Consider the following 57,671-nt stretch of genomic DNA (forward strand, 5'->3'; position numbering starts at 1 on the left):
CAAGAGCAAAGTATCGATTTGCCAATGATTTGCTTAGTGAATGAAGAGACGGCAGCAGCGGTCTCTAATGATGAAGGGCTACCTGCTGTTGTTAGTGGTACGATGATTAAAGCGCTTAGGTTTGATCAAGAGCTGCCAGTAGTTATGGCTATCTGTCTGCAGCACAGTAACTTGCGCAGTCGCCGTACGCTAAAAACCTTACGCCAAGTGCTCTCTGAATCAGAACAGCGTGCCAATGTTTTGATTAAGAACTCAAAAAGTGCCGTTGCTTATATCGATGAAGGCATTCACATCTATGCCAACGACCCATATCTGCAGTTATTTGGCTTTAAATCGATGAATGATGTCGTTGGTGTGCCAGTAATTGATTTGATTTCGGGTGGAAGTAATGTCAAAGGTTTCAAGCAATTTTTGCGTCAGTTTGATAAAGGCAGTCGCAAAGATGTAGAGTTTAACTTTGAGAGTGTACGTACTGATGGCAGCACCTTTGAGGCAAAGCTACAAATGGCTTCAGCGACACTTGAGGGTGAGCCGGTCACTCAGATTATCATTCAACAAAACCAGAGTAACAGTGCAGAGGTTGCTAAGCGCTTAGCTGAAGCTGAGCGCACAGATAATCTGACAGGTCTTGATAATCGTCGCGGCTTTGAGGAGCAAATGGTGGTAATACACCAGCAAGCGACTCAAGGGGAGCTGACAGCAGGGCTGCTGTATGTGCAACTCGATAGCGTTGGTAAGATTAGAAGCAGTCTTGGTTTGAAAGGGATTGATGCAACCGTCAAACAAGTGGCTTATATGTTAGATGAGCTCATACCTGATGGGCACGTCAGCCGCTTTAGTGATACTGCATTTATGATACTGGTCAAAAATAAAAGTACCGCTGATCTTGAAAAGCTCGCAGCACATATTGGCTCTCGTATCAGTGAGATGCTCATCGAAGTCGATAAGCGTACGACCAGTACGACCGTCAGTATCGCAGTGGTCAAAATCGAGAAAAATACCGCTGAGCCTACCATTGTACTCGAGCGTGCCATGGAAACCATCAACCATATTATGGTAGAAACCTCTAATCATGGCGGTACCTATCATATATACGATCCAAGCGAACACGCCAACAGTGATGACCATGCGCTTGCTGAATCGTTAGTTGACGCTATCACTAACAACCGCTTTGAGCTGTCATTTCAACCAATCTATGATATTGATCGGGATCGCAGTGACTTTTTTGAAGTGTATCTACGCCTGCCTCTCTCCGATGCCGAAAACACCGTATTGACACCAGATCAATTTATGACTGTGGCCAAGAGCCACAACCTACTAGAAAAGATAGATCGCTGGGTACTTATTAACGCCTGCAAAAAAATCAATGATGTACGCAAGCACCATCCTGAAGCCAGACTGTTGATACAGCTGACGAGTGCAACCTTGGTCGATAAAAAACTACCCAACGTTGCAAGCCAGTTGATCAAGGCAGTAGGCGGTGCCGCCGGTGTATTAACATTACAATTCAATGAAAAAGACATCGTTGATCACCTAACTGTAGCCAAATCTCAGTTCTCCGCTCTGAGTGAAGTTGATTGCCAAATGGGCATTAACAACTTCGGATCTTCTGCCAAATCTATCGAAATTGCCAGTTTGGTACAGCCAGATATGGTGCGTCTGGCGCGCAGTTACGTACAAGATATCAATTCAGCAGATAACTTAGATACTGTCAAATCACTCATCACAAGTACCAATGAGGTGAAAGTGGATGTGTTGATGCCTTATATCGAAGAGGCGGCGACCATGTCGGTTGCATGGAGTGTTGGTGCGCGCTATCTACAAGGGTACTACTTAGAAGAGCCTAGTCAGACGATAAAACTAGAAAGCCATGCAGCAAGTTAGAAAGTTGTGATGCTAAAGTTGTAATGACATAGACTCTTTATCACTGACACTTACCAACCAAAGATTGCCCAAATGCCACTTATTAGTAAATATCAAATAAACAGTCTTTTTGCCGCTGTTTTGTTGCTCACCGCGTGTGAGAGCAGTATTCCGCCTGACCATCGAGACCCAGTGACCCTACCTTTATATACAAAAGGTGATGTTAAAAATGGCTTGGTGGTTTACAAAGAGGCGTGCGGTCAATGCCATCAGCTCAATGCAGGTCTGAATAAAAAAGGCCCACAGCTCATGAATATATATGGTGCGCCAGCTGCCGAACTAAAAGATTATGACTATAGCAAAGGACTAGAGTCATCAGGGTGGGTATGGGATGCCAAAACGCTTGACCCTTATATTGCGGATGCACAAAAAGCCATACCAAACTCAAAAATGCTATCTGACCCCATGCCAGATGCCAAAGAGCGTGCAGACGTCATTGCTTATCTATCTACCCTCCGCGCTGAGCCTCCAGCAGTTGCAGAGGATACAAACTGATGCTAACTGTTGAACGTTATGACATAAAAATGAGCCGATAACTGACTATGACCCAGACCGCGAACGATATATCATCATCCAACTCTCAAAAAACAGCAGCGACGCCTAATCAGTCCATGCCGACTACTGCTGACTTTCAATATAATCAGCAAAAAATTGCACAGCTGATGGCCCAGTTGAATCAAATCGTATTGGACAAGCCTCAAGCCGTTAAACTTGCACTTAGTGGTATCTTGGCAGGTGGGCATCTGTTATTACAAGATTTGCCGGGCATGGGTAAAACAACGCTGGCTCAAGGATTGGCTCAGCTATTAGGGCTGAGCTTCAGCCGCGTGCAGTTCACTAATGACATGCTACCTGCTGATATCTTAGGTATGAGCATCTACGACCAAAGTAAACAACGCTTTGAGTTCCGTCCTGGGCCTGTCTTTACCCAGCTATTACTCGCTGATGAGATCAATCGCTCTAGTCCTAAAACGCAAAGTGCGCTACTCGAAGCAATGGAAGAGCGACAAGTGACTCAAGATGGTCAAACGTATCCCTTACCGCGACCGTTTTTTGTCATTGCCACCCAAAACCCATTACAGCAAGCAGGTGTTTATCCACTCCCTGAGTCACAGCTAGATAGGTTCTTATTATGTTTATCACTAGGTTACCCATCACCTATAGCAGAGCGTGAGCTGCTAAGAGGTCAAGATCGTCGCGAGCTACTAAAAGATTTAGATGCAGTACTTGATACTGACGCGGTACTGATGGCTCAGCAAGGTGTTAGACAAGTGTATGTGGCAGATGTTGTGTTGGATTATTTACAAAGGCTCGTTGCAAAAACTCGAGCAAGCCAGGAATATCATGGACTATCACCGCGTGGCGTACTGTCGCTACAGCGTGCTGCCCAAGCTCATGCCTATGTATCGGGGCATATGGAGGTGGTACCTGAAGACATCCAAGCGGTGTTTGCAGCCGTAGTGGATCATCGTCTGGGCCAGCGCTTCGTGCCTGCACATGTGAGCGGTGGACAGGCAACCAAAACGATCGCACAGCGTATATTGGCAGAAGTGTCAGTTACTGTTTAACTGTCCATACTGTAGCTCGAGCAGTGGCTACAACAAATGGCTACATTCGTCGGTTGAAGACGAGTATCACAGTCAATCACATGGCAAGAGTAGGGTAGTCATGAGCTTTTTACCAAAGGCCTTAACCGTACCAATCAAGTCAGCACTGAGCCGTTGGTTTGCTTCTCGTGCACCCAAAAACGATAGTGCCACCCTCAATCTACGCAATGTTTATATTTTTTTTAGCCGTGAAGGCATGCTATTTGCTGTGCTATTAGTGATCACCTTTATTGCGGGTGTCAATTATGGCAACAACTTGGTGCTTGGTTTATGTTTTTATCTGGTCAGTGTCTGGCTGATTAGCTTCCATGTGACTTTTGCGCACATATCCGGTCTACATATTCGTCTATTAGACGTTACGATGACTCAGGCAGGTAGTCCTGCTTGGGTGACGTTACAGTTAGATAGCAAGAGTCGTCAACCACGCAGGCAGCTGCTATTTGAATTTGAGACATCTGCTGATCGTAAAGATAAAGCAGATACGGATGATCAAAACGCTATCCTTATTACCAGGCTACAAGGTGAGCAAATCATAAGGCTACCCGTGCAGACAAGCAATCGTGGTCAATTTGAGCTACCACGGTTGACCATCAAAACTGTCTATCCTTTGGGTATCATGCGGGCATGGTCTTATGTCTATTTTGCGCGTAAAGCTTGGGTATACCCCAAGCCTGAAACCTTTGATTGGCAAACTCAGTATGCAATTGCAAGCATGGAAGATTTGCCAACAGGCGGTCAGTATAGGCAAGGGCAGGACGACTTTGAGCGCCTAGATAATTATATAGAAGGGGAGTCATTGGCGCGTGTCTCTTGGAGTCACGTAGCACGGGGACAAGGAATGTTTACTAAGCATTTTGCGGATCCTGTTGGTCATGAGCAGACATTAGATTATGCAGATATGCCAGCTGCGCATCATGAACAAAAACTGGCGCAACTGGCTCATGGTGCGTTAACGCTCGGTCAGCTCGGTGTGCCCTTTCAAATGCGTTTACCCAATGATGCTCCTGCTACCGCAGTGATGGGTGACGGTGAGGTTTTTGCGCAAGCGTGCTTGCTAAGGCTAGCGAAATCACCATGACCCAATTTAAGCAACCTCCAGCGACTGATACTACAGATATGGCAAGTTTTGAGCAGTTGTCACTTGGGTCTCGCACCCGAGCGAAAAATAGTACTCAAACGCTCCACCGCGTAGCAGATAACAAAAAATGGTATCGGCAGCTGCTGGCATTACCAGCGTACTACTGGGTCCTAATCGCTCAAGTGGCAGTCATATTACCGCATGCTGCTCACTTGCCGTTGTGGTTAATAGGGTTTGCTGTTGTCAGTATTGTTGGGCAATTGCCACGTATCAAAAGACGATTCAAAAAAATATCTCATCTAAAGCGTGTCTATCAAGGCATGCAAATGCTAGGTTTTTTGCTGGGGTTGGTCGGTCTGTGGCTGACTTATAACACCGCTTTTGGTTTGGACATGGGCGTGGCATTTTTGGTGCTATGCTTGGTCAGTAAACTTTGGGAATTATACAAACGCCGCGATGCTTACGTGGTGCTGAATTTATCATTGTTTGTATTGGCTGCTTTATTTTTGATGGATCAAGGCTTGATTACCACGCTAGAGGTCATCATTGGTGCCCTCATCGTCTTATTGGCATTTATCGCGCTCAACGATGATAGCAATGCTCGCGGTGATGGACGCATACGTACCTTGGGGGTATTGGGTATTGGCGCGTTACCTTTATTGGTAGTGCTGTTTTTATTTTTCCCGAGATTGCCGCCGCTGTGGTCCGTACAGTTGTCAGGTCAGCAAGCGATTACAGGGGTCTCTGATAGCATGTCACCTGGTGATTTTGCTAATTTAGGTCAGTCGACCGAGCTGGCTTTTCGCGTAGAGTTTGAAGATGAGCGTCCACCGCAGCAGCAGCTTTACTGGCGCGGTTTGGTATTTAGTGATTTTGATGGGGTAACTTGGCGTCCAAGCCCTCAGGCAAGCCAGTGGTCAGTAAGATCACAACCACCTATGTGGATCCAGAACGCTTTTGCTACTGTTCCTGAACAAGTGCAAGCAGCACCTACTCGATATCAAGTTATCCTAGAACCTACACAGCAAAACTGGTTGTTTGGACTAGATTATCCTTTCTCTCAGCAACCAGATATCAACATCACGTCCAACTTTACGTTATCCAAAGACCAGCCGGTGACGCAGCAGCTTCGCTACGATGTAGTGCAGTTTGCGCCGATGCGTATAGATCCAGTGTTAGCAGAAGCATCCCGGCGCTCGAACCTTGCGCTGCCTAATGAAGGTAATCCGCAGGCACGCGCGCTTGCTAAGCAGTTGTTTGCGCAGTCAGGCTCAGATCCGGTGCGCTATATGGCTGCTATCGAGCGCTGGATCAATCAGACAGAGTTTCGCTATACTTTATCGCCGCCGCCACTGAATACTAATCGTATCGATGAGTTTTTGTTTGAGACCAAAGCAGGGTTTTGCGAGCACTATTCTTCAAGCTTTACCTTTATGATGCGGGCAGCTGGTATCCCTGCGCGAGTAGTAGCAGGCTATCAAGGCGGTGAGCCGAGTCGTAATGGTAACGTATGGGAAGTGCGTCAAATGGATGCACATGCATGGACTGAGGTATGGCTTGAGGGTCAAGGCTGGGTGCGTGTGGATCCGACGGCATTTGTCGCACCTGAGCGTGTTGAGCAGGGCATGAATACGATGACCCAGCAACAAGGGGCCGCCATGTTTGGCAGTGGTGCTAGTGCTCAAATCAGCTATCAGCAGTATCAAATGCTACAAACATTAAGGCGCTTATCAGACCAAGCAAGCTATTACTGGCAAAAAGATGTCGTTGGCTATGATCAAGACAAGCAGGCAGACTCGCTATTAAAATGGTTCAATATCAGATCAATCACGCAGCAAATCATTTGGTTAGCAGCCAGTGCTGTTATTATTATGGCAGTCTTAGTATTTATCATATGGCAGCGCCGCCGCAAACGCTGGCATCCAGCGGACTTGCCACTTGCACAGCTCTCAAAACGTGTGGGTAAACGTGATCAATCGCTGGCTCGAGAGGACAGTGAGGGGCAACTGGCGTGGCTAGAGCGTTTGGCTATTGCTATTGATAGTCGGCTTGACGGCAACACTCCTCATGCGACAAGTAAGTTGACAGACAGTGAAAACCCGATAACGATTCAGACCAAGCTCATTGAAATTAGACAAGACTACCGTCAGTTACGCTATGGACGCTTGAGTACCTTTGATACCAGTCATAGCGAGTATCAAAAAGCACTTCAGCAACTCAAGAAAAACGTACGTGAATTACTCTAAGGTTTTTGGGTTTGGTGTCACTGATTTACTTGTGATCAGAAATGCCCATGCCAACATTAGAGCAGTTGTTAGAGTAGAACTCGATGCAGCATGCTAATTCAGTAAATAAGTAAGAGATTGAGATATGGCGATATATGTAGATTTTGTGCAGATACCATTCAAAGGCTATAAATGGTGCCATATGCTTGCAGACAGCCTGCAAGAGCTGCATGATTTTGCGGCATTGATTGAGGTAGATGCACGCTTGTTCCACCGTAATGCCAGCTATCCTCACTATGATATTACGGTACAAATGCGCGAAAAGGCTATTGCCCAAGGCGCTATTGTTGCCGATAGGAAAAAAATTATTGAGTGTGCCAAAAAGTTAAAAGTAGAACTTAATGACCAGATAAGGTGATCTGGTCGTCGTTCATTTCGATTTTTTGAATCAATCGCTAGCGCTTTTGCCAAATTAAGTGAATAGCGAAGCGCCTTATTTTACGGCTGCCGTGCTGATGGCATCGAGTGCTTTTGAGATATTAGCAATCTCAGTATCGCAGCCTTTGATATTGTGGCGTGTCTTAAGATAGTCAGGGTTGTTGTATGACAACCATACCTGGTTACCGGCATCTTCACTGATGAGTATTTTTTGTGGTAGATCAATAGCAACGGTCTGTTCACAGTTCATCAAGGGCGTACCTGCTTTAGGGTTCCCAAACATAACAACTTGTGTGGGTCGCAATGACAGATCGACACTTTGCGCATTTTTTTGATGATCAACGCGTGCAAATACTTTCATACCTTTGCTTTCGATAACTGAGACCAGTTTATCAGCAGTAGCTTGGACAGAGTGATTGCTCTGTAAAGTGACCAAGCCTTTTTCGGCATTTATAGACGTCGCGGTTTTGGTCATAGCGCCTGTCGTATCCGTGTTATCTAATAGCGTATTGATACTGGCACAGGATGATACGGCGATTGCTAGAGCAGTGATAGAGATGATTTTTATCATAGTTATATCCTTTTAGGTTATCCATAAGTGAGTAACATCGAATAGTCATTGTGCGTAATCAATTTGGTTATTGCAACACACCTTCATAGATGACTAAGCCAGCTGCTCTGCCAAATAATCAACCAATAATCTAATCTTTGGTGATAACTGGCGGTTGTGTGGATAAATGGCCCAGATACTTTCCTCAGGCTCTCTATAATTATCCAATACGCTTATCAGCTCTCCAGACGCTAGATATTTTTGTACATAGTAGTCAGGCAACTGTACGATACCAAGCCCTTTTAGGGCTGCGTCAACCAGACTATAGCCGCTGTTATATTGTACGGTACCAGAGACGCGCAGGTTTTTTTCTTTACCTGTATCCTCACTGACACGTGGGCCAGTATCTATAAAGTGCCAGTAATCTCGAGTGCCAAGTAAGCAATTATGCTGACTGAGATCATTGAGCACTGTTGGTATCCCATGTTTATCAAGATAAGCAGGCGCTGCACAGACAAAGTTGGTACGCTGGCTGAGTTTTTTTGCCATCATTGTTGAGTCGTTTAATTTGCCAATACGAATAGCCAAATCATAACCTCCTTCAATCAAATCGATTTTTTGATTACTCAAAAAAGCACTCACTTCAATATCTTGATACTGCACCATAAAATCATTGATTAAAGGCAGCAATTGTTGCTCGCCATAAGTCACAGGTGCAGTTAGTTTGATCTTGCCTTGAGGCTTTGATTGCAAATTACTTACTGCTTGCTCAGCGGCATCTAGCCCATCGAGTACACCGCGACAATGCTGATAAAAGACGCGACCTTCTTCGGTAAGTGAGACCCTGCGCGTGGTTCGATAGAGCAGTTTGATATTCAAACGCTGCTCTAAAGCGCTGATTTGCCGACTAACTTGAGCCGTTGAGATGCCAAGCGCTTTTGCCCCTTGTGTAAAGCTCTCGTGCTCTGCCACACACACAAACTCACTGATGCCTTCCCAGCGCATGATTATTACCAATATGTAAAAGATATTTGCAAATATAGCATATTGTTATCGCCTCAGAGATAAATATAATGGTCAGCAACAATGTATAGAGATGGTGCTTTCCTTTTATAGAGGCTTGCCTATAGACAGCAGGCAAGATAAGCTCAATCTATCTTTAGTCGTCTCAGCGATGACAGTCGTAGCTATCGAGCCGAGTAGATAACCGGATGAAATAACGAAAAAGGTGTGACGGTGGTTTGCTAAGTCTGCACGACACCGCAACTCACAAATAACAATCAACTAAAAGAGAGACTCCTATGTCAGATAAATTTATCAAATCAAAAGCCGCCATCGCTTGGGCACCAAATGAGCCACTATCTATCGAAGAAGTCGACGTGATGCTACCGCGTAAAGGTGAAGTGCTGGTCAAAATCGTCGCAAGCGGCGTCTGTCACACAGATGCGTTCACCTTATCTGGTGAAGATCCAGAAGGCGTATTCCCTGCGATTTTGGGTCATGAAGGTGGTGGTATCGTTGAGCAAGTTGGCGAAGGCGTGACTAGCGTAGAAGTTGGCGACCATGTTATTCCGTTATACACAGCAGAGTGCGGCGTTTGTAAAATGTGCCGCTCAGGCAAAACCAACCTTTGCTCTGCGGTGCGCGAGACTCAAGGTAAGGGACTGATGCCAGATGGTACCACACGTTTTTACAAAGACGGCGAACCAATCTATCACTACATGGGCTGCTCAACGTTCTCTGAATATACGGTATTACCAGAAATCTCATTAGCCAAAGTTAATAAAGAAGCACCATTAGAAGAAGTTTGCTTGCTTGGTTGCGGTGTGACCACAGGCATGGGCGCAGTCATGAATACGGCAAAAGTCGAAGAAGGCGCAACCGTGGCTATCTTTGGTCTGGGTGGTATCGGACTATCAGCAGTAATTGGCGCTGCAATGGCAAAAGCCCAACGCATCATTGCCATTGATATCAACGAGAGCAAGTTTGAACTGGCCAAAAAGCTAGGTGCAACCGATTGCATTAACCCGAAAGACTATGACAAGCCGATTCAGGAAGTCATCGTTGAGCTGACCGATGGCGGGGTTGATTATTCATTTGAATGTATTGGCAATGTCGATGTCATGCGCTCGGCGCTAGAGTGCTGTCACAAAGGCTGGGGCGAGTCAGTCATCATCGGTGTCGCTGGTGCCGGGCAAGAAATCTCAACGCGTCCATTCCAGTTAGTGACAGGTCGCGTCTGGAAAGGGTCAGCATTCGGCGGTGTCAAAGGTCGCACAGAACTACCAGGGTATGTAGAGCGTTACCTTGCGGGCGAAATCCCATTGCAGGATTTCATCACGCATACGATGCCAATAGAAGATGTCAACGAAGCGTTTGACTTGATGCATAAAGGCGAGAGCATCCGTACGGTTGTCAATTTTTAAGCGTCGCTACTGATGATGATGTCAGAATCGAGTTTTTAACTTGACGACTGCACAATAAAAAAGCTGCTTCGATATTGAAGCAGCTTTTTCGTATGTTATGTCTAAACACAGGCTCTTAGCTTGGTGTATCAAGTGTTTTGCTTGCTAATGATTCGGTCCGTTAGTGTCAATAAGTCTGCTGCGGTCAGATCTGGTACGGGTACATTTGGCGCGCTCAGCATCTCATTGTAAGGCCGCGTCAAAAAGGCACCTCGGCAACCTGCCGCTTGGGCACCGATGGTATCCCAAAGGTGACAAGCAACTAAGCACAAGTCCGACGTCTCAACAGCAAGCGTATCAGCTACCATCTGGTAGGTCTCAGGCGCTGGCTTGAACTTACTAACGGTTTCAACACTAAAATGTTGTTCAAAGAACTGGCTTAGCCCTGCTTTTTCTAACGGCGTAGGAGATGGGCTACTCGCTGAGTTGGTGAGCGTCACCAGTCGGAACCCTGCCTCCCGCAAACGTGTAAGGGCAGGCGCCGCATCAGGATGAGCAGGCAGCGCGCTCATTCTTTCTTTGAACTCATTGATATCGTTGTCTGTCAGCGTCACTTGTCTGATATCAGCCACCATCTGCAATGCGCCAACACCAATCTCACCAAAAGGTGCATACAGACCAGAGAGTGTCATTGTCTGCGAATACAACACCAGCTGAGCAAACCATTCGCGTAATACTATCTGCTTACCAAAAACTCGCGTAAAAAATGGCGTAAGCGTGTCGATATCCAATAGCGTTTCATTGACATCGAACACGATAATCGAAGGAAAGTTTTTAGAAGACATAAAGTATCCCTTTTTATAATGATTTTTTATAACGACAAGTGATTTACTCAGCCATGTTAGCCAGTTGCTCTAAAATACTGACATAGTTCTCGACACCTTGAGCACCACTGACCAAATGACGTTCATTAAAGATGATCGCTGGTACACTTTGGATGCCCTGTTGTTGCCAGTGTTGTTCTTCTGCTCGTACTTCTTTTGCAAAAAACTGACCTTCTAATACCGCTAACGCTTCACTTTTATCAAGACCAGTCTCTGCTGCAATATCAGCAAGTACATGGATGTCTGAGATGTCTCTATTGTTAGTGAAGTGCGCGGTAAACAACGCTTGTTTTAAGTCATGCATGCTGCCTTGTTGATCTGCAAAATGCAGAAGCTGATGCAAATTAAAGGTATTGTGCATGCGTGTGTCGTCATTGAAGTTGAACTCAAAACCAACCTCACGACCGGCTTCGGTCATTCTGACTCGGCTCGCATCTGATTCTTGTTTGGTCGAGCCATACTTTTCGATGATGTGCTCGCGTAAGTTTTGACCCTCGTCTGGCATATTTGGGTTCAGCTCAAACGGATGCCAGTGGATAGTATGTTCTGTATTGGTTTGCTCAAGTGCTGCTGCCAATTGACGATAGCCAATGACACACCATGGGCAGACAACGTCAGAGACGATGTCTATACGGAGCGTGTTTTCTGATGGTTTCATAAGTCCTCGCAGGGATTTTTATTGGTATGTTGTGTGATAAGGCAACGACAGGGGTATGAGGGACAGTTGTCTAGATAACCCTGCTCACTGCAAAATAGGTCAGTTCATACTAAGAGAATGATCGAGTGATTACAATGTATCCTCTGCAGCCAGCGTTACCACTTAGGTAGCTTAATTGTAACTGTCACCAATGAGACAAATAAGTCTTTTGCAAACTCTGACTGGTGTCTAAGATGGTTTAAAGTATTAATAATAAAGCATATGAAAAATTAACCCATTTATCACGGTCATAAAAAGGGTGGTTGTCTGAGATGATCTTATATATGAGCAATGACAACTGATAACGTAGGCTAACAAATAAACCACGTTAATATCGGATACCTAATCAATAATAGAGCTCTAACCACAAATAAAATTTTAATTATAGGAGTCATATATGAAAAGTATCACTGAAGCAATGAAATGGCGTTACAGCACCAAAGAATTTGATACCGATAAAAAAATATCAGCAGAAGACTTTCAGAGTTTAAAGGACATTTTGCGACTCAGTCCGTCAAGCACTAATATTCAGCCTTGGCACTTTGTGATTGCTGATGATGAAGCTGGCAAAGCTCGAGTCGCCAAAGGCACTGAAGGTATGTATGAGTTTAATGATGCCAAAGTAAAAGATGCTTCGCACGTCATCGTATTCTGTAGCCGTGTCTATGCTGATGATGAGTTTTTACAGGAAATATTAGACAAAGAAGATAGTGATGGTCGCTTTGCAGAACCAAAATTCAGAGAGCAAATGCATCAAACGCGCAAAATGTTCTTGGATATTCGCCGTTATGAGCAAAAGGATGAGCCGCATTGGTTGATTGAACAGCTCTATCTCAATATGGGTGCACTGCTACTGGGAGCTGCTACTTTGGGTATTGATGCTGTGCCGATGGAAGGCGCAGATTTAAAAGCGCTTGATGAAGAGTTTGAATTACGTAGTAAGGGCTACACAGCCGTTGCCATCATCTCGCTTGGTTACCGTAGCGAAGATGATTTCAATGCTGAGTTACCCAAATCTCGCTTTGACGAAGAGACCATTATCACAAAGGCTTAGTTTATAGTGTTTGGTTCGCAACTTGTTTGTGACCACTATTCTAAATTAGCTTTTTAAGAGCCCTATAAGCTTTCGTTTATAGAGCTTTTTTTTATCAAAATTTATTCAATCTGCTGTCTTTTTCTAAGAACGTATTGCTCGCATCACAAAGTATATTGTCAGATTATCAAGCCTAAATTTGAGTACTTATAGACAACAACCAACCTATATTAGGCATCAATAGGTGGTTAATTATAGTTGATGCAAATGATTATCAATTAACCTGCAGCTATTGGTAATGCTCGCTTACAGAACTTGCTACGGTTTAAAAACTACACTGTAATAACTACAAAGTAAAAACAAAACAAGTTTTTTGGTACGTCATAATGGATTTATTGTCGCTGTAGCTACAAGGCGATCTTTTCACCCATTATATTCATCTGCCAGCGAGAAGCCAGCATGTCTACCTTGACGTTAACAATCAATAAGCAGGATTATCAGCTCGAGAATCTTGACGCCCGTACGACACTGCTCGACGTCTGTCGTCAGCATCTACAAATTACTGGACCCAAAAAAGGCTGTGATCACGGTCAATGCGGTGCTTGTACCATGCTTATCAATGGTCGCCGTGTCAACTCTTGTCTTACACTTGCCATCATGCATGATGGCGATGACATTACGACGATCGAAGGTATTGGGATGCCAGACTCGCTCTCGGCGTTGCAGCAAGCCTTTAAAGATAACGATGCTTTTCAGTGTGGGTATTGCACACCAGGACAGATTTGTTCGGCCACTGCATTAATAGAAGAAGTAAAACAAAATTGGCCAAGCCATGTGAGCACAGACTTACAACATCCTGATGGTCTACTGGTACAAGAAATCGCTGAGCGTATGAGCGGTAATATCTGTCGTTGCTCTGCCTACCCAAATATTATTAAAGCCATCTCACAAGTACTTGAAAGTGAGATGTCAGAGTCTGCTGCCCAGACCAATAACACCTCCACACAAAATTCAAGCGTGACAGGTATTTGGTCACCGCCGCCAAGCGAGACGCAACTTGGTAAAGCTTCAGCAGCCAATAAGAATACAAACAAAGAAACAGTAACTGGTACGACAGGAGGCCGCTCATGAAACGTTTTGAATACAGCCGTGCTGATGCACCAGAGCAAGCCGCAATATCTGCAAGTACCAAAGATGCTTCTTTTATCGCTGGTGGTACCAACTTATTAGATCTTATGAAACTAGAGATCGAGAGCCCAATCAAACTGGTCGATATCACCCGTTTAGAATTAGAGCAGGTTGAGACTACTGATAATGGTGGTTTACGTATTGGCACGCTAGTCACCAATAGTGATCTAGCCGCCCACCCTGACGTGATTGCCAATTATCCAGTATTGTCGCGAGCAATTTTGGCAGGGGCGACCGGTCAGCTACGTAACAAGGCGACTACAGGTGGCAATTTCTTGCAGCGTACCCGTTGCTACTATTTCTATCAAACAGACAGCGCTTGCAACAAGCGTGAACCGGGCACAGGGTGTCCTGCTATCAATGGGGAGAACCGTACTCTAGCTGTCTTAGGTACCAGTGATTCATGTATTGCTCAGCATCCATCCGATATGGCAGTGGCAATGCGCTTACTAGATGCGACGATAGAGACGGTTAAAGCAGATGGCTCGACTCGTGCTATCGATGTCAAAGACTTTTATTGTTTGCCAAAAGACACGCCGCATATCGAAAATGTATTGGAGGCAGGTGAGCTGATTACCCATGTTGTACTGCCAGCTCCTATTAAGGGTGTACATACTTATGACAAAGTACGTGACCGAGCCTCTTATGCTTTTGCACTGGTCTCTTGTGCAGCAGTGGTAGATGTTGATGACAGTGGTAAGCTGAACACAGTACGTTTGGCATTTGGTGGTATTGGTACTAGGCCATGGCGCAATGAGGCGGTTGAAGCATTATTGACAGATACCGATGGCAACAATGACGTCATCACACAGGCAGCCGATCTGCTATTGAGTGATGCCAAAGGCAATGGTCAGAACGACTTTAAAATACCATTGACGCGTCGCCTACTAAAACAAGTCATTCAGCGCGCACTAGCGGGCGAGGGAGCATAATTATGGCACTATTACAATCAATCACGCAGTCAGAACCGACCAAAAAACTGACCATGGATGAGCCTGTTGAAACGCTATTTAGCTCAACGGCAAGTAAGCTAGTCGGCAAGCCGATCAATCGTGTCGATGGCTCATTAAAAGTCAGCGGGCAAGCGCATTATAGTGCTGAGATACATCTAGACAACAAAGCGTATGGTGTCTTGGTAGGTGCGACAATTGCCAAAGGGCGAGTTAAGAGCATTGATAACGATTCGCTCAAAGGCATTCCTAATATTATTAAGGTTGTGACCGATCCTGAGCATTTTTTACGTAACTCTCAACAAGGTGGATTAAAAAAAGCACCGACGCAGGGAGCGACTGAGATTTTTTATCATGGTCAGCCCATCGCGGTAGTCATCGCTGAGACTTTCGAAGCAGCGAGAGAAGGCGCGAAGGCGCTCAAGGTTACTTATACAGACGAGACTGATCAGGCAGCATTGAACTTTACTCAAGAGCTCTCTAATGCACACGCGGTCGATGAGCAGAAAGGCTCTGACAAAAACTATGTCCAAGGTGACCCGGATAAAGGCTTAGCTGATGCGGCAGTGACCGTTGATCGCTTTTATCATACGCCAAGTCAAAACAGCTCTGCGATGGAGCCCCATGCGACGTTGGCTCATTGGGAAGACGATAAGCTAGTCCTGTATACCGCCAATCAGATGCTCGCGTCTTGCAAACAGCAGGTCATGGATGCTCTAGATTTGAACAAAGATCAGGTACAACTGATCGCACACTATGTCGGTGGTGGGTTCGGTAGTAAGCTTGGTATTGCTCCTGAATCTATTGCGGCGGCGATTGCTGCAAAAGATCTTGGTCGCCCTGTGCTGATCACTATGACGCGTCCACAAGTGATGGAGGCGACAATCAGACGCTCAAACACGCGTCAGCGTATCGCAATCGGTGCGAACAATGACGGTGTGATCGATACATTGATTCACGATACGATCTCTAGTAATTTGCCAGATGAGGCTTTCTTTGAGCCAACTGCCTTGTCTACACACTATCTATATAGTGGCAAAAACCGCCGTGTAAATTATGAAATGGTAGACATGAACCAAGTGTTATCCGGCTCAATGCGTGCGCCTGGGGAAGCGGTTGGTATGATTGCCGTTGAGTGTGCAATGGATGAGTTGGCTACCCAGTTAGCGCTTGATCCTATCGAGCTGCGTCGTCGCAATGAACCTGAAAAAGATCCTAGCAAAGACATTCCATTTTCGACACGTAAGCTGATTGAGTGTATGGAGCAAGGTGCTAAGCAGTTCGGTTGGGATAAAAGAAATGCAAAACCTGCCAGTCAGCTAGAAGGTGACTGGTGGATAGGTACAGGCATGGCTGCTGCTGCTCGCGGCAACCAATTACAGGCATCTGAAGCACGTGCAACCCTACAGGTAGATGAGTCAAAAGCACTCGGTATCAAAGCTGTTATCGAGACAGATATGACAGACATTGGTACAGGGTCTTATACGGTGTTTTCTCAGGTAGCTGCAGACCTGCTAGGACTGCCTATCGATCATGTCGAAATGAAGTTAGGTGACAGTGCATTGCCACCAGCATCAGGCTCAGGCGGTAGTTGGGGCGCTGCGAGTTCTGGTAGTAGTGTCTACCTAGCTTGCGAGCAGCTGCGTGAAATGCTAGCAGAAAAAGTTGGTCTGTATCCTGATAACATTCAGTTGGACAATGGTCAAATTAAAAAAGCAGGCGAGCATGATTTAACGGCAGTAGAAGCGGCTAAGAAGGGTGGTCAATCATTTGCTGATAGTACTATTGATAAGCTATCGCAAACTACAGGGCTTTCATTATCAGGAGAGTCGGCATCACAGGAGTATGACTTTGATAATACAGATGCTTACGCGCTTGCAGAAGTAGTCGCTGGCTATGATGAGCAAAAAGTCAGTGCTAAAGGTCAGATAAAGCCAGGCAAGAATGGCAAAAAGTATCGTCAGTCGTCGTTTGGTGCTAACTTCGCTGAAGTCGCTGTTCACAAGGTGACTGGTGAGATTCGGGTCAAGCGTATGACAGGTGCATTTGCCGCTGGTCGTATTCTTAACCACAAAACAGCAACCTCACAATGCTACGGCGGCATGGTGTTCGGTATCGGCTCAGCACTAATGGAGGAAGTTATCCATGATAAACGTGACGGTCGTCTCTGTAATCACGACCTCGCCGAGTACCATGTGCCAGTCAATGCAGACGTACCGCAGTTGGAAGTTATCTTGGTAGAAGAGGATGATCCGTATACCAACCCAATGCATATCAAAGGTATCGGTGAGACGGCTATCGCAGGTGCGGCTGCCGCGATTGCCAATGCCGTCTACAACGCTGTCGGTGTCCGTGTCTACGATTTCCCAATTACGCTCGACAAGCTGCTGTATGAGATGCCAGAGTAGTTTTATAAGTTTATATATGACGAAAACCCGCTTACTGAGCGGGTTTTTGTAAATTAATCGGTAGTATGTTTCAACATTATCAAAAAATAATCATTAAATAAGAGACGTTATGAATCAAGTCGCTGATATTCTTCAACTGGCAGGTGACGCTCAGCAGCAAGGTGTCGATGCTGTATTGGCAACGGTCGTACATACTGAGGGCTCAGCATATCGCCGTGCTGGTGCAATGATGCTCATCTGTGAAGATGGCCGCTCGGTTGGGATGATCAGTGGAGGCTGCTTGGAGCCACATATTATCAAGCGTGCCTTTTGGCTCACGCGTGACGGCGCTACTGTGCAAGTCTATCAGACCGGTGATGACGTTGAATATACCGAAAATGGTCAAGCGCAGGTTGTGATCGACAAAGAAACGAGCGACGCAGATGCTGAGGCAGACGACTTAGACGACTTAGACGACTTAGACGACTTAGACGACTTAGACGACTTAGACGACTTAGATGACTTGGATGGCCTAGACTTTGATGAGTTGAACTTTGGACTCGGTTGTAATGGACGTGTACATGTACTGTTTGAGCGTTTGGCAACAGCTGTACCATTCTTAGCCTTAGTTCGTCAGGTTCGGCGAACTCAGCAGCTGATTACGGTCGCTACTTTGATTCGTACTAAGGATTCCCAGTATCAAACGGATAGTCTAGAGAAAAGCGCTGAGCTAAGAATAGGCACGCGCATCAATCTAGAGGAATATTACAATTCGGGAAGCTTACCAGAACAAGAGGCGATAAATCCTTTGAATACGATGGTGGATATTGTAGAAAAGTTAGCAGAATACAAGCTGTCTGAGGGCAATACCGAATACGTGACCATAGAAACGAATGAGGTAACTACTGAGTGGCTCGTACAACGCTTGCAACCACAAGTGCGTTTATTAATTTGCGGCGCGGGCAATGACGTGATGCCACTGGTGACGATGGCAAAGCTACAAGACTGGCATGTGACGGTTATAGACAGCCGCACGCAATATGCGACTCGTATGCGTTTTCCTCAGGCAGATGCAGTAATGTCGTTATCTTTAGAGGATAGTGATACCTTGCTGACACTGAGTGATAATGCAGCGGTCGCTTTGATGTCTCACAGTCTGACCCAAGACCGCGCTCGCTTGGCGATACTGCTAAGACATTCGCAAAATTATAGATATTTAGGTCAGTTGGGGCCGCGTTATCGTACCGAACGCTTGATCAATGAGATAAGCGCCACTCACACACAACCTGACGTCTTGGCTGCTGGTATCCGTAAGTTGCATTATCCGATTGGCTATAAGCTAGGCGGCGATGGCCCTGAAGCTCTTGCGCTTGGCATCATGGCACAGGTGAATGCAGTCATGCATGGGCAAGCTGCATCAGTAGAAGGCTCTCACAGTGAGGGCTCGAATGTAGCAAAAAGCGTTGGTAATACGGATGCTGATATTGTGCCGAGTACCGTATGAATAGTATAGTTTTAGAAGACAATGATAGACAGGAGCAAAATCATGCGGTCATCATATTGGCAAGTGGCCTCAGTCAGCGTTTAGGACAACCTAAGCAACTACTTATTAAGAATGGCGAGCCGTTGATTAATTATATGATCCGATTGGCAGTGAGCACTAATCCGCAATCCATTGTCGTGGTGATTCCTGATAAGCATCCTGCAATTGCCAGTGCAGTCACAGAGCTGGCTATACAATATCCAGCGGTTCAAGCGGTGCTAAATTCAAAACCTGACACCGGCATGGCGGGCAGTTTGTATTTGGGTATTGAGACCATTGCTAGTTTTGAAATTGCCAGTCTTGATGCTGATTCAATCGAGAAAGTGCTTATTATGGGGATTGATCAGGTTTCATTAGATGAGTTACATCTGACCGCATTACTTGCTGGCGATCAAACCGTGGTGGCAAGTGGCTATTGTAGTTGGCAGCGTTTAGAAAAGCATCAAAATTTGGACGAAGCGGAATCTAATAAAAACTCTGCTACTAGAAAACCTGCAAACCATATCATTGGTCTACCTTTAGCAATTAACTATAAGCTGCTTAAACAATGGCAGGCAATGTTAGTAGGAGATAAAGGGTTACGATATTTGATTAGAAGGTTACCAGCCGATCAAATAGGTACAGTGATCAACGATAATCTTACCTATGATATTGATACGCCCGATCAGCTTATCTATGCCAAGCAACGAGGCTGGCTGGATGAGAAATCCTAGCGATAATAAGTATTAAGCGACCGAAATGACAAGCATGATAGAAACCGAACGACTGTACCTTAGACAGTGGCAAGCGAGTGATTTTACGCCATTCGCTGAGATGAATGCCAATCCCGAAGTAATGGAATACTTTCCTAAATTATTAACCACTTCTATGAGTAACATTATCGCCAAAAAATGCCAGACGCTGATTGAGGATAATGGATGGGGGTTTTGGGCGGTGAGTCGCAAAGACAGCTCAGATAAAAGTGATGACTTTATCGGTATGGTTGGGTTAAATGAGGTACATGCTGATATGCCATTTGCTCCTGCTGTTGAGATTGCTTGGCGCTTGCGTAGTGAGTATTGGGGACAAGGGTATGCGACAGAGGCAGCGCATGCTGCTTTGCGCTATGCTTTTGAGGTATTAGAACTTAGCGACGTCGTTGCCTTTACTGCCGTTATCAATAAACGCTCGCAAAAACTTATGGAGCGCCTTGATATGACTAACATGCAGCAAGATTTTTATCATCCTATGCTTGATGCTAAGCACCCACTTGCTGAGCATGTCCTGTACAAAATTACGCGGCAGCAATGGCAAGTCCTTAGAGCATAACGCATTCTATTTATCTGACTATTCATCTGATACGGCTGCTCTTGAAAATGTCAAAATATGCCCTTTGAACGGCAACTCTAGATAAGTCGTATTTTCAGGTTTGATGTGTTGACTACTATAGCCATACTCAATCATCTTGTTGGTCAGTTTGTTTTTGCGGCCACGGCCAGGGTCGACTACGATGACCTCACAGGTCGGTAAGGCATGGCGCTCGATAAATTCCGCCAGTATATCAATGTGCTGATCTTCATAGAGCAAGTCACTGCCAATAATCATATCAAACTTGCCAAGGTGGCTATTGTCCTCTGCCCAGTCTAAACGCTCAAAATTGATATCTTTGTTATTATTCAGCGTGGTATTTCTATCAAGGAAATACTCAACCGTTGGATGATAGTCGGTCGCTGTGATGTCCGCATGGCGATGATTGAGCAGTAGACTCGATAGCGCCATGCCGCAGCCCACCTCCAAAATCCGTTTACCCGTGATATTGTAATCGAGCATATGATTGGCCAGCACCAAACTGGACGGCCATATGACGCCAAACATCGGCCAAGACGCCGAGCAAATACCCAAATTTAACGCCTCATCATTAGGGTCGCTAAATTGTTGATTGTCACGCAAAGTGCACACATGAATGTCAGTGTTGCCAATTTCGATCGTTTGATAGCGCACGCGCACGGTGGTCAGTGAAGTCATAAACTGTCCTAAAAAAGAAGCAAGAATGCAAAGCCTGGCAGAGGGTGCCACTTTCAGTAAGGTAGGACGTTGGAGGCGATAATTTAAATCTTGGAAATGATGTAAAACTCGATTTTGTAGAAGCTGACATCTGGCAGAAATTTAATCGGCAATAAGATAAGCGTGAGAAGAGTATGCCTCAAATATTGACAAGTTATTGTTAATTCTGAAGGTATTGTTATTGCTGCATCAGCTTAGCTACAACTAAAGCATGGCATCGAAAAAAGGACGAGAAGCGTTGATGTGTGAGAATTTATAAAGAGTAATGAAAAATATTGTGCGCTTTAGTGGATATAAGCGCACGAATCTAATATGGAGTGTATCTTTGATATTTTTAATTTAATCAGCTAAGAAATTTTAGTCCAGACGTCTTGAGTGCCCATACTAGCTCTACAAAGGCGCGACTGTTGGTTAAAGGTTCACCATCGATAATAAGCACATAGCCCGCGCCATCAATCCATAAAAACACAAAGTTTGTCTCAGGAATGAGCAAATCAACTTGTTGAAAAAACGAAATCGCTTGACTCTCTACTGCCCAGCCGCGCTGTTTTTGGCGGAGCATAAAGCCCGAAAAGTCAGCGGCGGCGACACTGAGCATGTCCGCTTCTTCTTGACTGTAGCCAATCCGAGCCAGACAAAACCCTTCATCAGAGCCGATCGCTGCACGGCGTTTGCCAGACAAGCTTGCCACCACATAAGGCAAAAACTGATCTAAAGGTAAGTTGGGTGCAGGTAAAAGCAAAGACAGTTTTTCAATCCAGCCTTGCTCTATAAAGCTCTGTAGCCAGATATCAGAATAACGCTGTAACCAATCAGCAGCGAGTAGTGTCTGCCCATAAGACAATAAATCTTGTAGCGCCAACTGCTCGTCAGTCGGCTCATTTTGTGAAAACGCCTCAAAAATACCAGCAGGCGTGAGGGTTAGATAGGTTTTATCAGCATTTAAGTAAGAAGACATAGCGGCTACCGTAGTGATGAAAGGGTGACAAAAAATATTTAAGGTGATAAACAAATGATGATCTATCGTGTAGTAGAAGGTCTAATGGTTTGATCAAGATGCTGTTGGCAATTATCCCAGCGCTTATCAAACTGCCAATCACTTTTGCCCAAGCTAAACCACACTAAGGAAAATGCCAGACGATCGTTGCGTGCCGTACAATGGGCAAAAAACTCATTTTCAATTTGCTCAATGGTGCCCCAGTCTTGATTAGCACGTGCTTGCATCAACTCGCTTGTGATGTCTTTAGCGATTTCTTTGGCATCATCGCTACTGATACGCAGTCGCTGTTTCTGCTCATTGAGCGACGGCGACACTAGCACGCTCCAGCGAGTAGCAAGCATACTGTTGCGCTGAATGTAGCTCTTTTTATCAATACAATCGCGAAACCCTTGCTGGGCATCAGGATACAAACGATCCTTGATACGCGTAAAGAGATTGTTGACATCGTACGGAATATCAAACCAACACCCATAGAAAAAGTCCGCTACAGCGCCTTGTAACGGTTCTTTTTCAGTCATCAGTAAGGCGGCGTTGATGCGCTGCTCATGAAAGTGACGGTTATTGGGTGCCAAAAACACCTTGCGCGAGTAAAGTCGAAATACTCGGTGCGCCACTTTCTCATTTTTTTTAATCAGGTCTACATCAGACATCATAGTATCCTTGTATCATAGCCGTGATGGCAATAAGTGCAACAAGTCACCGCCTTATTCCGTAAAACGAAGTGCGATATCAATAAAGCGAATAAGCGATCAGTCCAATAGCGTTTGCATCAAATCAATCATAAATTCGGCATCTTCTTCGCTCATTGCCTCAAACCCCTGAGGCATACCAAGCTCAGTCAAGGCTTCTTTACCATCTGCATCGTTATGCAAATTGAGGATGGTCTCTAGGAAGATTTGCGCATCGGGAAAGTCTTCTTTGATCAGGAGTACATGACTGATATCAGCCAAGTCACTTTCGATAAGTACCGATAGCTGAGTCTTGGTCAAGCGTGAGAAGCTATGGAAGATCTCCGCTAAGAAAAAGGCAGCTTGGGCATCGCCTTTGATCACTTTTCGGGCGGCGGCTTGATAGGTCTCAGTCACATCCCAGTTGAGATCAGATTCTTCTATATCGACAGCTTCTAGCAAACGTAAGCCAATCAGCTTGACGTCGCGGTTGTCTGCCATGGCGACAGTTGCACCCGCATGGATATCTTCTAAGCAGTTGATATTGCTATTGGCCGCTGCTGCAATGACCATTTCATCAGACTTACCGATAGGTCGCGCAATGGCGCGGTAGCCTTGTTCACGTATCAGGGCGGCTGCATCAAAAGGATTGGCATAGATAATTTGAATATCACCTGCCTCAATCAATGCTTCTTGCTCAGCATGTGATGCTGGGATGTTTAGGTGCATGTTTAGGTTGGCACGTTTTTGAATCAAGGTATTGAACATATGCCAGCCTGCAAAGCGCTCAGGCGAGAAATCAGGGGCGATTAACATATTGTGTGTCGTCATGATTTAGCCTTCCTCATCTTGTTTCATTTGGGCGTACTGCAACATCGCCGCTTCGATTTTGCTGCGTGATGGCTTGCGGCGTACTGAGGTATAGCCAACGGTTTCGCCGCGGCGAACATTGGGCACGACAGTGGCATATACCCAATAGTGACTACCGTCTTTGCATAAGTTTTTGACGTAACCATGCCATTTTTGTCCAGATTCAGCGGTATCCCACAGGTCTTTATAGGCGGCTTTTGGCATATCAGGGTGGCGCAAGATAGATTGCGGTTGACCGATGAGCTCAGCAACGCTATACCCACTAATCTCGACAAAGGCATCGTTGACGTGAGTGAGGATACCGTCCAGATCGGTACGCGAGACAATCAATTTGCCGTCGGGATAAGGGCGTTCTATTCCCGTATCATAGACAGTCCGCGACGTGCCATCATAATAGGTTAGGGTGATTTGCTCAGCAGGCAGTTCAGGATTGTGTGCATCAGGGATTGGAGAACCCATGGTCATCTCCTTCGTTAGTCGTTATGTCGTCAATCCTCTATAAATTGGATACGGTGTCAGCCTTGCTTAGTCTACTACTTATAGGGCTTTCACTCGGCTTGCTTGTATTCAAATCATATTGAACCGACTATGTTTATAATAATTAAAAAGCGAATAGATAAGGCGCTTGTTAAAAGCCAAAGCCATCAATCAAATGAGTTTTGCCAAGGCTTCTGAAGCACGCTTGATGTCTAAGAATATCAAGCCAAGCTTGGCATTGGGTTTTGCCATGATGGTGAGCACTGCTTCTTCGCCTGATGAAGTCATAATCACATAGCCTTTTTCGCCTTGAATCATGATGCGATCGATACTACCGCGTGCCAATTCGCGGCCTGCACGGTCGCCCAATGATAGCAGTGCCGCTGACATCGCCCCAACACGGTCTTCGTCAACGCCAGTGGGTAGAGCTGAAGCAATCATTAGACCATCGTTAGAGATTAGGGCGGATGCTTCAACATCTGCTGATGAGCTGTTTAAGTCTTCCAATATCTGTTGAAATGAATCTGTACGCATATCGCTTTCTCTATACTGTGTGTTAATTTTCATTTATGAACTATAGTTAGCCAAAAATAACCCTGTTTAAAAAAGGGTATTATAAATCCTTACTAAAGATATTGATATAGTAAATCCCTATTTAAATTAAGGTTATGAACATTTCTTTCTTTAATTTCATAAAATTTTTAATATTTTTACCAAAAAAGCCCTAATCATTGAATGACTGGGGCTTTTTAACTGAGATAAATAAAGGTAGCTTGACTATATGGTCTCGCGCCATTGTCCTTGAACCATAATGCCTTGGAGAGGGTTGAGACCCATTTGGTATGCCAAATCAGCAGGGCGGGCGATGTCCCATAGTGCTAAATCAGCGTCACAACCAACCTCTACTTTTCCTTTATTAGATAATCCTAGAGCCTGCGCTGCATAAATTGTTGATCCTGCCAATACTTCTTCAGGGGTGAGGTAAAATAGCGTACAGCCCATATTCATCGTCAATAATAGCGACGTTAACGGTGAGGTTCCGGGGTTGCAATCGGTCGAAATCGCCATGGGTACGTGGTGCTTACGCAGTGCTTCAATCGGCGGCAGCTTGGTGTCACGCAAGGTATAAAACGCTCCGGGTAATATCACCGCAACCGTGTTGCTAGCGGCCATCTTCGCTATGTCAGTTTCTGATAAGTGTTCTAAATGGTCGCTAGATAGCCCTTTATATTCGGCAACCAATGCGCTACCGCCGATATCAGATAACTGCTCAGAGTGTAGTTTGACGGGCAGCTCTAATGAGCGCGCGACCTCAAAAACGCGTCTGATTTGATCGCTACTAAACGCAATGTTTTCACAAAAGCCATCGACCGCATCGACCAAGCCTTCTGCATGCAGAATCGGTAACCACTCGCAGACTTGCTCGATATAGTCGTCCGCACGGTCCTTGTATTCTAGCGGTAGCGCATGTGCCCCAAGGTAAGTAGTACTCACATGAATGCCGTGCTTTTCGCCAAGCTGGCGAGCGACCGTGAGCATTTTGCGTTCAGTGTCTAAATCTAAGCCATAACCGGACTTGATCTCGATACTGGTGATGCCTTCTTTAATGAGGGCGATTAAACGCTTTTCACTTTGTGCAAATAGCGATTCAATACTGGCCGCGCGGGTGGCGCTCACGGTTGCGACAATACCGCCACCTTGTGCAGAAATATCTTGATAACTGGCCCCTTGCAAACGCGCTTCGAACTCATTGCTGCGGTTGCCGCCATAGACAATGTGCGTATGACAATCAATGAGCCCAGGCGTTATCCATTTACCATCGACGTCTGTGATTTGGTTCTCATGATAATGAGGCAGATGCGTAGCAATTTGCTCCTGTGCCCCAAGCCAAGCAATTTTGCCGTCTTTAATACCGATAGCCGCGTCATGTAGTTGACCATATGGGACGCTATCAGTCTCTTCTTTTTCGTAAATATCAAAACCATATTGTGCCGAGAACGTCGCTATATTGGCATTAATAATGAGTTGATCAAACGATGTCATAGTAAATTTGTCGAGCGTCTGCTCGTTAAAATTTTCTGATTCATTCATAGTATGCTCCTAATGATTGGGAGGCGAGTAACCTGTTAAGTCCTTTTCTTTGTAAGAGCTAGCTGACAAGTAAGTGCTGCTCTACAATAGTCGCTAGTAAGCGAGCAGCGACCTTGCAGCTACGGCTATCTACATCAAAGGTCGGGTTGATCTCAGCAATATCAGCCATTTTTACTTTGCCTGATGACATGATCAGCTTCACCATACGCTCAACAAAACCAAGCTCAATACCAAAGGCGGCAGGTGCGCTTACACCTGGAACGACACTAGATGGCAAACAATCCATATCGATGGTGAGATACAAGATATCGACCTGATCTATGAAGCTTTTGACCTGCTCGGCAAGTGTATCCCAAGGCTGATAATGACAGTCTTCATCGCTAATGACCTGTACGCCCAGTTGCTCGGCACGATCAAAAAGTGCGGCGGTATTAGAAAAGCGACTGACGCCTATACAGCAGTAGTGAAAGGGCTGATCGTGTGCGTCAAGGTGCTCAGCAATTTGACGAAACGGTGTCCCAGAGGTCGCCACATCAGACTGACGAATATCAAGATGTGCGTCAAAATTAATGATTCCGATTGTCGGTGCTGCGGATGTGCTGACAGTCGTGTCATTTGTTTCTTTTAACGCTTGCCACAATCCCAAAAAGCTACCGTAAGCGATGGCATGACCACCGCCCAATCCGATGGGTAGTCCACCTTGTTTGATGATAGTGCCGACTGCATCGGCATACTTGATCTGAGCTTGCTCAAGTGTACGCTCGGCAAAGCCGTCGTTGTCATGACAATGAATATCACCCGCATCACCGAGTAAGGATGGTAGTTGATCGTCAAAGCGTTGTTGCAACTCGGCAATGACTGGCAATGCAGCGAACGCGTGACGAATCAATGGCGGGGCGGCCCTTGCACCCACACGCCCTTGATTGCGTCTGACGCCTTGGTCACATGCAAAACCAACCAACCCGATATTTTGAGCCTCATAAGGCTGGGCAAGCTGATACCAGTAGCGGGCGCGCGCAGTCTCAAACGGCTCAGCACGGCCTGTCCACTGGGTCATATCAGCAGGTGTATGGTTAATGGGTGTGGTTGCTACTGTCATCGTTGCTCTCCTTTAACCAATTAACGGTTACTTAGACTCGTACCAGTCGCGACGCAGTTCTTGCCAATGCTCAGCAAGTGTACCGTCTAGTACTAGCTGTTTGGCGGCTTCGATATCAGGGGCTAGGTAGCGATCTTTATCATAGAACGTCACTTGCTCACGCAGTTTTTCATGTGCCACTGTCAACGGCTCTGACGTCTCGAGTCCGCGATGGAAGTCGATACCTTGACCAGCAGCTAATAGCTCAATACCGATGATAGTGGCCGTGTTTTGCGCCATCTCGTATAGGCGGCGCGCACAATATGTTGCCATAGATACATGATCTTCTTGGTTGGCAGAAGTTGGGATACTATCGACGCTGCCTGGATGGGCGATAGATTTGTTTTCCGATGCCAGTGCTGCGGCGGTCACATGCGCAATCATAAAACCTGAGTTGACCCCAGCGTTATTAACCAAGAATGGCGGCAGACCACCTGACAGCGTTGCATCAATCAGCAAGGCCACACGGCGCTCAGACATCGAGCCAATTTCAGCGATTGCGAAGGCTAAAATATCCGCGGCAAAAGCGACTGGCTCGGCATGGAAGTTACCACCTGATATGGCGACCGGGCCATCTTCGCTATTAAAGATAAGCGGATTGTCTGTCACCGCATTGGATTCGATGAGTAGCGTTTTTCCTGCTTGGTTGATGATATCAAGGCAAGCACCCATGACCTGCGGCTGACATCGTAGGCAGTAAGGGTCTTGTACGCGATCATCTTGTTCGCCATCGTGCGAGGCACGAATAGCACTGCCTTTGATCAATTGACGATGCGCTTTGGCGATCTCTATCTGACCATGATGACCACGTACTTCATGAATACGGGCATCAAATGGTGAATCTGAGCCTTTGGCGGCATCAATCGATAGCGAGCCGACGATAGTCGCTGTCTCAAGCAAATCCCGTGCTAAGAAATAACCACGTAATGCTAGTGCGGTTGATACTTGCGTACCGTTGATGAGAGCAAGGCCTTCTTTGGCTGCCAGTGTAATCGGCTTTAGTCCATGCTGGGCTAGAGCATCAGCAGCTGGCACTTTTTTACCGTCAACAAAGACATCACCTTCGCCCATCATTGCAAGTGTCATGTGTGATAATGGCGCCAAGTCACCAGATGCACCAACCGATCCTTTGGCGGGAATGTTTGGCGTGATTTGATTGTTGATCAAACCAAGTAAGCTATCAACCACCTCGCGGCGTACACCAGAAACGCCTTGTGCTAGGCTAGCAACCTTCATCACCATAATCAGTCGTACCACACCGTCTGGTAGCGCGTCACCAGTACCTACCGAATGAGAAATGATCAGGTTACGCTGTAGCAGCTCAAGCTGGTCATCACTGATACGTGTCTTGGCAAGTAAGCCAAAACCAGTATTGATGCCATAAGCGCTTTTATCACGGGCAATGATCGTGCGCACATCTTCGTGCGAGGCATCAATCGCCTCATAAGCGCTCTCAGGCAAGCTCAATACCACGGGCTGATCATAGATTTCACGTAGCATCTCAAAGCTAAGCTGGCGTGGATGTAGGGTCAATTGTTTGATGTTGCTCATAAGGGTAATCCTAGTTGCATAGTCGTATAGTTAATTATTTTTATGGTGTTAAGGCGATGCTTATTATCTAATCATTGGCAAGTTTAGACCATAATCTTTTGCGGTCTTAATCGCCAGCTCATAACCTGCATCAGCATGACGCATAACCCCTGAGCCGCAGTCATTAACGAGCACTCGTGACAAGCGTTTGGCAGCCGCATCCGTACCGTCTGCGACGATGACCATACCTGAGTGCTGTGAGTAGCCCATGCCGACACCTCCACCATGATGCAATGAGACCCACGTCGCGCCGCCTGCCACATTGAGCATACCGTTTAGGAGTGCCCAATCAGATACCGCGTCTGAGCCATCTTTCATGCTTTCGGTTTCGCGGTTTGGACTGGCGACAGAGCCTGTATCCAAGTGATCACGACCAATGACGATAGGGCCTTTTAGTTCACCGTTTTTGACCATTTCATTAAATGCCAAACCTGCCTTGTCACGCTCACCCAGACCTAACCAGCAGATACGAGCAGGCAAGCCTTGGAACTGAATGCGCTCTTTTGCCATATCTAACCAACGATGGACGTGGGTGTTTTCAGGGAACAGCTCTTTGATTTTTTGATCAGTCTTATAGATATCTTCTGGATCACCTGATAATGCTACCCAGCGGAAAGGGCCTTTACCTTGGCAAAATAGCGGACGAATATAGGCGGGGACAAAACCTGGGAAGTTAAAGGCATCTTTCACCCCTTCATCAAAAGCTACCTGACGGATATTATTGCCGTAATCGGTCGCTGGAATATCCATCGATTGCAGATCTAAAATTGCTTGGACGTGTACGGCACAAGACTGAGCGGCTGCTTTAGTCAGTGCTGCGTGTTGCTCTGGATCCTCTTGCGCGGACCTCCATTCCTCTACTGTCCAGCCACTTGGTAGATAACCATTGATCAAATCATGCGCCGAGGTTTGATCGGTGACCAGATCAGGCTTCATGCCGCCAGCGTTAGCGCGTTTAACCATTTCAGGTAAGATATCTGCGGCGTTACCAAGTAGGGCGATTGAAACCGCTTCGCCTGCGTCCGTATGTTGTTTGATTAACTCATAAGCATGGTCAAGATCGTCTGCTTGCTTATCGACATAACCCGTACGCAAGCGAAAATCGATACTAGACTGCTGACACTCGATATTCAGTGATGTTGCACCTGCAAAAGTCGCGGCTAGTGGCTGTGCGCCGCCCATACCGCCAAGACCGGCGGTCAAAATCCAACGACCTGCCCAGCTACCGTCATAATGCTGACGACCGGCTTCCACAAAAGTCTCATATGTGCCTTGTACGATGCCTTGCGTACCGATATAAATCCAGCTACCTGCCGTCATCTGACCGTACATAAATAAGTCTTTGCGATCGAGCTCATTGAAGTGCTCCCATGTCGCCCAGCACGGCACAAGGTTAGAGTTGGCAATCAACACGCGTGGTGCATTTTCATGCGTCTGAAACACACCTACAGGCTTACCAGATTGCACCAACAACGTCTCATCATCTTCTAATTCTTTTAGTGACTCTAAGATTTGATCATAGCTTTCCCAATTACGGGCAGCGCGTCCGATACCACCGTAGACGACCAGACTTTTTGGGTTTTCAGCGACATCAGGATGTAGGTTGTTTTGCAGCATGCGATAAGGCGCTTCGGTCAGCCAGCTTTTGCAATGTAGTGTGCTACCAGTAGGCGCAGCGATATCACGAGACTCATCACGGCGAGTTAGCTTATTGTTGGTTCCATTATCGGTAGTCATGGTCATATCCTTGTAATAACAAATAGGGCAATAGAGTAGTCATAGTCAGTGTTTGACAAGCAGCCTATAAATTCATCGAAATATCGAGTAGCTCAATTAATATTTTAAGCGCTGCTGTATATTTGTATATACAAATTATCAAAGATTATTTTTTCATGCAAGGATTTTTTATTTGCCTACTCATTATTTTTGTTATTGATTTAGCAAATTGCTTACTGCTCAGGCATTTTGGCTGAGGTTTGCACAGTGGTCTCATGATATTATGCTGTCATTATTGTGAGCAGAATTGACGGTTAAAGACGAACATGACGAAGACAACTCCAGCATATCAACGTATAAAAAATGCCATATTAGACAATATTCATTCTGGTAAATGGCAGGCAGGTAAGGCGATTTCTACTGAAATGGCATTGGCTGAAGAGTTTGGCGTATCACGGATGACGGTCAATCGCGCGCTCAAAGAGCTGAGCGAGGAGCGGGTATTGGAACGCCGTCAAGGTTCAGGTACGTTTGTCGCGCAGCAGCAGTTTAACCATACCTTTGTAGAAGTGCGTAATATCGCAGAGGACCTCAAATCAGCCAATCGTGACTATGAAGCCAAAGTCGTGAGCAAGCGTGCGATGACTGCTGCTATGATTGGTGATAAATTACGTCGCAAATTCGGTATTGATGAAGTAGCAGCGCCTGTTAGTCCAAGCGCTGATGCAAATGAAACGGGTAGTAACCTTGGTATAGACAGCTTGGGCGATGCGCCTATTCTTTATGAGGTAAAGATCATCCATTTCGCAGATGGTCAGCCTATACAGTTTGAAGAGCGCTGGGTTGACGCCAACAGGGCACCAGAGTTCATCGAGCAGGACTTTACGGTCGTCAATACTAGTGATTATCTGGTTGAAAAAATACCGCTAGAGAGTGGCAGCTATACCATCCGTGCCCTTGCCGCGCCAAACGAGGTGGCAGACGCTCTGCAGATTACCCCGCAATCCCCAACTCTAGTACTACGTAGGCAAACTTACTCAGCAGGTCAAGTAGTGACCTTTGTCAAAATGTGGCATGCTGGCGATCGTTACCAGTTCTCAGGTAGGTTATAGTGACTGTCTTACGTATACTCACTGATTTTGTACGTTTGTGCTATCCAAAATGAGCTACTATATCCATAAGTTGTTATTTATTGAGTCGTCATGGCTTCTTATGTAGCCGCAATTATACATCCATACTTTTGAAAAATAATATTCAAACAGCATTGAAAAATATGCTGAGTAACCTCAAATCGAGCAGCCAAAGCCGAATATTATAGAGCAGCTATCGTACTGTCCTTGTGTATCGGCTTTTTCCTATTTGTTGATATTCACTCTATTCATTCTTATAAGGACGTCTTATGAAACGTCGTACTCTTTTAGCCCTTGCCGCTAGTACTATATTCCTTGCCGCTTGTGGTCAGTCATCTACCAATGAAGCCGATACTACCGCAACTGACAGTGCAGCGACAGGCGGTTCTGATTTGCTGCAACGTATCAATGAAGGCGGCACCATCAACGTCGGTACAGAGGGTACGTATCCTCCGTTCACCTATCATGATGAGAGTGGCAAGCTGACAGGTTATGACGTCGAAGTGACGCGTGCCGTTGCGGATAAGCTGGGCGTAGAGGTCGAGTTCAAAGAGACCCAGTGGGATGCCATGCTGGCAGGTTTGGACTCAAAACGCTTCGATATGGTTGCTAACCAAGTGAGCTTAACGACTCCTGAACGTCTGGCTAAATATGATAAGTCTATGGCTTATAGCTGGTCAGGTGCGGTTGCACTAGCACCAACGGATGACAATCGTTACAGCTCTTGGGACAATCTAAAAGGCCTACGTACCGCCCAATCACTGAGCAGTAACTATGGCGAGCTGGCAGAAAAATATGGCGCAGAAATCGTCCCTGTCGATGGTATGGCGCAAGCGATTCAATTGGTTAAGCAAGACCGTGCTGACTTTACGATGAACGACAATCTTGCCGTACTCGATTATCTCAAAAAATTCCCAGACTCTGATCTCGAGATCAAACTGACCGCACCTGCTAGTGAGCAAACAGGCTCAGGTCTAGTACTCATCAAAGGCGATGATGAAGTCGTGGCAAAACTGGATGAAGCAATGGCAGCGCTTGCCGCTGATGGCACCCTCACCAAGCTTAGCGAAGAGTTCTTTGGTGCTGATGTAAGTCAACAAAAATAATGTTAGCGTCTATCACCGCTGTGCTCGCTGAACTACTGGCGCTATTGCCATTTATGAGTCCTGATCGGGCGCAGATTGTCATCTCATCATTTTGGCCAATGCTCAAAGGTGGTATTTATTATTCGATACCACTGGCGTTGATCTCGTTTGCGATTGGTATGGCGATTGCTCTGACGGTCGCTTTGATTCGTATTGTACCGCGTGCTGGTTGGTTTCATGAGATCGTCTATCGCTTGGCGCGTATCTATGTGTCTGCGATTCGCGGTACGCCGATGCTGGTGCAGCTATTTATTATCTTTTATGGTCTGCCTAGTGTCGGTGTCAAGCTCGATCCGTTTCCCTCAGCGATTATTGCGTTCTCTCTAAATATTGGCGCATACGCCTCAGAGACGGTACGAGCTTCGATTTTATCGATTCCAAAGGGGCAGTGGGAAGCAGGTTCTACCGTTGGTTTGACGTACTTGCAAACGTTTCGTCATGTAATCTTACCGCAAGCCCTACGCGTGTCGGTACCACCATTATCCAATACCTTTATCAGTTTGGTAAAAGATACCTCACTTGCGTCACTGGTGTTGGTCACTGAGCTATTTAAACAAGCACAAATCATTACCGCTCGTAACTACGAGTTTATGCTGGTGTACACAGAAGCGGCGGTTATTTATTGGGGTATTTGTCTGTTCTTGACCTTTATCCAAGGCAAGCTTGAAACCCGCCTTGATCGCTACGTGGCAAAATAAGTCATGCGGCAAAACAAATCATGGCTCAATAGATACTCGCAAATATAGACCAGCCCAACAGGAATTTTTATGATCAAAGTCACTAATATCCATAAAACCTTTGGTAGCAATCAGGTGCTCAGAGGCATTGATTTGACTATCAATAAAGGCAAAGTGGTTGTTATATTAGGGCCTTCAGGATCGGGCAAAACCACGTTTTTGCGCTGCCTTAATGCGCTAGAAATTCCTGACAAAGGCGTGATTGCGTTTGATGATGACAGCTTAAGCGTTGACTTTGCGACCAAACCAAACAAAAAAAAGCTGCTAGCGTTACAGCGCAAATCTGGCATGGTCTTTCAGTCTTATAATTTGTTTCCGCATAAGACAGCTATTGAGAATCTGATGCTTGGTCCTACGGTGGTACAAGGACAAAGCAAAGCGCAAGCACGCGAGCAGGCATTGGTACTGCTCGATAAGGTAGGGCTATCGGACAAAGCCGATCTATATCCATTTCAGCTATCCGGTGGTCAACAGCAGCGTATTGGCATCGCCCGTGCGCTGGCGATTGAGCCGTCGTTACTATTGTTTGATGAGCCAACCTCTGCGCTTGATCCTGAACTGGTACAAGATGTCCTTGAAACCATGAAGCAGCTCGCGTCTGAGGGCTGGACGATGGTCGTGGTGACTCATGAAATTAACTTTGCTCGTGACGTTGCTGATCATGTGGTGTTAATTGAAGGCGGTGTAGTCGTCGAAGAGGGCAGTGCCAAGCAGTTATTTGAAGACTCCAAGCATCCGCGTACGCAGGCATTTTTACAGCGTATTGATCAGAAGTAGAATCGAATCACTCGAACTGTCTACCGTATTTTTAGCGCTTACAGTCTGTGTTATTAAGTCAGTTGCTAAAGCAGAAAACGATAAACTAAAAAGCCCCAATCATGCAGTCATGGTTGGGGCTTTTTTATCGACATAACCAAAATGTATTTTAGTTAGCACGTATCTTAACGAGTATATGTTTTAAACATTAGGCAATGGCGTTATACCTTTTGCCGTTGTTTTAGCCAGCGAGGTACGCGGGTGGCAGTACCGTTTAGCACCGCGTTCAATAACGCTGCTAGCAAGATAAGTCCGACACCTAAGTATTGAATCCAAGATAAAGACTGCTGCAATAACAGTACTGCAAGTGCAATCGCTGTCAATGGCTCAAAAATAGTAAAGACTGATGCACGCGTGGCAGGCAGTTTTTCTAACGCTTTCATATATAGCCCAAACGGGACTACAGTACCTAATAGAGACAGCCCTAGGACATAACCCCAAGTCATTACAGGAAGATCTAACAGCTGCCCATAAGTACGATAAGTCTCAGGTAGGAGTAGCAATCCGCCAGCACTAATGACGATAGAGGTAAAAAACACCAAAGGAGCAGGGTGAGCGTAATGCATCGCCCGCTTGCCTAATACCCCATATAAGGAATAGCACATACCTGCTGCCAAGCCGAGTAAAATACCCCAATTGACTTGTGCCTGCTCGCCTAGCATCGTCAAACCAACGCCAAATACCGCCATGAATGCCAGCGCGAGAGATTTGCGAGTAATCGACTCACTCAGTAAGAACCTCGAAAACAACAAGCTAAAAACGGGCGCAGTATATAGTAGGGCCACCGCAGGACCTGCTCCGACATAGATGACGGCAAAAAAATAGCACACCGACATACCCAGCACACCGATCAAAGACTGCATTGCGAGTCCAAACCATTGCTTGGGTTGTAGTTTGATTATGGCTGGCCATAGTTTTGGTAGCATAGCCAAGATAATAAATGCCGCCGTCACGATACGTAATATCGTCACCTGCCACCCACTAAAGCCTATTTGATTAAGATAGGTTGAAAATATACCAAGCGTGCCCCAGCAAATTGCTGCGGTAATGATTTGAATAGTGCCTATCCATGACTGATGCGAGTATTGTATCGTCGTTCCGCTGTCGATGTTTGCCATACTGTTGTCTTCTTACGATCTAAATGACACAAAGTTTTGTCAGATTACCAGTGATTTAAACGCTCTGAGCAATACTGAAATAAGAAAAGACAACCTGATTAAAGGCTGTCTTTTGTTGGTTCTCTCAGTCTATCACTAAAAGATAGTCAGTCGCTACTGGGGCATGCTACATTTAATCAATTCACAAAAACCACGCTTGAACCCGTAGGGTGTTTTGCTGAATAAAGCACACTTTTTCGGCTTGAGTCCTTGGCAAATGATTAGCATCAGCACCGCAATTTTTTGTTCGCGGCTTTATCCATTGAATCTACTCTTTTTTGAGGTCAGCTGAGGTTTGTTTATCACAAAAACGTTAAGCCTCCCGCTGTGCAACGCCATAGCTGCTGTTTAGTGTTTGATCTGATATGTTGTAGCTATCGTCAATTAACGCCGTTTGCGAAACCAATGGTAAATAAGTGGTATTTTCTGTGCAGGTAAAAGTATCGTTATCTGTCGTCCAGTTGCTGGATAAATACAGCTCATGATTTGATGGATCTATAAACCCGTTGAGATCTTCTTCTTCAAAACGATAATCCTGAAATTGGCAAGGTGTAATACCATCGTTACATAAGCTATATTTGGTTTTAGCAGGAGACAGATTGACCGAGTAGGGTGCGCCATCGAGCTTTTCCCCTAGTTGCTTTGTCTGTAGTAATCGTCCCAGATCTGGCGCGACCAGTAGCATATCACTACAGGTCACATTCCTTTCTTTGCAGCCTTTATATAGATTTAGACGTTGACCTTGGATATCCATACCCAAGATGAAGTTTGCTTGTACTGGCGTTACTGCCGAGCTGACAGCAGTCACTAAAGCTAGGCTCAAGAGCAACACAATACGTCTGAATAATAAGCAGTATTTATTTAGGCTTGAGACAGACCTAGCAATAGATATATCGGTCTACACCTGCAATAAAAAGTTACTCAGCAACCGCTTAGCCCCTTCAGTGGCAAAGGATTCAGGGTGGAATTGAACGCCTTGTATTGGATAGTCTTTGTGCGCCAGTCCCATAATCTCATCGCCCGTCAGCGCAGACTCGTCAAAGCTCAATTCCGCACGTTCATCATTGGCGACGATTGAGGTAATGGTCAGACAATCTGGAATGGTGTCTGCTTTTACCACCAGTGAGTGATAGCGCATGATTTCAAGCTCTTGCGGCAAGCCTTGATAGATACCTGTACCATCATGACGAATAGAGGATACTTTGCCGTGCATCGGCACACTGGCGCGTATCACATCACCGCCGAATACATGAGCAATGCCTTGCATACCCAAGCAGACGCCTAGTAGTGGTACTGTCTTGCCCAATGTCTCAATAACTTCCGCACAGATGCCAAAATACGCTGGATCATCAGGCGAACCAGGGCCGGGTGAGATAATGATTCTATCTAAATTCATGGCTTGTACGTCAGCTAGGGTAATCTCGTTATTACGTTTGACAGTGACTTTGGCTTCATTGCTGCCGTCCAAAGTTTGCAAAATCTCGCCGACATACTGATAGAGATTAAAGGTAAACGAGTCGTAGTTATCGATAATTAAAACATTCATGGGACATAAACTCTTTTATAAAAATATAGCTGGGTAAAATAGGGCCAACTTGCGAATGACGCTTGATAAGATTACGGCTGCATAAAGCTGTCTAACACGACTTTCATCGCAGACAGTTTGCGCTGAATCTCTAGATACTCATCGGCTGGATTTGAGTCATAGACATTGCCACCGCATGTCTGCGCGTAGGCTGACTCGCCGCTGATAAATAGACTGCGAATAGGAATGGCAAAGATACAATCGCCATTGAAGTTGAATGATCCTAGCGCACCGCCATAAGCACCGCGTCCATCTGGCTCTAGCTCATTGATGACTTTGATGGCTTCTACCTTAGGTGCGCCTGATAGTGTGCCCGCAGGGAAATTGCTGGCAAGCGCGCTAAACATATCTTCGTCAGGATGCAAGATACCAACGATCTCAGAGGAGATATGCTGTACGTGCGAGAAGCGTTTGATATCCATGAGACTACGGACTTTTACCGTACCAAATCGCGCCACACGGCCGATATCATTACGGTGCAAATCGACAAGCATATTGTGCTCGGCGATTTCTTTGTCATCGTTGAGTAGGGCGCGGGCAAGCTTACGGTCTTCTATTACATCGACGCCGCGTTTAGCTGTCCCTGCTAGTGGATAGGTTTCCATCTCGCCTTGACGTAAGCGGAACAGCAGCTCAGGCGACGCGCCAATGATGCACTGCTGCGTAAATTTCATAAAATACATGTGCGGTGATGGATTGACCGCACGCAGTTTTTCGTAGATAGGCATCTTGTCACCAGCGATACGATATTTGGATTTGAACCCAACTTCACACTGAAAGATACGGCCAGAGATGATGTCTTCTTTGACTTGCATGACGACGTTGGCATGTTCTGCTTGGCTCATACCATCGCCCAAGAACTCAACGGTAGGCGCTTCATAACTTGGAATTGGGTCATCGAGTAGCGCTTTGATCTGCTCGATACGGTTGTTTTGCTGTGCAGTGGGATAATAAAAGTAGAAAATCTCGCCTGTCATCTTATCAAGCGTCAATCCATCTAGATACACACCAAACTTAAACGGCTCAAAGTCTTCACTGGCTTTTGCCGTCAGACTCGGCTCAAAAAAGTTCACACAGTCATAACCCAAATAACCGACAAGTCCGCCGCTCTGATCACGGGCAATAACATGTTGCGGCGTGATGGCGCGAAGCAGCTCATAAGGATTGTCAGTTTGATACTTGGTGGTGGTCGCTGTTTTATTATCCGTGATAGCAAGCGTATGGCGGTCTAACGCTGCGATGGTAGTCACAGGGTTGAAGCCGATCGCATGATGGCGTGAAATATGGCTGTCTTCACCCAACGATTCGAGCAAATAACAAGTGTCAAACGCGCTCTCGATACGTTTAAATAACGCAAAAAAGTCAATATCCTGTGTGAGCTTAATGCGCTTTGGTTTGCTAGGGATATCGATAGGTGCAGGCTGGGTTTGTGCAAGTGTACTAGAAGTCATAACAAAGTCCGAAATTCATCAAATAGGTGTCGATTAGGCAATTAATAAAGTAGTTATTAAGAAGGTAATTAGTAAAAGAGTAGTAAATGCGCTAGGTAGTGGCTTAGGAGCGCGCTCTATGAGTAGCAAGTAACGCGCTTACATCATGGCTTTGCATGGCTCTAGCACCGCGAGAGACCGTGGCAATACCAACGCCCAGTTGCTCAGAGATCTCACGTTGTGTAACGCCTTGCTCAAGCAAGTCAAAAATACGAATACGATTGGCAATATCGTGTTGCTCTTTATTTGTCAGTAGTGCACTTAATAGCTTATCGATGTCTTTGCTATCAGTACAGTTTGTCAAATGAGTTAGTAAGCTCTGATAAGGATCGGTAGTCATAGTAAATAGTCTTAAACAAAAAAGGAGACAGCGCGCTCGTCAAGCAGCTATTCTGCAAAGAACTGCCTTGTTTCAGCATTCTAGTACAGTAGTACAAGAAAAACAAGTGCTAGGTAACTTGCTATCATATCATCGATATAATCTGTCATTCATCAATACAGTCCGGAGCTGTTCCTCGTTGTCAAATGTCATCAGAACCAAGCAATGAAGGCTGAACAATCAAAGCCAAGTGAGTATGAGTAAGCATAGAATTGAATAGTGAATCGAGCTGTTGATACCGCTGTGCTAACCGATATAGAAACCTCCCATCTTAGGTTTATCCTTGCCCAATGTCATTCATGTAAATTCTGCACATTAATTATTGCCAAATTGTTAATACTTCGTTATTATGCCCCTCAATAATTAAATGCTAATCATTATCATTAACATTAATGATGTTATTCGCGTATTAGCTTAAATATATGCAAGTTTATATACCCCCCAAGAGCAGTTTTATAAGAGACCGTTTATCGACGGCTTAAAAATTCTAATAGTAAAATAAAGTGAGTGTGTTATGCGTGAAGTAAAGTTATCTAGCCCATTGACTGTGCTATCTGTAGGCGTGGCAGCGGTATTGTGGACACAAGCGGCCAACGCCGCTACGGCAGATGATATGCCAAATACCACACTACAGACTATTACCGTAACGGCCAATAGCTCAGTACGTGATAGTGTGCAAGAGGACTCTGTCTATATAGATGACTACACACCAGCTGCTCAAGCAAGTCATTTGAGTGATTTTTTAGATGTGGTACCAGGAGTAGATGTAGGCGGTACCTCATCGGTCAATCAGCGCATACGTGTGCGTGGTCTTGATGATACCAACCTAAAAGTCACTATCGATGGTGCCCGTCAAGAGGGTGCGCTGTTCTACCATATGGGCGATGTCACTATCGATCCAGACTTGCTCAAGCAAGCAGAAGTGTCAGTAGGTAATAACTCAGTAACGCTTGGCAACGATGCCATCGGCGGCGCGGTTGCTTTTGAAACCGTCGATGCAGCAGATCTACTCAAGCCTGGTCAAACAGTAGGCGCCAAAATCCACGCAGGATATGGCAGCAATAACGATGAGCTGTTGACCTCAGCGACCGTTTATGGCGCTCCAACAGAAAACATCGACTTACTTGCTTATTATGGCAAGCGTGATGCCAATGCTGGCGAAGATGGTAGCGGCCGCAAAATCCAAACCGAAGACAGTGAAGGCGAAAACATCCTTCTAAAAGCAGGCGCATATGTTGGCCAAGATCATCATGTGGGCGCTAGCTTTAGCCGTACCGAAAACAAAGGGCTATTTCCATTACGTCCAGATTTCCCTGCTGGCGGTTGGAACCCAATCCTGCCGCAAGAAGTAAAACGCGACACTTACGCGCTCGATCATAATTATAACCCTGCCAATCAATTGGTTGATATAGACACTAATGTCTATCAGACCAGCACGCAGATCTTACGTAACTCTGATGGTGAGCCTGGGTTCGAGTTTGATGCAGAGGTCAAAACCACTGGCGGGAAAGTACAAAACACCAGTATTGTCGATAGCAGCATCATTGATGGTATCAAAGGCACTCATAAGCTAATTGCAGGTGTTGAGCATTACAAAAAAGAATCTGAGATGTCACGAGACTTTGCAGATGCTAGTACCGATGAAGCAACCAACACATCGGTATACCTAGAAGACCAATGGCAAATCGGCAAACTTAGCTTAACGCCAGGTGTCCGTTACGACCGCTACGAGTCTCCTGAGTTTGTATCGGCAGGCAAGACTTATGACAATGTCGTTGGCGCATTGGCTGCTAGCTATGAGATCGCACCGCGCACCCAGCTATTTGCAAGCTATACCCAGTTATTTAACGGTCCAGATCTGAGCCAAACGATCTTCAATACTGATGGCGCTGGCACCTATGTCAATGATGATCTAAAAGCAGAAGAAGGCGACAATGCCGAAGTCGGTATCGCAACGACTTTGCGTGGTCTAACGACAGCCAATGATTCGCTAAAATTAAGTGGTAAGTACTTTGAAACCAATATCGAAAACTACATCGAGTTTGTACGCGCTGGTAATGGACGAGTTGGCTTAGATTGTGCGACTGGACAATTAAACGGCAGTTGCCAAGGGGTTATTAATAACGACGAAGATTTCAAAATAAAGGGCGTGGAGCTATCAGCGGATTATAGAGTAGATAACTTCAATATGGGTCTAAGCTATGCGCGTGCACGCAGCAAGGGCGAGGAGACTGGTTACAACATCACTTCAGTGAGTGGTAGTGGCTCTGAGTCTGGTGACAAGTATATGGTCAACCTTGGCTATGCACCAACTGAGACTACTGAGCTTGGCTGGCGCAGCACTTACGTCGCCTCAGTGACGCCGAACACCGCGGGCGATGACAACGAAAAACCAAACTATGACGTGCATGATATCTTTATGAGCTATACACCAACTCAAGTTGAAGGCTTAAAAGCCACGCTTGGGGTATACAATATCTTTGATGAGACCTATGCCAGCCATGCATCACGTAACTCTATAGATGATGACTATACTGACTTTGAGATGGGACGCAACATCAAAACCTCATTAACGTATCAGTTCTAATCTCACTTATCTGGTTTAATTTAAGATAAATCTAATCGTATCAATAGAGTCAGCTGTCTATATATGGGAGCTGACTTTTTATTGTGGTTAGCTTTTAAATTATCACAACAGCGATGACGTATTTTCTAATAAACACTCACTGATAAGTGCCTACTGACAAATGCTCATTGATAAGCACTTATTGATAAGTACCTACTAAAATATTATATGAATAAAGAACCAAGACCCATGACTTCACTCAATCCGCGCCAAGTCTGTTTATGGATTCACCGTTATACTGGGCTTGCTATGGCAGCCTTTTTGATCATTGCCAGCATCACTGGGACATTACTGGCGTTTCATCATGAGCTTGATGATGTATTCAATCGCAAGCTGGTCAGTATCGACGCCCAAAAGTCACCGCTTCTGTCTATCGCAGCGCTGCATGACAAGGTTGTAGCGAGCTACCCCGCACAAAAATTCTCCAGTATGCCCACATCTATAGAACCCAATAAAGCGGTGGTGTTTTCGGTGGATAGGAGCCGAGGCAAGGGCGGTAATAAACCAAAACCAGCATTCCAAGAAGTGTATATCAATCCCTATACCAGCGATATCATTGGCACGCGTGACAAAGATGCATGGGCATGGAACAACACCATGTGGAAGGTGTTTTGGTTGCACCGCGACTTACTGCTTGGTGATATTGGCAAATGGGTGCTGGGTATTGTCTCATTGGTCTGGACGATTAACTGCTTTATTGGCTTTTATCTGACCTTTCCACGAGCCATCAAACCATCCAAAAACAAGCCGCCTTCCAATAAAAAACGGGCGTCATTCCTTAAGCGTTGGCTACCTGCTTGGAAGATTCGTCGCAAGACCAATACTTTTAAGCTCAATTATGATTTGCACCATGCTTTTGGTTTATGGCTTTGGGTCATGTTGTTCGTCATTGCATGGTCGAGCGTCGGCTTTAATCTAAAATCCGTCTATCAACCAGTGATGCAAGCCGTGGTCGGGCTAACACCAAGAGAGGGCCGACCAACCTTTAAGCCTGAGCAGAACAAATCAGCGGAGCAGCAGGGTAGAACAGAGAGAATGGCAAATTCAAATACCCCTGTTAGCAATAGTACAAATGACGCGAATATAAGCACGCAAGTTGTCAGCAAGTCCAATAGCATTGCCTATCTAAGCACGCAAGCCGAGATAGCTGCTAAGCAGAATGGTGTATTGGTACAGCAGCTATTAGGTATCCGCTGGGTTGAAGAAGACAAACAATGGCAAATGCGCTTTAAAACAAATAAAGATATTGGTGAAAAAGGTGGGGCGTCATCTATCACGGTTGATGCGGCGACAGGCAAGGTTGAGCGTGTCAATTTTGGGTATCAAACTACCTTTGGTACTAAGGCAGACCAATGGTTATCTACCCTGCATATGGGACATATCGGTCAAAGCTGGGGACATAGACTGTATCAAGTATTCTTGGCGATGATTGGACTGGCCGTAGCAGTACTATCAGTGACAGGCGTCTATCTGTGGTGGAAAGGTCGACGACAGCGCTTAAAAGCATTGCAAAAAAGTAGATAGTGGTTATCACTGAGATATGTCAGTACGTTTGATAGGCTAAATATAATGCCGATACAGATGTAGCGGTATGCGTACTGACAGGATATCGAGCCGTCTGATTACTGAGCAATCAACTACTAGTCTCTAAACAATCAACTACCAGTCTCTAAACTGTATCAACAATTACGGGGCGACCTTGATGGTTTAGGACCGTAACATCAACGTTGTACAGATCTTTCATTGTCTCTTGGGTAATGACCTCAGCAGGACGACCTATAGCAGTCACTTGACCTGATTTTATCGTAACCACCGTATCGGCAAACTGCGCCGCTTGGTTGATATCATGCAGGACGATTACTACGGTTTTTTGCTGAGAATGGCTAAGTGTGCGCAGCTCGCGCATGAGGCGACCAGCATGATACATATCTAGGTTGTTGAGTGGCTCATCAAGTAGCAAATAGGGTGTATCTTGACAGACAATCATGGCAATGAGTACGCGCTGACGCTGTCCACCTGATAGCGTTGACAAAAAACGCTCGGCAAGTGGCTCAAGCTCAAAGCGTTCGAGGATCTCTTGGACTTTTTGCACATCGTCTGCGGTTGGTTGTCCTTGATGATAAGGGTAACGACCAAACATCAACAGCTCGTGTACGCGCAGGCGTCCTTGTACTTGATTGTCTTGTCCAAGCATAGCGACGGTCTTGGCAAGCGTACGCGCCTGACAACTGGCAATATCATGCTCGCCAAAGCTTACTTGTCCAGCCTGTAGTGGTTGCAAGCGCGCCATCACCGAAAACAATGTCGATTTGCCCGCACCGTTAGGGCCAATCAACGCAATGACCTGCGCAGTAGGCAAGGACAGCGTGATGTCATGTAGGATTTGCTGCTTACCAATATGGTGAGAGATGTTATTTAGTCGAATCATAATGCGTCTTATCTCAAAAAGGTCTTGTATGAGCTTTAAATAATAATGCTGGCTAATCGATCAGGACGTACGGCGCTGAGACATAAATATCAATGCCAAGAACATCAAGCCACCTGCCAGTTCTATGACGACGGACAATACGCCTGCCATGTCTAGCACTTGCTCAAAAATAGTCTGCCCCAGTACCAAGCAAATCATAGCAACCAAGCTAACCAGGATTAGCCGCTCACTATGATACATATGACGAGCCATACGATTGGTCAGCGCACAGACCAATAGCCCAAAGAAAGTCACTGGACCGACTAATGCGGTGGCAGTAGCGACCAGTACGGCAATGATAGTTAATAAACCGAATGCCAGACGTTGATAATTAATACCAAGATTGATGGCTTGCGACTGACCGAGCATCAGGACATCGCACTGATAGCGCCAGCGCCAGACAAATACTGCCATGATGGCACAGATAATCAGGCTAATGCCAAGCAGTTGTGGATTGACCGTGTTGAACTGAGCATAGCTGGCAGACTGTACGACTATAAAGTCATCGGGGTTTATCAGCCGTGCAATGAGCGCTGATAAACTGCGAAACAACACACCAAAGATAACACCCACCAGTATCAAGCGCGTCAAATCCTGACTGCTCTTAGAAAATAGTAGCTTAAATAATAACAAAGACGCCCCAAACATTAGGACAATCTCTAGCGTAAATTTGGCGATAGGGTCAAGACTGGTAAAACTAATCGCACCCAAAAAAAACACTAGCAAGCTTTGCAGCAGTACGTAGAGTGAGTCAAACCCAAGTAAGGAAGGCGTTAAAATAGGGTTATGCGTCAATGTCTGGAACAGCAAGGTTGATACGCCAATGGCATAGCCAACCACCATCAATGCCAACAGTTTCTTGCCCCGTAGTGGTAGCGCAAAATCCCAGTAGCCATTAACATTCAACGTCAAAAATAAAGTTATGGAGATCAGTAGGGTGACAGCTGCTATAGACTTTGGATGCGCCGCTATGAATGCCCAAAATTTTGCCAACTGACCTTGTGCAGCGGCTGAATACTGACCGTTTGCTAAAGATGAATTATCTATCGCGACGCTAGTTTTGGTAGCATCAGTCTTGGTGGAAGTAAGCTTAGTCGATGAGAACATACAAAATCCTATGGTGCCAAGCCTGTCTAGTAATAAAAAATAAGCGATGGTCATTCAGCTTTTAAGGCATTGAGCACTTAGTATTAAATCCGCTATCGCTCAGATGGCGCACGTAATAACAACCACAAAAACAGCACCGTACCCACCACGCCAAAGACCGTGGCGACAGGGACCTCAAACGGATAGCGAATAGAGCGACCGATAATATCGCACAGCAATACCGCTGAAGCGCCGAGTAGGGCAACGGCTGGTAAGCTACGACGTAACTTATCACCCATCAGACGGCTGACGATGTTGGGTACAATTAAGCCAATAAAAGGAATCATACCGACAGTCACGACGACAACAGCGCTCATCATCGCGACCATTCCCACGCCGATCCATGTGACCTGCCGCTTGCTGATACCTAGGTTCAGTGCGATATTGTCGCCTAGACCGATGATGGTTAGTTTGTCTGCGATAATATAAGCGAGCACACACAGACCGCCTGTCAGCCATAGCAGCTCATAGCGACCTGCCAATACGCCTGAGAAATCACCAAACTGCCACACGCTGAGCATCTGTAGCGATTCAGTTTGATAAGCAATGAATGTCGTCACCGCCTCAATGATGCCGCCAAAGACAATCCCAATCAGCGGAATCATCAAAAAATCAGTCGGCGGTATACGATGAATCAGTAGCATAAAAAGCATCATGCCGACTACAGCGGCAATAGTCGCCACGCCCATTTTTATGATGAGTGCACTGGCAGGAAATAGCAGACTGACCACCAATAAACCAAGCGCCGCACTTTGGGTGGCACCAACCATAGACGGCTCTACAAAACGGTTCTTTAGGACCACCTGTATGATCATCCCAGCCACAGCCATCGCAACACCAGTCAAGATAATCGCAATGGTGCGTGGTATACGGCTGACCATTAGCAGTGAACTGTCAGAGTTGGCACTATGGCTAATGATGCTTTGCAAAATACCTGACCACGAAAAGTCCGCCACCCCAATAGATAAGCTCATTAGCACCAAAAGCCCCATAACAATGAGGCTTGCGGTATTTATTAACCATGGCGGTATGGCAGCACGTCGATCTTCTGTGCCTAGGTTATGGCTGGCATTTCTTTGCCAAGATGATGTTGGCAAAGAAGTGTTAGGTTTGAGCCTAGCGTGAGTACGGTGTGAAAATAACGACATAATCTCTACTGGCTAAAAAATAAAAGATCATTACAGTGACTATGCTTAGTGATTATGATTAGTGACTGACTGAACATGGACGACTGATCGAAGGTGAACGTCTAATTAACCGTTATTTGGCGCTAGCAAAAGCACCTTTAATAGTGGTCAGATCTTGCATCCATTGATAGTAGCCACCAAACGCAAGGTAAGAGTCTGGGCTGAGATAGACTACCTGCTGCTTATTCCACGCATTGGTTTGGGCGACCAATGGATTGTCCAATACGGCTTTGGCACCAATACCGTCTTCGCCAATTGCCGCACTACGGTCGATGACAAACAACCAATCTGGATTGGCTTTTTGTAAGTATTCAAAAGATATTGGCTGACCATGAGGCGCATCAGCAATTTGGTTGTCTGCCATTGGTACGCCTAGCACAGTATGGATAAAGCCATAGCGAGACTTGTCGCCATAAGCAGACATCTTGTTGCCATTAACCATAACGACCAGACCAGTACCTTTGTTTTCTTCGGTGAGGCTATTGGTCTCGTCGATGAGGTCATCTATGTTTTGTTGTAGTTTGGCCGCCTGATCGCTTTTACCAAACAAAGCACCCAAGTCATGCAGGCGCTGCTTACTGGACTCATAGATATTGGCTGTATCAATACTCATATCCAACGTCGGCGCGATACTTGATAACTCATCGTATTTTTCTGCCATACGTGAGCCAACCAAAATAGCTTGCGGGCGCATCGCATTCAATGCTTCAAGATCTGGCTCAAACACCGTACCAACTGATTTTGGTTCAGGCTGCGTGTCGGAGTGTAGGTTATCCAAAAGCATCCCGCCAGGCATCCCGTCAACAGCCACATCTAATGCTGCCAAATCTTGCATCAACGTCATGTCATACACGACGAGTGGTGATGGGTTGATGGGCATCTCGACATCGCCTTTTACGGTATTTACCGTAATCTTTTCGGCAGAGACCGCATCATTACTGGCGACATTTGATGATTCATCAGCCGTCTGGTTGGCAGTGTTGGCATCGGCTGGTTCAGAATCATTGGCTTCGTTTGAGCTACAACCTGTCACGCTGAGAGTCGCGACTAAAGCGGTTATCATAGCTGTCAATAAGGGACGTTTAAAAAAAGGGCTGGTAGGGCGTGTTGATAGTGAACTAATAGACATAATGAACTCGGGATATCAGGTGTTTGGGTGATTTTTTAGTGAGATAATAATGATTATTGACTAATAAAAATATAGAACAATAACAAGTCACTACTGGGCGTAGACTCAAAATTTCCCAATAGCGTACCTGTTCCTATCTCTACTCAATTTCTTTACTTAATATTGTTGTTATAAATTGAGCATAGTTACATTTATCGTCTTACGAAAATATATGGATAATAAAACAGCCGTTATGATAAATTAATTGAGACTCATTATCAATAAAAATGATAATGATAATGGTTTTTATTACCAATAAATGATTGCCTAAAGAATAGGCAGCTGCCCAAAAAGTGAGCTGCTAATGTCACGTTCCGATAGGGGTATCTGCTTACTCAAGGTTGGATATAACTGCAGTACATAGTCAAAGTAAATGCTTCAGTCAATTATAGGGCGGCGTGTAGAGAGCTTAATGGATATGGCTCTGAGGAGAAAATATTGTAAATTATTATTGATAATAATTATCGTTTGCATTATTATCTACGCCATTCCGTCTTGGACAATAAATATTAGGCTGTTATGAGTTCAACAGAGTTAGACGCGCCGCCAATCAGATCGATACTGTTAGCCATCATCACAGTGGTAGGGTTACATCTGCTGACAGCATTTGCATTGGTAACCATAAAAACGCCTACAATAAAACCTGAGCCAGAAACAGAGACACCACCTGTTGAAATTCAGTTTGTGACGTTACCTACCAAAAGTGCAGCGCCCAAAGCTGAAGTATTGCCACAAGAAGTCAGCGTCCAAAAACCAGCGCAACCAACAGTAGAACCGCAGTCTACAACACTGCCTAAAACTGAGACGCCGCCCAAACAGCGTGTCGAGACACCCATAGAACCTGTTGTGAAAAAGAAAGCAACTGAAGCGGTGCCTGTTATCGCAACAGAGCAGAATGCTCCTGACAGCAGTCAAAAACCTCTGCCAGAACAAGCAGTGCCAAAAAAGACAAGCCCAGAACCGATAGTTGATACGTCAGCTGCTGATGAACGTCGCAAAGAAGCTGCCGCGCAAGCAAAAAAATCCGCTCAAGACGCTGAAGCAAAAGCGGCTGAAATCGAAAAGGCTAAACTCAAAGAAGCTGAGCTCAAAGCCGCGAGAGCTGCCCAAGAAGCCAGAAGAGTTGCAAATGCCAAAGCCGCTGCACAAGCAAAAGCTGCTAAAGATGCAGCAGAGGCGGCTGCACGAGCGAAAGCCGAGGCAGAAGCTGCAGCTCAGAGTAATGAGCCAGTGAGCTTTACTGCTAGCGCGGCCAATTGGGCGTCTGCCCCGAACTTTAGTTTCCCTGAGCGTGCGGCACGTCGCGCCCGATCAGGAGATACACTCAACGTGGTTCTAGTATTGCGAGTCAATAAGCAAGGCGGGATAGACAGTGTTAGCGTTGCTCAGTCATCAGGTAACTCACTGCTAGATCGAGAAGCCCAGCGTCAGGTACGTTCTGGCAAGTTCAAACCCTTTACCAAGAATGGTGTACCGGTCGTGGGTAATGTAACCTTGCCGATCAGCTACGCGGTTCCTTGATGGTTTATATTTTATAACAACGTATTTATTGATAATCTTTCATAATAAGACTAAACATGATACTTATCTCAGTAGCATGTGCTTGCATTACACATTAAGGAGTCTGACATGGACTTTATGCAATACTGGCAAATCAGTGACATGGTGACAAAAACATTGTTCTTTTTGTTGCTTGCGTTATCTATTCTCTCTTGGGTGACGGGTATCGTACGTGTGCTGCAAAGCCGCAAATTGGCAAGCAGTGTGGCAGACGACTTGAGCCAACAGTTGCAAGCTAGGCAAGCTGACTTGGTCGGCTCTGATTCGGCGGCTCGACGTTTGATTACTGAGCAGACACTGCTCAAGCACATAGGCCGCTATCGTTTTGCTAGCGAGCGTGGTTTACCTATTCTTGGTACAACAGCCGCCATCGCCCCATTTATTGGGCTGTTCGGGACCGTATGGGGTATCTTTCATGCGCTACACAATATTGGCATGAGTGGGCAGGCAGGACTAGGACAAGTTGCAGGACCTGTTGGTGAGGCACTGATCATGACGGGTCTAGGTATCGCTGTCGCCATTCCAGCTGTCATATTTTATAACGTAGCGGTACGGATCAATCGCCGCATCATGTATCAAGCCAACGATAGAGCACATGACCTACTGGCAGTATCTGCCGATACGAATGCTAGCGTAACATCAGTGCAAGCCGCAAAAACCAGTCGCTCAAATACGATCGAAACAGCAACCAACGATCAGCAAACCAATCACTACAATAGCTCAGTGCCAGAACAGCTATAAGAAGTATTGAGATACGGGATAGAGATGTGAAAGCAGCGCGGTATTTGGGTGTAAAGCACAAATGCTAAACAGCGAATAAGTACGGCGCAGCCTTTTAGCAGTATGAAAATAAACACAAGTATTGAGAATAATTATGGCATTTCAATTGGGTGATGATGATGTACGCAGCATGGATGAGATGAACCTCATCCCGCTCATCGATATCATGCTGGTATTGATGATTATCTTTTTATTGACCGCAACCGTACTGAACCCGACGGTGCCTTTAGATTTGCCAAAAACCAGCGCTGAGGTCAGTCAGACCCCGCCAGAAGCCATTCAGATCAGTATTGATAAGGATGCAGGACTATTTTGGGATAGCGACCCAATCAGTATGCAAGCGCTAGAGACGCGTCTACAACAGCAAGGCGCAACCGACGAAGATACCCCAGTACAGTTGCGTGCAGATAAAGAAGGCAAATACGATACGGTCGCTCAAGTCTTGGCAGCGGCAAGTAACGCTGGACTGACCAAAATTGCTTTCGTCAATGAATAGTCTTGGTGCTCAATAGTGGCAGGTAGGAAGTAGACACTATACTTATAAGGGCTATTATGCTCACAAAAGCTATAGCTATTTGTGAATCATAGTTGTGGCTCATGATGTCTATAAGGCGCAATATCTATAAAACAATGTCGATAATAAAGTGCCGTATCGATGCCGAAGTGTTTAGTGACAAATCACATAGCTATAGCAAAAAGCGGGCTAGATAGAACAAAAAGCCAATCAGTAGAACGACCATAACCGCAATAAAAAGAACAATTAAAATAATAAGTTTTTCTCCAACCTCATTGACGACTTAAACCTCAAATTAAGTCATCAGTGAGGTTTTCTTTTTACTAGCCATTTACCAGCCATAACCAAATGGGCGATAGCCGTAGCCGAAGACCCCATGTCCATAGCCAAATGGGTAAGGCGATCGCAAGTAGTCTAGATCGCGCTGACGAATATAGTAGTAGCGCCCTTGAGAGTAAGCCTCTTCTAATTTCTCGATACCCTCTAGTGGACAGACAGGCTGCCAATCATAGCCTTCGCGGCCAATCTTATAGGCGTTTAGCTCGGTACAGTAGTTTTTGAGCCCTTGCTGTCGTCCTTGTTCCCACTGTATGCGGTTGGGGCTAGCGCCGCCTACGCTAGCACAGCTGTTGGTATAGTGACCAAAGTAAGCGCCTGAGCGCCCTTGTAGACCATCAGCATAACCAACGTCCTGCCAATTACTGCTTTGACATTGTTGGGGCGTCAGGCTTTGGGTGGTGGCACAGCCCGATAGTGTCAGTACAACGGCACCGAGCAATGACAGGCTAATACCCGTTTTGCTAAAAATCTTACCCGCCAGTTTATTTGGGCTATAAGTACTTGATGAGTTTGACTTAATAAGATTATTCATAATAAACCTGCGCGCGTTTAAAATTATGGTTTATCATAGCACTTTTTTGCGCCGATCATGTTTTGTATCTGGTTTTTGCATGGGACTATGATGCATCTAATTGCATACGTTAAGTTTTTGATTTAACAGCGTAATTAATGAGTGGGCAGTGAGGCGTAACGCTGTCTGTTGCGCCATGGATGAGCTACTATGCTTGATTTCTCAGGGTTTGGGCTCATTATAAGCCTTGCTATACCCTTATCTGTTATTCGGTATTGAGCAGGTAAAACAGTACTACATTGCTTGTGCGTTCACTATTTATAAGACAATAGTTTTTACGCTTTGCACAGACAGTAGCGAGCAGTCGCGGTAGGTACACTTATAGTGTTTAGCTTCACTTTTATTTAGTCAAAAGGTCAGAGCATCATGGGAACATTGATTGGTATTGTCATTGTACTATTCGTATTAGGGAGTATGATGGCGCTCAAACCGAACGGTATCGATCAGCGTTTGGATAAGCTGCGTATGACCGCGCGTCGGTTACAGTTAAACCCAAAACTTGTTACTTGTCCTGATTGGATAAAGGGGAAGGATAATGAGTATGGTCGCGGTATGCTGGGGCAGTATTGCCTGATATTAGAAGAGACCAAGCTGCCGCACACCCGTTATCAGGTGATTGACGGACAGTGGCGCCCAGACAGCAGCTTTGTCGATACCAGTACTGACGACAAGATACTAACTGTTCCAAGTGCCATTCGCGCCACTCAAAGCAAGAAAGTAACGGTCAGTAAGACCAATTTTAGTCTGGACAAAGCGTCATTAGATTTGCCAGTAAGTATTGAGCCGTTTGTTAAAGGGCTATTGACCAAAGCGAATAGTATTGTCATCTATTGGGAAGACGTTGCGTATGTGCGTCCATCATCCAATCCTGCGTACCAGCAAAAAATGATTGAGGCAGATCTGCTAGTGCTCAAAGCAAACCTTGAAAAATGGGCATTACAAATGCAGCAGCAGTCATAAACCTAGTAAAGCATTTGTTTGTCTCCATTAAGAGCAATATATATGCGATTCGTCATATTCAATTTATTTAAAGTTGACATTTTGACGCTTAGCAGTGTAACGTCTTTATAACTATATCTTTATTTTATGGTTATAATTTGTTTTATAACCTTTTTTATTAGCAGCACTTATTACTATAAATCGCTGAACCATAGCAAAACTATGAGTATCCGCTTCCATAAATCGCTGTGCTGCTAAATTTACTTTTAATCTACTTATATTATGGTGTCGTCAAATATGGCAAAAACCACAACCAAAAAAGCCGCAGCATCGACTGCTGATAGCCCAAAGGGCAAGTCTTTGGTAATCGTAGAATCACCAGCCAAGGCAAAAACGATCAATAAATACCTTGGTAATGACTTTGTCGTACGTTCAAGTATCGGTCACGTCCGCGATTTGCCAGTCAGTGCAAGTAAGAGCGCAAAGAAAGCGACGACTGCTAAAAAAGATGACAGTCTGACCAAAGAAGAAAAAGCACAGCAAGCGCTGGTACGCCGTATGGGCGTAGACCCAGAGCACGACTGGGCAGCTGTCTATGAAGTCCTGCCCAACAAAACCAAAGTCATTAAAGAGCTCAAAGCACTCGCCAAAGACGCTGACAAAATCTATCTAGCAACGGATATGGATAGAGAAGGGGAAGCGATTGCTTGGCATCTAAAAGAAGTCATCGGCGGTGCTGATAGCAAATACCAGCGCGTGGTGTTTAATGAGATTACCAAATCTGCCATCCAAAATGCCTTTAAACAACCATCGAAGCTCGATATTGACCGTGTGAACGCGCAGCAAGCGCGCAGGTTCTTAGACCGTGTGGTTGGCTTTATGGTATCGCCACTGTTATGGCAAAAGATTGCTCGCGGACTATCAGCAGGTCGTGTACAGTCAGTCGCTATGCGTTTGGTCGTTGAGCGTGAGCATGAGATTCGCGCGTTCATTCCAGAAGAGTACTGGCAGATTCATGCGGATACGCATATTGCTAATGACAAAGCCAAAAAAACCTCAGACGCTGAACAAATCGGCATACGCTTAGAGGCGACCAAGCAAAGCGGCAAAACCTTAAAGCTTGGCAATAAAGAGCAGACCGATAAAATCTTAGAGATACTCAAAGCCAGTGACTTTATTGTCAAAGAGCGTGAAGAGAAGCCAACGCAGTCGCGTCCAAGCGCACCTTTTATCACCTCAACTTTGCAGCAAGCCGCCAGTACGCGTTTGGGATTCTCTGTCAAAAAGACCATGATTTTGGCGCAGCGTCTGTATGAAGCGGGGCATATTACTTATATGCGTACCGACTCGACATTCTTGTCTGGTGATGCACTTGCTGCGGTCCGCGGTCATATCGAAGACAGCTATGGCGCAAAGTATGTGCCAGAAAAGCCAAACTTCTATGGCAACAAGCAAGGCGCACAAGAGGCGCATGAAGCGATTCGTCCCTCTAACGTCAACATGAAATCAACGCAGCTAAAAGGCGTGGAGCGCGATGCCATTCGTCTATATGAGCTGATCTGGCGTCAGTTTGTGGCGTGTCAGATGCTACCTGCCAAATATCTATCAGTGAACCTGTTTGTTGGTGCCGATAATGTCGAGCTAAAAGCCCGTGGTCGTACCATGGTATTTGATGGCTATACAAAAGTGATGCCACCAGCCAAGACTGACGATACCTTATTGCCCGATGTCAAAAAAGGCGATAAGTTAAACCTAGATAAACTAGATCCAAGTCAGCACTTTACCAAGCCTGCGCCGCGCTATACCGAAGCGAGTCTGGTCAAGGAGCTTGAGAAAAAAGGTATCGGTCGTCCATCGACTTATGCTTCAATCATCTCAACCATTCAAGATCGCGGTTATGTGAAGCTTGAGAATAAGCGCCTGTTTGCCGAAAAAATGGGTGATATCGTCACGGATAGATTGACGGCTAGCTTCCCAGACTTAATGGACTATACCTTTACTGCGGCGTTAGAAGACAAGCTCGATCATGTGGCAGAAGGTGATCAAGATTGGAAAGATGTGCTCGATAATTTCTATGGCGAGTTCAAAACAACGCTTGAGCGTGCCAAAGAAAAAGACGGTATGCGTCCAAATGATCCAACTGATGTGCCAGATGTTCACTGTGATATTTGTGATCGTCCGATGCAGCTGCGTACAGGTTCAACTGGTGTATTCTTAGGCTGTACGGGCTACAACTTGCCGCCAAAAGAGCGCTGTAAAGGCACCAAAAACTTGATGCCTGTTGAAGCGTTTGCCAACTTGGATGATCCAGAAGGTGATGATGAAGCGGCAGAAGTTAAAGATTTGATGGAGAAAAAACGCTGTCCAAAATGCGGCACAGCGATGAATGGTTATATCGTTGATGGTGGTCTCAAATTACACATTTGTGGCAACAATCCTGATTGCGATGGATACATCCTAGAAGAAGGTAAATTTGAAGTACCCGGCTCAGATGCGCCAACCATCGACTGTAACAAGTGTGATGGGCAAATGGAGCTAAAGACAGGTCGCTTTGGTCCTTACTTTGCTTGTCAGAATTGCGACAACACACGCAAGGTACTAAAGACAGGCGAAGCTGCGCCGCCGCGTATGGATCCAATCCATCTGCCAGAGCTCAAGTCGACCAAGCATGATGATTACTTCATCTTGCGTGAAGGGGCGGCTGGCATGTTCCTTGCGGCTTCTAAGTTCCCAAAAGTGCGTGAGACCCGCGCACCAAAGCTTGCTGAGCTACGCGATGTTAAAGATAAAATGGAAGATAAGTTCCAGTATCTGTTCGCAGGGCCAGATGAAGATCCAGATGGTAATCCAACTATTTTGCGCTGGTCACGTAAGAAAAAAGAGCAGTATATCGGCTCTGAAAAGAATGGCAAAGCCACACGCTGGGGTGTGTACTGGCGTAAAGGCGAGTGGGTAGAAGAATAAGTTTTTCTATCGAGCATAAAAAAGACCTCTTAGATGCTAAGAGGTCTTTTTGTGCTATCCATAATAGCTAAGTGTAGATGCTATTAGTTCTTTTCGATAATACCACAAGCAACGCGATCGCCTGCATCACCTGCTGGCTGGCTGGTATAGTCATCAGTACCAGCATGAACGATAAAGGCTAAGCGATTGACGCTATATTTACCTGCTTCATCAGCAGTGATCTTTTTGTTTACATAATTAATAGTAGCGACGCCGTCTTCATTGGCTGTCAAGTTAGGCAAGTCGCCTGCATGACCATTCATATCATCTGGATTAGAGTGTGGGTTGTTGTCAGGGTTGAAGTGGCCACCTGCCGCTTTACCCATGTCGGCACAGCTGCCTGTTTCATGAATATGGAGCGCGACTGTTTGGCCTGGTTGTAAGTTCATTAGCTTACCATAGACCTGTACACCGCCATCGACAGGACGTAGAAAGACTTGGCCGACTTCTTTTTTGTCACCGCTTACTGTGTTGATGGTTGATTTTAGGGTAGGCTGCGCCAAAGGGTTACCCGTTTGCATTTGGTCTTGTACCGTTTGGCAACCAGTCATCGCCAACGCTGATCCACATAGTAGGGCACTTGCTAGCATTGTCTTATTCATTATTATCTCCGATTGTTTTATTCATTATTGTAATTATCGTCATTGTAGCTGTCGTCAAAGTTACAAATATTCAGAACTGTTTTTGTATTAAAACAAGTATCAATATTCGTTAACAACAGGGTCAGTATAGCCAAGCGATGCTTGTAGTTATTCATCAAATGCGCAACAATCAGTTAATATATGTAAGTTTCGTATGGGTTTACAAAATCAGATGGCACAAAAAACTTACGAAATTAATTGAATAACAAAATACATTGGACTACTCAAAAAACACGAGTTGGTAATGAATAAGCTATTAGTAAACGAACGGCTAATAAGCATAAAAAAGCCACCCATCATTGTGATGAGCGGCTTTTTGCTTTTTCGAGTTAACTAACCAATACGCAATTAGTTATGTAGCGCTTTACCTGAGGTTTTATCAACCGTTACTTTTGCAGGCTTCAGTGGCTTTGGCATACTGACCAAGGCAACCTTTAATATCTCTTCAATCGTAGCGACTGGTTGAATGGTCAAACCTTCTTTGACGTTATCAGGGATATCCGCCAAATCACGCTCATTGGTTGCTGGGATCAAGACGTGCTTGATGCCGCCGCGATGCGCTGCAAGTAGCTTCTCTTTGAGACCACCGATACGTAGGATCTTACCACGCAAGGTAATCTCACCTGTCATCGCGATATCTGGACGAATAGCAATCCCCGTCATTGCAGATACCAATGCTGTCGTTAATGCACCACCAGCAGAAGGACCATCTTTTGGCGTCGCGCCTTCTGGCATATGCACGTGAATGTCCGTGGTTTTGACCGTCTCGTAATCGATACCGAGGCTTTCACCGCGAGCACGTACCACGCTCATAGCCGCACGAATCGACTCTTTCATCACATCTCCTAGTGAACCGGTAAAGCTAAGTTCGCCTTTACCTTTCATAGCGACCGCTTCAATAGTGAGCAGCTCACCACCGACCTGTGTCCACGCCAGACCAGTGATACGACCGATCTCAGGCTCTTCTTCTGCTAGGCCGTAGTCATACTGATGCACGCCTAGATAGTCATCAATGTTCTTGTCATCAACTGTGACGAGCTGACGTTCCGCTTTTTTCGGAGCACGCGCGCCGTGGTTTTCAACTGAACCGCGAACTACTTTGCGGCAGATTTTATTGACTTCACGCTCAAGGTTACGCACACCTGCTTCACGCGTGTAACTACGGACGATACTATGTAATGCCGCCTCAACAATCTCAATCTCACCTTCTTTGAGACCATTTTGCTTAATTGCTTTTGGTACCAGGTACTTCTGCGCGATATTGACCTTTTCTTCTTCGGTATAACCCGGCAGACGAATGACTTCCATACGGTCAAGCAGGGCAGGAGGAATATCCATGCTGTTGGCAGTACAGATAAACATCACTTGCGATAGATCTAAGTCCATATCTAAGTAATGGTCGTTAAAAGTATCGTTCTGTGATGGGTCTAATACTTCAAGCAATGCCGACGCTGGATCACCACGGAAGTCTTGCGCCATCTTATCGATTTCATCCAACAAGAATAGCGGGTTTTTGACTTCTACTTTGGCCAATGACTGGACGATTTTACCTGGCATCGCACCGATATAGGTGCGGCGATGACCACGAATCTCGGCTTCATCACGGACGCCGCCAAGCGCCATACGCACAAACTTACGTCCCGTTGCACGGGCAATTGACTCACCCAATGAGGTTTTACCGACACCTGGAGGACCGACGAGGCATAGAATCGGACCACGCAGTTTTTTCACGCGTGATTGTACGGCGAGGTACTCCAAGATACGGTCTTTCACATCTTTTAGACCATAAT

At 45.6% G+C, this 57,671-nt stretch carries 51 protein-coding genes (2 of these 51 only partly in view); 25 read left to right on the top strand and 26 right to left on the bottom strand.

Annotated features, from left to right (window positions below):
* From AC5JPO_RS11600 to AC5JPO_RS11625, 6 genes are all read left to right on the top strand, one after another.
* Positions 1–1,884: the 3' portion of an EAL domain-containing protein gene (locus AC5JPO_RS11600; RefSeq protein ID WP_443525861.1), read on the top strand. The gene continues 216 nt to the left of window position 1, outside the view; only the last 1,884 of its 2,100 coding nucleotides appear in the window; its start codon lies beyond the left edge, outside the window; the stop codon is at positions 1,882–1,884.
* Between the two features lie 72 nt (positions 1,885–1,956).
* On the top strand, positions 1,957–2,418 hold the full coding sequence (locus AC5JPO_RS11605) for a c-type cytochrome (protein ID WP_443525863.1): 462 nt from the start codon (positions 1,957–1,959) through the stop codon (positions 2,416–2,418).
* Positions 2,419–2,534: 116 nt separating this feature from the next.
* Positions 2,535–3,491 (top strand): AAA family ATPase, encoded by a 957-nt coding sequence (locus AC5JPO_RS11610; RefSeq protein WP_443526057.1) that lies wholly within the window; start codon positions 2,535–2,537, stop codon positions 3,489–3,491.
* A 100-nt stretch (positions 3,492–3,591) separates the two neighbouring features.
* Positions 3,592–4,608, top strand: coding sequence for a hypothetical protein (locus tag AC5JPO_RS11615; protein WP_443525865.1), 1,017 nt, complete (start codon positions 3,592–3,594; stop codon positions 4,606–4,608).
* A complete protein-coding gene (locus AC5JPO_RS11620; protein ID WP_443525867.1) occupies positions 4,605–6,854 on the top strand; it encodes a transglutaminase TgpA family protein in 2,250 nt (749 codons plus the stop codon). The genes AC5JPO_RS11615 and AC5JPO_RS11620 overlap by 4 nt, the downstream gene beginning before the upstream one ends.
* A gap of 124 nt (positions 6,855–6,978) precedes the next feature.
* Positions 6,979–7,251, top strand: a complete 273-nt coding sequence (locus AC5JPO_RS11625) for a DUF4031 domain-containing protein (protein WP_443525869.1) — start codon at positions 6,979–6,981, stop codon at positions 7,249–7,251.
* A 75-nt stretch (positions 7,252–7,326) separates the two neighbouring features.
* Here AC5JPO_RS11625 and AC5JPO_RS11630 read toward each other — a convergent pair whose 3' ends face one another.
* Positions 7,327–7,842, bottom strand: coding sequence for a DUF302 domain-containing protein (locus AC5JPO_RS11630; protein ID WP_443525871.1), 516 nt, complete (start codon positions 7,840–7,842; stop codon positions 7,327–7,329).
* A 93-nt stretch (positions 7,843–7,935) separates the two neighbouring features.
* Entirely contained in the window at positions 7,936–8,826 is an 891-nt protein-coding gene (locus AC5JPO_RS11635; RefSeq protein WP_443525873.1) for a LysR family transcriptional regulator, read from the bottom strand.
* A gap of 311 nt (positions 8,827–9,137) precedes the next feature.
* Between AC5JPO_RS11635 and AC5JPO_RS11640 the strand changes: the two genes are divergently transcribed.
* The gene (locus AC5JPO_RS11640; RefSeq protein ID WP_442967661.1) at positions 9,138–10,247 is read left to right on the top strand and encodes an S-(hydroxymethyl)glutathione dehydrogenase/class III alcohol dehydrogenase; all 1,110 of its coding nucleotides are present in this window, start codon (positions 9,138–9,140) and stop codon (positions 10,245–10,247) included.
* Positions 10,248–10,375: 128 nt separating this feature from the next.
* Here AC5JPO_RS11640 and AC5JPO_RS11645 read toward each other — a convergent pair whose 3' ends face one another.
* Complete coding sequence (locus AC5JPO_RS11645) at positions 10,376–11,071, bottom strand: haloacid dehalogenase type II (RefSeq protein ID WP_443525875.1); 696 nt, start codon at positions 11,069–11,071, stop codon at positions 10,376–10,378.
* A 43-nt stretch (positions 11,072–11,114) separates the two neighbouring features.
* Complete coding sequence (locus AC5JPO_RS11650; protein WP_319051329.1) at positions 11,115–11,768, bottom strand: DsbA family oxidoreductase; 654 nt, start codon at positions 11,766–11,768, stop codon at positions 11,115–11,117.
* 436 nt (positions 11,769–12,204) lie between these two features.
* On the opposite strand from AC5JPO_RS11650, the gene nfsB reads away from it, so the two are divergent.
* The 7 genes from nfsB (at position 12,205) to AC5JPO_RS11685 (ending at position 20,216) form a co-directional block, all read left to right on the top strand.
* The gene (gene nfsB, locus AC5JPO_RS11655; RefSeq protein WP_443525877.1) at positions 12,205–12,861 is read left to right on the top strand and encodes an oxygen-insensitive NAD(P)H nitroreductase; all 657 of its coding nucleotides are present in this window, start codon (positions 12,205–12,207) and stop codon (positions 12,859–12,861) included.
* 438 nt (positions 12,862–13,299) lie between these two features.
* A complete protein-coding gene (locus AC5JPO_RS11660) occupies positions 13,300–13,971 on the top strand; it encodes a 2Fe-2S iron-sulfur cluster-binding protein (RefSeq protein ID WP_443525879.1) in 672 nt (223 codons plus the stop codon).
* Positions 13,968–14,960 (top strand): FAD binding domain-containing protein, encoded by a 993-nt coding sequence (locus tag AC5JPO_RS11665; RefSeq protein ID WP_443525880.1) that lies wholly within the window; start codon positions 13,968–13,970, stop codon positions 14,958–14,960. Before AC5JPO_RS11660 ends, AC5JPO_RS11665 begins: the two co-directional genes overlap by 4 nt.
* Positions 14,961–14,962: 2 nt before the next feature.
* Positions 14,963–17,386, top strand: coding sequence for a molybdopterin cofactor-binding domain-containing protein (locus AC5JPO_RS11670; protein ID WP_443525882.1), 2,424 nt, complete (start codon positions 14,963–14,965; stop codon positions 17,384–17,386).
* A gap of 109 nt (positions 17,387–17,495) precedes the next feature.
* Positions 17,496–18,869 carry an XdhC family protein gene (locus tag AC5JPO_RS11675; protein WP_443525884.1) on the top strand — a complete coding sequence of 458 codons (1,374 nt, stop codon included), beginning with the start codon at positions 17,496–17,498 and terminating at the stop codon, positions 18,867–18,869.
* On the top strand, positions 18,866–19,621 hold the full coding sequence (locus tag AC5JPO_RS11680; protein ID WP_443525886.1) for an NTP transferase domain-containing protein: 756 nt from the start codon (positions 18,866–18,868) through the stop codon (positions 19,619–19,621). Before AC5JPO_RS11675 ends, AC5JPO_RS11680 begins: the two co-directional genes overlap by 4 nt.
* A 34-nt stretch (positions 19,622–19,655) precedes the next feature.
* The gene (locus AC5JPO_RS11685; RefSeq protein WP_443525888.1) at positions 19,656–20,216 is read left to right on the top strand and encodes a GNAT family N-acetyltransferase; all 561 of its coding nucleotides are present in this window, start codon (positions 19,656–19,658) and stop codon (positions 20,214–20,216) included.
* Positions 20,217–20,234: 18 nt separating this feature from the next.
* Here the strand turns inward: AC5JPO_RS11685 and AC5JPO_RS11690 are convergent, their stop codons facing one another.
* The 10 genes from AC5JPO_RS11690 to hutU all read right to left on the bottom strand — a co-directional run bounded on the left by AC5JPO_RS11690 (position 20,235) and on the right by hutU (position 30,522).
* Entirely contained in the window at positions 20,235–20,912 is a 678-nt protein-coding gene (locus AC5JPO_RS11690; RefSeq protein ID WP_443525889.1) for a class I SAM-dependent methyltransferase, read from the bottom strand.
* Positions 20,913–21,294: 382 nt separating this feature from the next.
* Entirely contained in the window at positions 21,295–21,909 is a 615-nt protein-coding gene (locus tag AC5JPO_RS11695) for a hypothetical protein (protein WP_443525891.1), read from the bottom strand.
* A 62-nt stretch (positions 21,910–21,971) separates the two neighbouring features.
* On the bottom strand, positions 21,972–22,601 hold the full coding sequence (locus AC5JPO_RS11700; RefSeq protein ID WP_443525893.1) for a hypothetical protein: 630 nt from the start codon (positions 22,599–22,601) through the stop codon (positions 21,972–21,974).
* A 99-nt stretch (positions 22,602–22,700) separates the two neighbouring features.
* A complete protein-coding gene (locus AC5JPO_RS11705; RefSeq protein ID WP_443525895.1) occupies positions 22,701–23,450 on the bottom strand; it encodes a PhnD/SsuA/transferrin family substrate-binding protein in 750 nt (249 codons plus the stop codon).
* Between the two features lie 3 nt (positions 23,451–23,453).
* Positions 23,454–23,948, bottom strand: a complete 495-nt coding sequence (locus AC5JPO_RS11710; protein ID WP_443525897.1) for a PAS domain-containing protein — start codon at positions 23,946–23,948, stop codon at positions 23,454–23,456.
* A 189-nt stretch (positions 23,949–24,137) separates the two neighbouring features.
* Positions 24,138–24,500 carry a roadblock/LC7 domain-containing protein gene (locus AC5JPO_RS11715; protein WP_040641606.1) on the bottom strand — a complete coding sequence of 121 codons (363 nt, stop codon included), beginning with the start codon at positions 24,498–24,500 and terminating at the stop codon, positions 24,138–24,140.
* Positions 24,501–24,743: 243 nt separating this feature from the next.
* Positions 24,744–26,057, bottom strand: a complete 1,314-nt coding sequence (hutI, locus tag AC5JPO_RS11720; protein WP_443525899.1) for an imidazolonepropionase — start codon at positions 26,055–26,057, stop codon at positions 24,744–24,746.
* Between the two features lie 58 nt (positions 26,058–26,115).
* The gene (hutG, locus tag AC5JPO_RS11725; RefSeq protein WP_443525900.1) at positions 26,116–27,156 is read right to left on the bottom strand and encodes a formimidoylglutamase; all 1,041 of its coding nucleotides are present in this window, start codon (positions 27,154–27,156) and stop codon (positions 26,116–26,118) included.
* Positions 27,157–27,183: 27 nt separating this feature from the next.
* Positions 27,184–28,746 (bottom strand): histidine ammonia-lyase, encoded by a 1,563-nt coding sequence (gene hutH, locus AC5JPO_RS11730; protein ID WP_443525902.1) that lies wholly within the window; start codon positions 28,744–28,746, stop codon positions 27,184–27,186.
* A 63-nt stretch (positions 28,747–28,809) separates the two neighbouring features.
* Positions 28,810–30,522, bottom strand: a complete 1,713-nt coding sequence (gene hutU / locus AC5JPO_RS11735) for a urocanate hydratase (RefSeq protein ID WP_443525904.1) — start codon at positions 30,520–30,522, stop codon at positions 28,810–28,812.
* 305 nt (positions 30,523–30,827) lie between these two features.
* Here hutU and AC5JPO_RS11740 point away from each other — a divergent pair, with 305 nt between their 5' ends.
* The 4 genes from AC5JPO_RS11740 (at position 30,828) to AC5JPO_RS11755 (ending at position 34,290) form a co-directional block, all read left to right on the top strand.
* Entirely contained in the window at positions 30,828–31,613 is a 786-nt protein-coding gene (locus AC5JPO_RS11740; RefSeq protein WP_443525906.1) for a UTRA domain-containing protein, read from the top strand.
* Positions 31,614–31,900: 287 nt separating this feature from the next.
* On the top strand, positions 31,901–32,737 hold the full coding sequence (locus AC5JPO_RS11745) for an amino acid ABC transporter substrate-binding protein (RefSeq protein ID WP_443525907.1): 837 nt from the start codon (positions 31,901–31,903) through the stop codon (positions 32,735–32,737).
* Positions 32,737–33,474: an amino acid ABC transporter permease gene (locus AC5JPO_RS11750; RefSeq protein WP_319051306.1), complete on the top strand. Its 738-nt coding sequence runs from the start codon at positions 32,737–32,739 to the stop codon at positions 33,472–33,474. Before AC5JPO_RS11745 ends, AC5JPO_RS11750 begins: the two co-directional genes overlap by 1 nt.
* Positions 33,475–33,543: 69 nt before the next feature.
* The gene (locus tag AC5JPO_RS11755) at positions 33,544–34,290 is read left to right on the top strand and encodes an amino acid ABC transporter ATP-binding protein (RefSeq protein ID WP_443525910.1); all 747 of its coding nucleotides are present in this window, start codon (positions 33,544–33,546) and stop codon (positions 34,288–34,290) included.
* Between the two features lie 200 nt (positions 34,291–34,490).
* On the opposite strand, the gene AC5JPO_RS11760 is transcribed toward AC5JPO_RS11755, so the two are convergent.
* From AC5JPO_RS11760 to AC5JPO_RS11780, 5 genes are all read right to left on the bottom strand, one after another.
* Entirely contained in the window at positions 34,491–35,447 is a 957-nt protein-coding gene (locus tag AC5JPO_RS11760; RefSeq protein ID WP_443525911.1) for a DMT family transporter, read from the bottom strand.
* Between the two features lie 352 nt (positions 35,448–35,799).
* Positions 35,800–36,309 carry a hypothetical protein gene (locus tag AC5JPO_RS11765; RefSeq protein ID WP_443525913.1) on the bottom strand — a complete coding sequence of 170 codons (510 nt, stop codon included), beginning with the start codon at positions 36,307–36,309 and terminating at the stop codon, positions 35,800–35,802.
* Positions 36,310–36,384: 75 nt separating this feature from the next.
* Positions 36,385–37,032: an anthranilate synthase component II gene (locus AC5JPO_RS11770; RefSeq protein ID WP_443525915.1), complete on the bottom strand. Its 648-nt coding sequence runs from the start codon at positions 37,030–37,032 to the stop codon at positions 36,385–36,387.
* 71 nt (positions 37,033–37,103) lie between these two features.
* On the bottom strand, positions 37,104–38,522 hold the full coding sequence (locus AC5JPO_RS11775; RefSeq protein ID WP_443525917.1) for an anthranilate synthase component I family protein: 1,419 nt from the start codon (positions 38,520–38,522) through the stop codon (positions 37,104–37,106).
* Between the two features lie 103 nt (positions 38,523–38,625).
* Positions 38,626–38,901: a Trp family transcriptional regulator gene (locus AC5JPO_RS11780; RefSeq protein ID WP_443525918.1), complete on the bottom strand. Its 276-nt coding sequence runs from the start codon at positions 38,899–38,901 to the stop codon at positions 38,626–38,628.
* A gap of 553 nt (positions 38,902–39,454) precedes the next feature.
* Between AC5JPO_RS11780 and AC5JPO_RS11785 the strand changes: the two genes are divergently transcribed.
* Both AC5JPO_RS11785 and AC5JPO_RS11790 read left to right on the top strand, forming a co-directional pair.
* Entirely contained in the window at positions 39,455–41,527 is a 2,073-nt protein-coding gene (locus AC5JPO_RS11785; protein ID WP_443525920.1) for a TonB-dependent receptor domain-containing protein, read from the top strand.
* A gap of 228 nt (positions 41,528–41,755) precedes the next feature.
* On the top strand, positions 41,756–43,090 hold the full coding sequence (locus AC5JPO_RS11790; RefSeq protein WP_443525921.1) for a PepSY-associated TM helix domain-containing protein: 1,335 nt from the start codon (positions 41,756–41,758) through the stop codon (positions 43,088–43,090).
* A 145-nt stretch (positions 43,091–43,235) separates the two neighbouring features.
* Here AC5JPO_RS11790 and AC5JPO_RS11795 read toward each other — a convergent pair whose 3' ends face one another.
* From AC5JPO_RS11795 to AC5JPO_RS11810, 4 genes are all read right to left on the bottom strand, one after another.
* Positions 43,236–43,994 (bottom strand): iron ABC transporter ATP-binding protein, encoded by a 759-nt coding sequence (locus AC5JPO_RS11795; RefSeq protein ID WP_443525923.1) that lies wholly within the window; start codon positions 43,992–43,994, stop codon positions 43,236–43,238.
* A 60-nt stretch (positions 43,995–44,054) separates the two neighbouring features.
* A complete protein-coding gene (locus tag AC5JPO_RS11800) occupies positions 44,055–45,140 on the bottom strand; it encodes an iron chelate uptake ABC transporter family permease subunit (protein ID WP_443525925.1) in 1,086 nt (361 codons plus the stop codon).
* Positions 45,141–45,232: 92 nt separating this feature from the next.
* Positions 45,233–46,327 carry an ABC transporter permease gene (locus AC5JPO_RS11805; protein ID WP_443525927.1) on the bottom strand — a complete coding sequence of 365 codons (1,095 nt, stop codon included), beginning with the start codon at positions 46,325–46,327 and terminating at the stop codon, positions 45,233–45,235.
* 112 nt (positions 46,328–46,439) lie between these two features.
* A complete protein-coding gene (locus AC5JPO_RS11810) occupies positions 46,440–47,429 on the bottom strand; it encodes a siderophore ABC transporter substrate-binding protein (protein ID WP_443525929.1) in 990 nt (329 codons plus the stop codon).
* 624 nt (positions 47,430–48,053) lie between these two features.
* Here AC5JPO_RS11810 and AC5JPO_RS11815 point away from each other — a divergent pair.
* The 3 genes from AC5JPO_RS11815 (at position 48,054) to AC5JPO_RS11825 (ending at position 50,370) form a co-directional block, all read left to right on the top strand.
* Positions 48,054–49,055, top strand: coding sequence for an energy transducer TonB (locus tag AC5JPO_RS11815; RefSeq protein WP_443525931.1), 1,002 nt, complete (start codon positions 48,054–48,056; stop codon positions 49,053–49,055).
* 108 nt (positions 49,056–49,163) lie between these two features.
* Positions 49,164–49,835: a MotA/TolQ/ExbB proton channel family protein gene (locus tag AC5JPO_RS11820; RefSeq protein WP_443525932.1), complete on the top strand. Its 672-nt coding sequence runs from the start codon at positions 49,164–49,166 to the stop codon at positions 49,833–49,835.
* A gap of 133 nt (positions 49,836–49,968) precedes the next feature.
* Positions 49,969–50,370, top strand: a complete 402-nt coding sequence (locus tag AC5JPO_RS11825) for an ExbD/TolR family protein (protein WP_443525934.1) — start codon at positions 49,969–49,971, stop codon at positions 50,368–50,370.
* A gap of 349 nt (positions 50,371–50,719) precedes the next feature.
* On the opposite strand, the gene AC5JPO_RS11830 is transcribed toward AC5JPO_RS11825, so the two are convergent.
* Positions 50,720–51,259 (bottom strand): DUF2799 domain-containing protein, encoded by a 540-nt coding sequence (locus AC5JPO_RS11830; RefSeq protein WP_443525936.1) that lies wholly within the window; start codon positions 51,257–51,259, stop codon positions 50,720–50,722.
* A gap of 405 nt (positions 51,260–51,664) precedes the next feature.
* Between AC5JPO_RS11830 and AC5JPO_RS11835 the strand changes: the two genes are divergently transcribed.
* Positions 51,665–52,258: a hypothetical protein gene (locus AC5JPO_RS11835; protein ID WP_443525938.1), complete on the top strand. Its 594-nt coding sequence runs from the start codon at positions 51,665–51,667 to the stop codon at positions 52,256–52,258.
* Between the two features lie 276 nt (positions 52,259–52,534).
* Entirely contained in the window at positions 52,535–55,201 is a 2,667-nt protein-coding gene (topA, locus tag AC5JPO_RS11840; RefSeq protein WP_443525940.1) for a type I DNA topoisomerase, read from the top strand.
* Between the two features lie 83 nt (positions 55,202–55,284).
* Here topA and AC5JPO_RS11845 read toward each other — a convergent pair whose 3' ends face one another.
* Together AC5JPO_RS11845 and lon are read right to left on the bottom strand one after the other, a co-directional pair.
* Complete coding sequence (locus AC5JPO_RS11845) at positions 55,285–55,842, bottom strand: superoxide dismutase family protein (protein ID WP_443525942.1); 558 nt, start codon at positions 55,840–55,842, stop codon at positions 55,285–55,287.
* Between the two features lie 387 nt (positions 55,843–56,229).
* On the bottom strand, positions 56,230–57,671 hold the 3' portion of the coding sequence (lon, locus tag AC5JPO_RS11850) for an endopeptidase La (RefSeq protein ID WP_443525944.1). The gene runs 1,168 nt beyond the window's last position; only the last 1,442 of its 2,610 coding nucleotides appear in the window; its start codon lies off the right edge, out of view; the stop codon is at positions 56,230–56,232.

Source organism: Psychrobacter sp. H25, assembly GCF_059076335.1.

Bases quoted from the DNA above. Each gene is read 5' to 3' on its own strand.
- AC5JPO_RS11710 (WP_443525897.1), bottom strand. From the start codon at position 23,948: ATGGGTTCTCCAATCCCTGATGCACACAATCCTGAACTGCCTGCTGAG.
- AC5JPO_RS11785 (WP_443525920.1), top strand. From the start codon at position 39,455: ATGCGTGAAGTAAAGTTATCTAGCCCATTGACTGTGCTATCTGTAGGC.
- AC5JPO_RS11820 (WP_443525932.1), top strand. From the start codon at position 49,164: ATGGACTTTATGCAATACTGGCAAATCAGTGACATGGTGACAAAAACA.
- AC5JPO_RS11605 (WP_443525863.1), top strand. From the start codon at position 1,957: ATGCCACTTATTAGTAAATATCAAATAAACAGTCTTTTTGCCGCTGTT.
- AC5JPO_RS11675 (WP_443525884.1), top strand. From the start codon at position 17,496: ATGAATCAAGTCGCTGATATTCTTCAACTGGCAGGTGACGCTCAGCAG.
- AC5JPO_RS11810 (WP_443525929.1), bottom strand. From the start codon at position 47,429: ATGATAACCGCTTTAGTCGCGACTCTCAGCGTGACAGGTTGTAGCTCA.
- AC5JPO_RS11685 (WP_443525888.1), top strand. From the start codon at position 19,656: ATGATAGAAACCGAACGACTGTACCTTAGACAGTGGCAAGCGAGTGAT.
- AC5JPO_RS11610 (WP_443526057.1), top strand. From the start codon at position 2,535: ATGCCGACTACTGCTGACTTTCAATATAATCAGCAAAAAATTGCACAG.
- AC5JPO_RS11805 (WP_443525927.1), bottom strand. From the start codon at position 46,327: ATGTCGTTATTTTCACACCGTACTCACGCTAGGCTCAAACCTAACACT.
- AC5JPO_RS11690 (WP_443525889.1), bottom strand. From the start codon at position 20,912: ATGACTTCACTGACCACCGTGCGCGTGCGCTATCAAACGATCGAAATT.
- AC5JPO_RS11830 (WP_443525936.1), bottom strand. From the start codon at position 51,259: ATGAATAATCTTATTAAGTCAAACTCATCAAGTACTTATAGCCCAAAT.
- topA (WP_443525940.1), top strand. From the start codon at position 52,535: ATGGCAAAAACCACAACCAAAAAAGCCGCAGCATCGACTGCTGATAGC.
- hutH (WP_443525902.1), bottom strand. From the start codon at position 28,746: ATGAGCAACATCAAACAATTGACCCTACATCCACGCCAGCTTAGCTTT.
- AC5JPO_RS11845 (WP_443525942.1), bottom strand. From the start codon at position 55,842: ATGAATAAGACAATGCTAGCAAGTGCCCTACTATGTGGATCAGCGTTG.
- AC5JPO_RS11650 (WP_319051329.1), bottom strand. From the start codon at position 11,768: ATGAAACCATCAGAAAACACGCTCCGTATAGACATCGTCTCTGACGTT.
- AC5JPO_RS11790 (WP_443525921.1), top strand. From the start codon at position 41,756: ATGACTTCACTCAATCCGCGCCAAGTCTGTTTATGGATTCACCGTTAT.
- AC5JPO_RS11680 (WP_443525886.1), top strand. From the start codon at position 18,866: ATGAATAGTATAGTTTTAGAAGACAATGATAGACAGGAGCAAAATCAT.
- AC5JPO_RS11740 (WP_443525906.1), top strand. From the start codon at position 30,828: ATGACGAAGACAACTCCAGCATATCAACGTATAAAAAATGCCATATTA.
- AC5JPO_RS11745 (WP_443525907.1), top strand. From the start codon at position 31,901: ATGAAACGTCGTACTCTTTTAGCCCTTGCCGCTAGTACTATATTCCTT.
- AC5JPO_RS11625 (WP_443525869.1), top strand. From the start codon at position 6,979: ATGGCGATATATGTAGATTTTGTGCAGATACCATTCAAAGGCTATAAA.
- AC5JPO_RS11755 (WP_443525910.1), top strand. From the start codon at position 33,544: ATGATCAAAGTCACTAATATCCATAAAACCTTTGGTAGCAATCAGGTG.
- AC5JPO_RS11615 (WP_443525865.1), top strand. From the start codon at position 3,592: ATGAGCTTTTTACCAAAGGCCTTAACCGTACCAATCAAGTCAGCACTG.
- hutU (WP_443525904.1), bottom strand. From the start codon at position 30,522: ATGACTACCGATAATGGAACCAACAATAAGCTAACTCGCCGTGATGAG.
- AC5JPO_RS11800 (WP_443525925.1), bottom strand. From the start codon at position 45,140: ATGTTCTCATCGACTAAGCTTACTTCCACCAAGACTGATGCTACCAAA.
- AC5JPO_RS11705 (WP_443525895.1), bottom strand. From the start codon at position 23,450: ATGACGACACACAATATGTTAATCGCCCCTGATTTCTCGCCTGAGCGC.
- AC5JPO_RS11760 (WP_443525911.1), bottom strand. From the start codon at position 35,447: ATGGCAAACATCGACAGCGGAACGACGATACAATACTCGCATCAGTCA.
- AC5JPO_RS11825 (WP_443525934.1), top strand. From the start codon at position 49,969: ATGGCATTTCAATTGGGTGATGATGATGTACGCAGCATGGATGAGATG.
- AC5JPO_RS11780 (WP_443525918.1), bottom strand. From the start codon at position 38,901: ATGACTACCGATCCTTATCAGAGCTTACTAACTCATTTGACAAACTGT.
- AC5JPO_RS11815 (WP_443525931.1), top strand. From the start codon at position 48,054: ATGAGTTCAACAGAGTTAGACGCGCCGCCAATCAGATCGATACTGTTA.
- AC5JPO_RS11715 (WP_040641606.1), bottom strand. From the start codon at position 24,500: ATGCGTACAGATTCATTTCAACAGATATTGGAAGACTTAAACAGCTCA.
- AC5JPO_RS11660 (WP_443525879.1), top strand. From the start codon at position 13,300: ATGTCTACCTTGACGTTAACAATCAATAAGCAGGATTATCAGCTCGAG.
- hutI (WP_443525899.1), bottom strand. From the start codon at position 26,057: ATGAATGAATCAGAAAATTTTAACGAGCAGACGCTCGACAAATTTACT.
- AC5JPO_RS11665 (WP_443525880.1), top strand. From the start codon at position 13,968: ATGAAACGTTTTGAATACAGCCGTGCTGATGCACCAGAGCAAGCCGCA.
- nfsB (WP_443525877.1), top strand. From the start codon at position 12,205: ATGAAAAGTATCACTGAAGCAATGAAATGGCGTTACAGCACCAAAGAA.
- AC5JPO_RS11670 (WP_443525882.1), top strand. From the start codon at position 14,963: ATGGCACTATTACAATCAATCACGCAGTCAGAACCGACCAAAAAACTG.
- AC5JPO_RS11645 (WP_443525875.1), bottom strand. From the start codon at position 11,071: ATGTCTTCTAAAAACTTTCCTTCGATTATCGTGTTCGATGTCAATGAA.
- AC5JPO_RS11700 (WP_443525893.1), bottom strand. From the start codon at position 22,601: ATGTCTGATGTAGACCTGATTAAAAAAAATGAGAAAGTGGCGCACCGA.
- AC5JPO_RS11770 (WP_443525915.1), bottom strand. From the start codon at position 37,032: ATGAATGTTTTAATTATCGATAACTACGACTCGTTTACCTTTAATCTC.
- AC5JPO_RS11835 (WP_443525938.1), top strand. From the start codon at position 51,665: ATGGGAACATTGATTGGTATTGTCATTGTACTATTCGTATTAGGGAGT.
- AC5JPO_RS11635 (WP_443525873.1), bottom strand. From the start codon at position 8,826: ATGCGCTGGGAAGGCATCAGTGAGTTTGTGTGTGTGGCAGAGCACGAG.
- AC5JPO_RS11775 (WP_443525917.1), bottom strand. From the start codon at position 38,522: ATGACTTCTAGTACACTTGCACAAACCCAGCCTGCACCTATCGATATC.
- AC5JPO_RS11750 (WP_319051306.1), top strand. From the start codon at position 32,737: ATGTTAGCGTCTATCACCGCTGTGCTCGCTGAACTACTGGCGCTATTG.
- hutG (WP_443525900.1), bottom strand. From the start codon at position 27,156: ATGACAGTAGCAACCACACCCATTAACCATACACCTGCTGATATGACC.
- AC5JPO_RS11620 (WP_443525867.1), top strand. From the start codon at position 4,605: ATGACCCAATTTAAGCAACCTCCAGCGACTGATACTACAGATATGGCA.
- AC5JPO_RS11630 (WP_443525871.1), bottom strand. From the start codon at position 7,842: ATGATAAAAATCATCTCTATCACTGCTCTAGCAATCGCCGTATCATCC.
- AC5JPO_RS11695 (WP_443525891.1), bottom strand. From the start codon at position 21,909: ATGTCTTCTTACTTAAATGCTGATAAAACCTATCTAACCCTCACGCCT.
- AC5JPO_RS11795 (WP_443525923.1), bottom strand. From the start codon at position 43,994: ATGATTCGACTAAATAACATCTCTCACCATATTGGTAAGCAGCAAATC.